This window comes from Xanthomonas sp. LMG 12461 (genome assembly GCF_009192935.1).
Lineage (GTDB): Bacteria > Pseudomonadota > Gammaproteobacteria > Xanthomonadales > Xanthomonadaceae > Xanthomonas_A > Xanthomonas_A sontii.
In genome coordinates, this window is sequence record NZ_NQYT01000060.1 from 1 (window position 1) to 57,378 (window position 57,378).

The following is a 57,378-nucleotide window of genomic DNA, read 5'->3' on the forward strand; positions in this document are numbered from 1 at the left end:
AGCGCGGAGGGCGCGCTGCGGGGTGTGCTTTCTTTTGGTTACTTTTCTTTGCACAAGCAAAGAAAAGTGACTCGCCGCCAGGCGAAAGCTTTGCTCTTGCACTTGCTGCCAGGGTGGCGGCCGCTGAATTGTAGGGGCTGCTTCAGCCGCGGCAGACAGAACGGACTCTCACTGTCGCGGCTGAAGCCGCTCCTACAGATCTTCTCGTCCGACGAAAAAGCTTCAATCAACAGCAGTAGCGACAGCAAAAGCTTTAAAGGCTTTCGCCCTTGCGGGCGAGTTACTTTTCTTTGCTCGCGCAAAGAAAAGGTAACCAAAAGAAAGCGCGCCCTGCCTTCGCGCCCTCCGCGCTGCGCGCTCCGGGTCCGCGTCCATCACGGGGATCCGCGGAAGGGGCATCCTGCCCCTGCCGCGGACGGCGTACATCCATGTACGCCGCCCTTCGGGTTTTTCCCCGCGATGGCCGCCGCTTCGGAAGGGAACCCGGTAAATCAAAAGCCAAAGCGACAGCCAAAGCCAGAGCCAAGCAACGGCAACGGCAACGGCAACGGCCGGAGCATCCCGCACAACTGCATGCGTTTCGCACAACTGCTCGCTCAGCAACCGCAGCACCCCTGACCTCATTTCCAGGCACCCGACCATGGCCACCCCCGACCTGCCGACCTTCGACAAGATCCTCATCGCCAATCGCGGCGAGATCGCCTGCCGGGTGATCGCCACCTGCCGCAAGCTCGGCATCGCCACCGTGGCCGTCTACTCCGATGCCGACCGCGATGCCCGCCACGTGCGCTTGGCCGACGAGGCCGTGTACATCGGCGCCGCGCCGGCACGCGAGAGCTACCTGCGCGGCGAGCGCATCCTCGAGGCCGCGCAACGCAGCGGCGCGCAGGCCATCCATCCCGGTTACGGCTTCCTGTCCGAGAACGCCGAGTTCGCCGAGGCCTGCGCCGCGCGCGGGCTGGTGTTCATCGGGCCGCCGCCGGCGGCGATCCGCGCCATGGGCGACAAGAGTGCGGCCAAGGCGCTGATGCAGGCCGCCGGGGTGCCGCTGACGCCCGGCTATCACGGCGAGCAGCAAGAGCCGGACTTCCTGCGCGCGCAGGCCGCGGCCATCGGCTACCCGGTGCTGATCAAGGCCAGCGCCGGTGGTGGCGGCAAGGGCATGCGTCGGGTCGATCGCGATGAGGACTTCGCCGCCGCGCTCGCTGCCTGCCAGCGCGAGGCGCAGGCCGCATTCGGCAATGCGCACGTCCTGGTGGAGAAGTACGTGCTGCGGCCGCGGCACATCGAGATCCAGGTGTTCGGCGACACGCACGGCGAACTGGTCTACCTGTTCGAACGCGACTGCTCGGTGCAGCGCCGCCACCAGAAGGTGCTGGAAGAGGCGCCCGCACCGGGCATGGATGCGGAACGGCGTGCGGCGATGGGCCAGGCCGCGGTGGAGGCCGCGCGCGCGGTCGGCTACGTCGGCGCCGGCACCGTGGAGTTCATCGTCGCGCCCGATGGCGCGTTCTACTTCATGGAAATGAACACCCGCCTGCAGGTGGAGCATCCGGTCACCGAGTGCATCACCGGCACCGACCTGGTGGAGTGGCAGTTGCGCGTGGCCGCCGGGCAGCCGCTGCCGCAGCGCCAGCACGAACTGGCGATCCACGGCCATGCGCTGGAAGCGCGGCTGTACGCCGAAGACCCGGCGCGCGGTTTCCTGCCGTCGATCGGCACGCTGCAGCATCTGCGCCTGCCCGCCGCCGATGCGCATACCCGGGTCGATGCCGGTGTCGAACAGGGCGATGTGATCGGCCCGCACTACGATCCGATGATCGCCAAGCTGATCGTCTGGGACGTGACCCGCGAGCGCGCGCTGCGGCGCATGCAGGCGGCGCTGGCGGCGTGCCAGGTGGTCGGCGTGTCGACCAATGCCGCGTTCCTGCAGCGCCTGGTCGGCACCAGCGCGTTCGCGCAGGCGGACCTGGACACCGCGCTGATCGAGCGCGAGCACGCGGCGCTGTTCGACACCCCCGTCCCGGCCACCGACGCGCTGTGGAGCCTGGCGGCGCTGGCCTGGCAACTGCACGAGCACGCGCCGGCGGCGCAGACTGCCGATCCGCACTCGCCGTGGGACCTGCGCGACGGCTGGCGGCTGGGCGCGCCGGCGCCGCGTGCGCTGACCCTGCAGCACGGCGAAACGCAACGCACGTTGCAGCTGACCACGCATGCCGGCGGCTGGCGGATCCACGCCGCGCCGGCGCAGGAGCCGCTCGAGGCGAGCGGCCAGTTGCGCGACGGGCGCCTGTCCGCGTTTCTCGGCACACAGCGGGTGCAGGCCGATGCGGTGTTCGCCGGCACGCAGCTGCACCTGTTCGTCGACGGCCACGGCTATTTGTTCGAACGCCACGACCCGGTGGCCGAGGCCGACCAGCCGGCGGTGGAAGGCGGTGGCCTGACCGCGCCGATGCCGGGGCGCATCGTCGCCCTGCTGGTCGCGCCCGGCACCCAGGTGCGCCGCGGCACGCCGCTGCTGGTGCTGGAGGCGATGAAGATGGAGCACACCCTGCAGGCACCGGCCGATGGCACCGTGCAGGGCTTTCGCGTGCGCGAGGGCGAGCTGGTCGGCGACGGCGTGGCGCTGCTGGATTTCGAAGCGGCCTGAGCGCCGCCGCCCGCCAAGCCGCGGTCGCCAAGGCCGCGGCTTGGCGTCACACTCGGCGCTGGTCCATCGTCCTGCCCACGCCATGAAACTCACCGCCCACGTTCTCGACGGCCACACCCTCGACGTGCGCCCGGCGCCGCGCGAGCGGCCGTGGATGGACCAGACCGCCGAGCGCTACGCCTACCGCTGCCTGCCGCTGGACATCGCCAACGCGCATGGCTGGGAACTGCTGTGCCAGAGCGCGTTCGAGGCCGAGTGGAACGGCGGCAACGCGCTCGACGACCTGCGCGTGCAACCGGCACCTGGGACGCACGCGCCGGCGGTCAGCCACTTCGGCTATGGCGTGCTCACCTTCCACGTGCCGTGCCTGTTCCGCACCGAGGCCGGCGTGGACCTGTACGTCACTGCGCCGGTGAATCGGCCCAAGGACGGCATCGCCGGGCTCACCGGGCTGATCGAGACCGACTGGAGTCCGTACACCTTCACCATGAACTGGCAGTTCACCCGGCCCGGCCGGGTCCGGTTCGAGGCCGGCGAGCCGTTCTGCCACTTCTTCCCGGTGCAGCGACGGGTGCTGGCCGAGACCGAACCGCGCTGGCAGCCGTTGTCGCAGACGCCGGAGCTGGAGCGCGAGCACCAGGCGTGGATGCGCAGCCGTGGCCAGTTCCTGCACGACCTGGCGCAGCCCGATTCCAGCGCCAGCCGCGAAGGCTGGCAGCGCAGCTATTTCCGCGGACCGGCGCCGGGGCAGTGCCCGGCCGGCGTGGAGCACCGGGTGAAACTGCGGCTGGCGCCGTTTACCCGCAGCGACGACGCGGAGTGAGGACCGCTCAGCGCACGTGGCGCTGGCGCACACGGGTGGACAGGCGGAACACGCCGTAGGCCAGCAGCATGCCCAGGATCCCGGCCACGGCATGCGCCCAGTCGAACACGCGCGGACCGATCCCACCGACCTGGTCGCCCCACAGGTTGAACAGCACCAGGACGATGGCGGTCAGCCCCAGCCCGGCGAGGAACGCGGCGCGGTTGGCGCCCAGCGCGTAGAACAGGAACGGCAGGCCCAGCCCTACCAGGAAATGCACCGGGAAGAAGTACACCGAACCGTACGGACGCAGCAGCGACCAGACGATGGCGGCGAAGACCGCGACGAAGGCAAACAGACCCAGCGACAGGGCGCGGGTCTTGGCGGGGGAAAGACGTGGCTCGGTCATGCGTCACCTGCAGGCAATCGGCGACCGTAACGGAGTGCGGATCACGGCCCGGTCAAGACCCCGCGTTGCCCACGCGGCTGCAGACGCTCAACGCGAAGATCGGCACCACTGCCGTTCGCACGGCACGCCGTCGTGGTTGCCGTCCATCTCCACACCCGGGCAGTGCTGCAGGAAGTACACCGCTTCGTCGCACGAGGTCATCTGCGCGCAGTGCGTGCGGCCGTCGCAGTGGAAGGCAGGCGCCGTCGTGGGCGCGGTGGGCGCTGACGACACCGGCGCCGAGGGTGCCGCAGGGCTTGCCTGCGGTGCCGCCACGAAGCGCAGCGCCGCGTAGGCCGCGATCGCGAGCACCGCCAGCAGCATCAGCACGCCGAGCCAGAGACCGCGACGCGGACGCGGTGCCGCACGCGCGGGCGATGCCGGTGCCCGACCGGGACGCATCACCCGCAGGGCCCGCGGCCGTCCCTGCGCGTCGTGCTCCAGGTCGAAGGAGATCAGTTCGCCCACCCGCGGGGGAACGCCGTCGGCAGGAAACGCCGCGCGTTGCACCTCGGCTTCGGTCTCACGATGGGCAAGGCGCACCCGGCCGCAGCCGCGCTCCTCGTTCCACTGAATCAAGGTCCCGTGCGTGCGCATGGCGTCACCGCAAGAAAGTGCATCGCCGCGGTGGACGCCGCCGTGCCCGGTGCGTCCACCGTCCCCACCGCGCCTGCTCCCGCCAGGCGCGGCCCCGCGTGCAGCATGCCATGGCTGTGGCCTGCGTGCCGACCGGCCACCTGCTGCAGGCGCGGTCGCGCGACGGCCGGTCAGCCACGCGCCGCGGCGACGCCGGCGGTCGCAACTGTCTACCACCGGCGGCGCGGCGCTCGCTAGAGTCCGAAGCGTCGAGCAACGCCGACGCCCGCTCCCACGCGCGGTTGGCGATCGACGCGCAACCCGGCATCGCGGCCGCCGCAGGGCGCCGCCCCCGCAGCATTCGTCCCCCGATGCTGCCCTGCCGGGCCCGCGCGTTTCCCCCGCGCTCGACGCGACAACCGTCTTCAACGCAGTTGCCTTCCACACGGGGTCAGGAGAGCGACATGGACATGTCTTCGGTCCGCTAGGCCGTTTCACGCATCTACAGCAGCGCCGCCGCGTCTCCACGGTGGCGGTGGATGCTGCACTTCCCATCGCGTCTCTCGCTTCGTCTGCGCGCGCAGGCGGATGCGTACGCCCGTGCCTGCGCGCGGCCCTGGCGCGACCGGGCTCCTTTCACCGCGGCCGTGCAGCCAGCGCGGGCGTGCGGCCGGTCCGGGGCCAGGGGATGTCCGGACACAGGACGCGGCATCGCCCGCACGCACCGACGCACACGACCGGAGGTCCATCATGCAACTGCCTCATCCGCGCATTCTCGCCATCGCCACCGTGCTGACCCTTGCCAGCGGCGCCGCCTCCGCCGGGCGCTTTCCGGATTTCGGCTACGCGCCGCCCTCCACCTACAAGGGGCCGCTGTTCCAGCTCAGCCAGGACTATCCGCAGCAACCGCCCAGCGGCCCGTTGCCGGCGTTCTTCCAGAAGCTGCCCAAGCCGCTGAGCAACAACTTCGAAGCCTGGCGCGGCTACGCCGATGCCGTGAAGGCCTACTGCCTGGAAGGCAACGTCGAAAGCGACTGGTACGTGCAGAACAACAAGGTGCGGCGCTGGTACCACGCGCCCTGGCAGCACTACGGCCCGCTCGGACGCGAAGGCGTGCACGGGCTGACCAAGGAAGCGCAGATCCAGGTCAAGCAACTGGCGCCGACCCAGCTCACCACCGGCCAGACCTTCGCGGTCGGCATCTACAACGATGTCGGCGCCTACACCTTCGGCCAGGTGTGGAAGGATCCGCAGAACCCGGATCCGAGCTTCACCACCAAGCCCAACACCTTCCGCGACGGCACCGTGGTGTGCAAGGCGCTGTTCGCCGACGTGGACCTGAGCCAGGTGCCGTTCCTGCAGAACCCGGTGCTGTGGAACGCCTGGGTCACCAACAGCTTCAAGTCCGCCGACCGCGCGTTCAAGCAGGTGGCGCTGATCCAGATGGACTTCGCCGTGCGCGACAGCCGCGTGCCCGGCACCGGCTGGATCTTCGGCACCTTCCAGTACAACGGTGCGGTCAGCGGCAAGCCCGGCTGGCAGAACCTGGTGCCGGTGGGCGTGATGTTCGGCAACGATCCGCAGAACACCGGCGACGACTACACCAACAAGCAGCCGACCCAGACCCGGATCAATCCGCGCATCCTGCAGTCGGCGATCAACGCCAGGCCGGAACTGCCGCCGACCCACCTGGGCTGGAACGGCCGCCTCAACGGCCCGGTGGACAATCCGATCAGCTCCTGCATGAGTTGCCACATGACCGCCGAATCGCCGCAGCTCTCGCCGATGAACCCCACCTTCCAGGCGCCGGACAAGGTGCCGCCGGTCGGTTCCAAGGAATGGATGCGCTGGTTCCAGAACATCCCGGCCGGACAGCCGTTCGACGCGGCGGCCAAGAGCACCGACTACAGCCTGCAGCTGGCCGGCGGCATCGCCAACTTCTACGACTGGAAGTGCACCCAGGACGGCGTGTTCGTCAGCGGCGGCAACCTGTGCGAGCAGAGCAAGACCTCGCTGAAGCTGATGCGCTCCACCACGCCGCCGCCGACCGTGTACCCGGTCGAGCGTGGGCTGAGCAACCAGGAGCTGGAGTAAGCACCGCAACGCCGTGCCTGCCGCGTGCCGTCCTATGGCGCCTGCAGGCACGGCCTGTGCCGAGTGCGGCGCAAGGCGCAGCAATGAGCGGCGTCAGACGTGCTGCCGCCTGCGCTCGCTCAGCCGATCTGCTGGCCGACCCACCAGGTCGTGCCGCCTGGGTCGCGGAAGCCGCCACGCCGGTCCGGATCGTCCTTCTGCACCGGCGCCTGCACCGCCGTGGCACCGGCAGCCAGCGCACGCTGGTAGGTCGCATCCACATCGCGCACGTAGACGTGCACATGCGCCGGCACCGCCGACCAGCCCTCGACCGCATCGCAGAACATCACCACGGTGTCGTCGATGCGCACCTCGCCGTGGGCGAGCAGGCCACCCTCGCCGGGAATCTGCCGCAAGGGTTCGGCGTCGAACACCGCGACCAGGAACGCGATGGTCCGCTGCGCGCCATCGACAATGAGATACGGCGAGACCGAGGTGTAGCGCTCTGGCTTGAACGACATGAAGAACTCCTGAGGTCGAGTGTCGCAGGCGGGTCGACGTGTGCGGTGGTGAAGCGCCTCATGCAACGTGCGGTGATGCCGGGAAGCCAGTGCGCCGCGGGCGTACAGCCGCGCTCACAGCGCGCACGTGCTGAGCCGCGCGGCCAGGGTAAAGGGGACCGTGCCCAGGTCGTCCAGGCCTTCGACATCGAACGCATACACGCCCCTGGCCACGAGCGTCAGTTGCCCGTCGCGCGAGAGGTTGAAGGTCAGCGTATCGACATCGACCGGGTGGTGCGCGCCGGCCAGAGACAGCGAGCCGTCGATGTAGCCGTCCTGCGGGTTGCGCGGGAAGTCGAAGCGCTGGCCGGCCAGCTCGCCGAGCCTGAGCGACGGCAGCGCGATGCCGTCCAGGCGGATCGCGGTGTCCACGATCTCGCCGGCGTGCAGGAACGGGCGCAGCAGGATCTCCAGCGAGGCGGCGCCCGGGAGGCCGGACAGGATCGCGTGGCGCGGCTTCAGTTCGCTGGGCGAGAACGTCGACATCGCGGCGCCGTCCTCAGTGCTGCGCCACCGGCAACACCACGTCCATCAGCGTGGCATCGTCCGGATCCGGCGTGGCCTTGAAACCGAGCTGCCGGCACATCGCCAGCATGGTGCGGTTCTCGCGCAACACCTGGCCTTCGACCACCTTGAGGCCGAGCCAGCCGGCGTACTCGATCATGATCCGCATCAGCTGCCAGCCGATGCCGTGGCCCTTGAGGTCGGAGCGGATCAGGATGCCGTATTCGCCACGGTCGTAATCGGCGTCGGCATGCAGGCGCACGGCGCCGAGCATGTCGCCGCTGCGCGGCTCGATCGCCACCAGCGCGATCGAGCGCGCGTAGTCGAGCTGGGTCAGGCGCGCGATGAATTCGTGACTGAAATGCTTGACCGCCTGGAAGAAGCGCAGGCGCAGGTCTTCGTCGGTGACGCGGGCGAAGAAGCTGCGGAACAGCGCGTCGTCCTCCGGCCGCACCGGGCGCACGAACGCGGCGCTGCCGTCGTTGAGCACGATGCGCCGTTCCCACTCCTTGGGATACGGGAAGATCGCGAAGCGCGGATGGCCGCGGCCCTTGTGCAGGCGCCGCGACGGCGCCACCGCCACCCGTGCGTCGACCGCGATCACCCCGTCGCGGTCGGCCAGCAGCGGATTGATGTCCAGTTCGCGGATCTCCGGCAGATCGGCCGCCAGTTGCGCCAGCTTGACCAGCACCATCGCCACCGCACGCTCGTCGGCGGCCGGCACGTCGCGGTAGGCCTTGAGGATGCGGCTGACGCGGGTGCGGCCGATCAGTTCGTGGGCCAGGCGCAGGTCCAGCGGCGGCAGCGCCAGCGCCTTGTCGTCGATCACCTCCACCGCGGTACCGCCGCGGCCGAACACGATCACCGGGCCGAAGGTGGGATCGTCGGCGATGCCGGCGATCAGTTCGCGCGCCTTCGGTCGCAACAGCGAGGGCTGCACCAGCACGCCGTCGATGCGCGCGTGCGGCCGCGCGGCACGCGCGCGAGCGAGGATGCCCTCGGCCGCATCGCGCACCGCCTCCACGCTGACCAGGTTGAGGCGCACCCCGTCCACGTCGGACTTGTGCGGGATGTCGGCCGAATGGATCTTCACCGCCACCGCCGAGCCCTGCGCCAGCATCGGCGCGGCCACCTGCGCCGCGGCCTCGGCATCGGCGGCGTGCGCCACCGGCGCGGTCGGGATGCCGTAGGCGGCCAGCAGCCGGGTGGTCGCCAGCGGGTCCAGCCAGGTCTGCCCGGCGGCCAGCGCGGCGTCGACGATGCCGCGCGCGGCGGCGGCGTCGAAGGCGAAATCGTCGGGCAGGCTCGGCGGTGTTTCCATCAGTGCCGCCTGCGCTTCGCGGTAGCGCACCAGGTGCATGAAGCCGCGCACCGCGTCCGCCTCGGTGGCGTAGGTGGGGATGCGCGCGGCGTTGAGCGTGGCGGTGGCGCTCTCGTCGTTGCCCAGCCACACCGCGAACACCGGCTTGTCGCGGTGGTGGCGCGGGCGCTGGCCGAGGATGCGGGTCAGCGCCTGCGCCGCCTCTGCCGAGGAAGTGAACGCGGTCGGCACGTTGACCACCAGCACCGCGTCGTTCTCCGGATCCTCCAGCAGCGCACCGGCGGCGGCGGCGTAGCGTTCGCCGTCGGCGTCCACCACGATGTCCACCGGATTGCGATGCGACCATTCCTGCGGCAGCGCCGCGTCCAGTTGCTGCTGGGTGGGCGCCGAGAGCGCCGCCAGGGTGCCGCCGAGATCGGCCAGCGTATCCACCGCCAGGCGGCCGACGCCACCGCCGTTGCTGAGGATGGCCAGGCGCCGGCCGGGGAAGGTGCTGAGCCGGCCCAGCGTCTCCGCCGCGGCGAACAGTTCGTCCAGCGCGCGCACCCGCAGCAGGCCGGCGCGGGCGAACGCGGCGCCGTACACCGCATCGGAACTGGCCAGCGCCTGCACGTGGGTGTCGGCGTTGGGATCGATGCGCAGTTGCCGGCCCGACTTCACCACCACCACCGGCTTGGCGCGCGCGGCGGCGCGCGCGGCGGACATGAACTTGCGCGCGTCGCGGATGTGTTCGACGTAGAGCAGGATCGCGCGGGTGCGGTAGTCGGTGGCGAAGTAGTCGAGCAGGTCGGCGAAGTCCACGTCCAGCGCGTCGCCCAGCGACACCACCGCCGAGAAGCCGACCGCGCGCGCCACGCCCCACTCCACCAGCGCCGCGGCGATGGCGCTGGATTCGGAGATCAGCGCCAGGTCGCCCGGCTGCGGGCAGTGCGCGGCGATGCTGGCGTTGAGCCGCGCATGCGGCGCGATCACACCCAGGCAGTGTGGGCCGAGGATGCGCAGGCCCTTCGCCCGTGCGGCGCTCTCCACCCGCGCCGCGGCCGAGCCCGGCCCGCTGCCGAGCCCGGCGGTGAGGATGATCGCCGCGGCCACGCCGCGCCGGGCAGCGATCGACACGATGCGCGGCACCATCCGCGCCGGCGCGGTGATCACCACCAGGTCCGGCACCCACGGCAGGTCGGTGAGCCGGCGCACCGTGGGCACGCCGTCGATCTCGCGGTAGCGCGGGCTGACCCAGCCGATCTGCCCGGGAAACCCGGCCGCGCGCAGGCTGCGCACCACCGCCCGCCCGGCCGAGCGCTCGCGCGGGCTGCCGCCGACGATGGCGACCGAAGCGGGGCGGAACACGGACTGCAGGTGATAGGTGCTCATGGCGGCGGCGGAGGCGAGCGAATGCGCTAACGGTACACGGCTGGCCGCGGCGCGGGGATGATCCGGGTCGCGCGCTGCGGCGTTGACGGCGATGCCGCGCATCCGGCGACAGCTGCGCTGGCGAGATTCCGGCATCCGCGCGTCGGGGCTGAAGCCCCTCCCACAGGGAGCTTGGGTCGGCGGCCCGTTACGCACGCACGCGCGCTTGACCGAAATCCGGAACGACGCGGACCATCGCTGGACTTCCCGGTTTGGGAGGGGCTTCAGCCCCGACCCGACCAGGCCACAGAGACCAGGCGGCGGCGCACACCCGGTGCGCAGGGCAGACAGCGCCGCCTCCCCCGCAGAAAGACCGCGCCAGACGGCCGCCCACCTCCGATCCTTCGCGGATCCGCCATGTCCATCGGAGCCCGCAGGCACAGCCCGGGTCAGCACCCGGTCGCATTGGCGGCCGCATAATGCGGCGATGGAGACGACTCGTGCATAGCGGCGGCCTGGAACTGGCGCTGGTGCTGCTGCTGGCTGCGGTGATCGCGGTGCCGGTGTTCAAGCGCCTGGGCCTGGGCGCGGTGCTGGCCTACCTGGCCGCGGGTGTGGTGCTGGGGCCAGACGGGCTGGGCTTCGTGCAGGACACCGAGCGCATCCTCAACGCCGCCGAGATCGGCGTGGTGATGCTGCTGTTCCTGATCGGCCTGGAACTGTCGCCGGCGCGCTTGAAGGTGATGCGGCATGCGGTGTTCGGTGCCGGCAGCGCCCAGGTCGCGCTGACCGCGCTGCCGCTGGGCGCGCTGGCGCTGTGCATGGGCCTGAACTGGAAGAGCGCGCTGGTGATCGGCCTGGCGCTGGCGCTGTCCTCCACCGCGGTGGGCCTGCAACTGCTGGCCGAGCGCAAGGCGCTCAACAGCGACTACGGCCGGCTCGGCTTCGCCATCCTGCTGTTCCAGGACCTGATCGCGATCCCGCTGCTGGCCGCGGTACCGCTGCTCGGCGGGGCCAAGAACGACACCCTGACCTGGACGGAAGTGGGCCAGGCGCTGGGCGCGCTGGCCCTGGTGGTGCTGTGCGGGCGCTTCGTGCTGCGCCACCTGTTCCGCACCGTGGCGCGCACGCGCATGCCCGAGGTGTTCACCGCCAGCGCGCTGCTGGTGGTGCTGGGCAACGCCTGGTTCCTGCAGAAGGCCGGGCTCAGCCCCAGCCTGGGTGCGTTCCTGGCCGGCGTGCTGCTGGCCGATTCGGAATTCCGCCACGAACTCGAAGCGCAGATCGAGCCGTTCCAGGGCCTGCTGCTGGGCGTGTTCTTCATCGCCGTGGGCATGGGCATTGACCTGGACCGCATCGTCGCCGAGCCATGGCTGATCGCCGGCGCGGTGGCCACGCTGCTGCTGGTCAAGTTCGCGCTGCTGGCCGGCATCGGCCGCGTGCTGCACCTGCCCTGGCGCAGCGCGCTGCTGCTGGGCAGCCTGTTGTGGCTGGGCGGCGAGTTCGCCTTCGTGGTGTTCACCGAGGCGCAGCGCGTGCGCCTGCTCGACGATGCCACCCACGACCGCCTGGTCGCGGTGGTCGGCGTGTCGATGGCGCTGACGCCGCTGCTGCTGATCGGCATGCAGCGCCTGCTCGGCGGCAGCGAGGCCGGCAAGGGCAAGCAGCCACAACCGCCGGCCGCGCAGTACGACACCGTGGATGCGCAGCGCGCGCAGGTGCTGATCGCCGGCATGGGCCGCTTCGGCCAGATCGTGGCGCGCCTGCTGACCGCGCAGCGCATCCCGTTCGTGGCGCTGGAACACAATCCGGACACGGTGGAGGACCTGCGCCGCTTCGGCAACCAGCTCTACTACGGCGACCCCAGCCGTCCGGACCTGCTGCGCGCGGCCGGCAGCGACGGCATCCGCATCTTCGTGGTGGCGATGGACGACCCGGAAACCAACATCAAGACCACGCGGCTGATCCGCCGGCTCTACCCCACCGCCAAGGTGCTGGCGCGCGCACGCAACCGCCAGCACGCCTGGCGGCTGATGGACCTGGGTGCGGAGCCGTTCCGCGAAGTGTTCGCCTCCAGCCTGGAACTGAGCGAGCAGGTGCTGCTCGGCCTGGGCCTGGACGCGGCGACCGCGCGCGACCGTATCGCCCGTTTCCGCGAGCACGACACGCAACTGCTGCGGGCCCAGCACCTGGTCTACGACGACGATGCGGCGGTGGTGCAGACCGCTCGTGCGGCGCGCGCCGACCTGACCAAGCTGTTCGAGGCCGACGTCAACGATCCCACGGCGGGGCCGGCGGCTACGGCGGGCGCGACAGGCGCGGAACAGCAGCGCAGTTGATGCGGGTGGCTTGGCCGCGCGGCCAACCGTGTCCCAGGCATGCGCTGCGTATGTGCGTTCGTCGCTGCCAACAACCGCGGTGGCGGTAGGTACGCCGTTGTCACGCGCGACAGATCGTGATTCGTGATGGGGACGCCGACGATTGGCCGAGGCACGTGCCCACTGCGTGGTGCGCGTGTAATCGAGCGTGGTCGCGTCGGGGCTGAAGCGCCTCCCACACTGACGGTCGAAAGCGTCCGCGGCGGTGACGCCCTTGCTGGCTGCGACGACAGGGGCGGTGGGCTCCCACGGCATGCCGGCTCGCCAACGCCAATGCTCGGCAAGCGCGCTGTGTCCGCACGGCGCCAATCCTTCCATTGTGGGAGGGGCTTCAGCCCCGACTGCAGGATCCAGCCGCCGTCGCTGCGCCGCTCCTGCTGGCATGGAGACATCTCCCCGAGCACCGGCGCTCACGCCGGCGCCCGGGGCATCGCTTCAGCCCTTGCGTGACGAACGCTTCGCTGCGGTGCCGCTGGCCGCGCGCTTGACAGCTTTCTTCGCGACCTTCTTGGCGACCTTCTTGGCCGCCGGCGTCTTCACCGATGCCGGGGCAGGATTGCGCTTGGTCGACTTGCCTGGCTTCGCCGAAGCCGAGGCATTGCCCGCCTTGGCCCCGCCACGCTTCGGCGCCGGCGTCACCGGCCGGGTCTCGGTGGTGGCGGTGGCTTCGGGCGGGCGCCGCGGCGGCGGGCGGCGCCCGGCGGTCAGGGTGCGCCAGGTGTGGCCGCCGTTGAGCGCCAGCAGCGCATCGGCCGCGGCCGGGCCGGCACTGCCGGCCGGGTACTGCGGGGTCTCGTCGGCCGAGGTCTGCCAGGCGTCCAGGATCGGCTGCACGATGGTCCAGGCCGCCTCGACCATGGTCGCGTCCTGGAACAGGCCGGCCTCGCCGTGCATGCAGTCCTGCAGCAGGCGTTCGTAGCCCACCGTGTATTCCTTGGGGAACCAGTCGCGGTACCGGAAATCCATGCGCACCGGCGCCAGGCTGACCCGCGCGCCCGGGCGCTTGACGTCGAACTGCAGCGAGATGCCTTCGTCGGGCTGGATGTGCAGCACCAGCCAGTCCGGGCCGTAGCCGCCGATCTCGGCGCTGCGCAGCGGCGCCAGCGGCGCCGGCTTGAAGCGGATCGCGATCTCGGTAGTGCGCTCGCGCAGGCGCTTGCCGGTGCGCAGGTAGAACGGCACGCCGGCCCAGCGCCAGGTGTCCACCTGCAACTTCATCGCCACGTAGGTCTCGGTGTTGGAGTCCGGCGGCACCGTGTCCTCCTCGCGGTAGCCCGGCACCGCGTTGCGGCCGATCGCGCCGGCCGCGTACTGCCCGCGCACCACGTCGGCCGGACTCAGCGGCCGCACCGCCTCGATCACCTCGGCACGCCGGCGCAGCATCGCCGCCGGGGTGAAGGCCGCCGGCGGTTCCATCGCGATCATCGCCAGCAACTGGAACAGGTGGTTGGGCACCATGTCGCGCAGGCAGCCGGTGGGGTCGTAGAAGCCGCCGCGGCCCTCCACGCCGATGGTCTCGGCCGCGGTGATCTGCACGTGGTCGATGCGGTCGCGGTTCCACACCGGCTCGAACAGGCCGTTGGCGAAGCGGAAGGCGAGGATGTTCTGCACCGTTTCCTTGCCGAGGAAATGGTCGATGCGGAACACCTGGTCCTCGTCCAGCACGCGGCCGACGATGGCGTTGAGCTCGCGTGCGCTCTGCAGGTCGTGGCCGAACGGCTTCTCCACGATCACCCGGCGCCAGCCGCTGCTGGCGCCCTGCTTGACCAGCCCGGCCGACCCAAGCTGTTCGATCACCGGGGCGAAGAAGCGCGCCGCGGTGGCCAGGTAGAACAGCACGTTGCCGCCGGTGCGGTACTGTGCGCCGATCTTCTCCAGCAGCGCGCCCAGGCTGCGATAGGTGGCTGCGTCGTTGAAGTCGCCGCGCAGGTAGTGCAGGCGCGAACGCAGCCAGCCCCACACCTCCTCGTCCAGGCCATCGGCCTTGAACTCCGCGTCGCGGTCGGCCATCAGCCCGCGCATCGCATCGCCGAGCATGCGCCGCCACGCCACTTCGCTGACCGCGCCGTGGTCCACGCCGATCACCGCGAATTCCTCGGGCAGCGCACCGCTGTGGCGCAGGTTGTACAGCGCCGGCAGCACCAGGCGCCGGGTCAGGTCGCCGCGAGCGCCGAACACCACGATCAGGCAGGGAGGAGTGGTCTGGGAGGCATCGCTCATGGATGGGTGTCCTGTTCGCCGATCAAGCCATGCAGGCGCAGCGCCGCGTGGACCAGCGCCACGTGCGAATAGCCCTGCGGGAAATTGCCGAGCATGCGGCCGCTGCGCGGGTCGTACTCCTCGGCCAGCAGGCCGACGTCGTTGCACAGCGCGAGCAGGCGCTCGAACAGCGCGCGCGCCTGCTCGCCGCGGCCGAGCAGCGTGTAGTTCTCCACCAGCCAGAAACTGCAGGCGATGAAGGTGCCCTCGCCGGCCGGCAGGCCGTCGCCGCTGGCGTCGTCGGCGCGGTAGCGCTCGACCAGGCCGTCGATGCTCAGGTGTTCGGCGATGGCGTCGGCGGTGGCGGCCACGCGCGGATCGTCCGGCGGCAGGAAGCCGACCAGCGGGATCAGCAGGGTCGCCGCGTCCAGCCGCTCGCTGCCGTAGCTCTGCACGAAGTAGCCATCGCGGTGCACGCCCTGTGCCAGCACCTGCGCATGGATCTCGTCGGCCAGCGCGCGCCAGTGCGCGCGTTGCGCCGCGTCGGCATCGGTGACGCCGTCGCGCGCGCCGCAGTCGAACGCCAGCCACGCCATCACCTTGGAATGCACGAAGTGCTGGCGCTTGTCGCGGATCTCCCAGATGCCCTCGTCCGGTTCGCGCCAGCGCTGCTCCAGCACCTCCAGCAACTGCCGCGCCAGCGAGCGGCCATGCACCGCCGAGGCCATGCCCTCGTGGTGGCCGCGGTGGAACGCGGCGATCACCTCGCCATAGACGTCGAGCTGGAACTGGCCGACCGCGGCATTGCCCACGCGCACCGGCGAGGCGCCCTCGTAGCCGGGCAGCCAGTCCACTGTCCATTCGGACATGCGCCGCTCGCCGCCGATGCCGTACAGCGCCTGCAACTGGTCCGGCGAGCCGGCCACGGTGCGCTGCAGCCAGCCATGGAACGCGGCAGCCTCGTCGAAATAGCCGGCGGCGCGCAATGCGGTCAGGGTGAACACCGCATCGCGCAGCCAGCAGAAGCGGTAGTCCCAGTTGCGCTCGCCGCCCAGACGTTCGGGCAGCGAGGTGGTCGGTGCGGCGACGATGGCGCCGGTGGGCAGGTAACTCAGGCCCTTCAGCACCACCAGCGAGCGCCGCACCGCCTCGGTCCACGGGCCGGCATGCAGGCAGCGGTGCGACCAGCCGTGCCAAAACGCCTCGGTCTGCGCCAGCGCCTGCTCCGGCGCCAGCAACGGCGGCAGCTCCAGGCGCGAGGCGCCGTGGCTGAGCACGAACCAGGTGCTTTCGCCGGCCTCCAGCACGAACTCGGCTTCGGTGGCGAAGCCGTGGCCGTGCATGGCCTGCGGGCTGCGCAGCGCGATCTGGTCCGGCCCGGCCACCGCCTGCAGGCCGCCCTCGATCTGCGACACCCAGGGAATGGTGCGGCCGTAGTTGAAGCGCAGCTGCAGCTGCATGCGCAGCGGCACACGGCCGTGCAGGCCGCGCACGATCCGCACCACGTGGTTGTGCATCACCTCGTCGTGGCTGGCGACCATGAAGTCGAGCAGCGCCACCGCGCCGGTGTCGGTCTCGAACCGCGTCTCCAGCACCAGGCTGCCGTCGCGGTAGGCACGGGTGCTGGTGAAGTCGCCCTGCGGCGCAATCGCCCAGCGGCCGTGGTCGGGTTCGCCGAGCAGGGCGGCGAACAAGGCATCGGAATCGAAGCGCGGCAGACACAGCCAGTCGATCGAGCCGCGACGGTCCACCAGAGCCGCGCTGCGGCAGTTGCCGAGCATGGCGTAGTCTTCGATTCGCGAGGCCATCGTGGGCGCCGGTGCGGAGGAGCGGCGAGTCTGCCAGCGCCGGTGTTTGCGTCGCGTAATCGCCGCGCGGCGCCGTTCAGGCGCGCGCAAGCGGCCGGCTGCGGCTACACTGCGGCTGCGCATGACTTCCGATCCCGCTGCCGCCGCCCTGCGCACTCTGGTCCTGGAGGACGATCCGATACTGCGCGATCGCATCCTGGTGCCGGGCCTGCGCCGTTTCGGCTTCGCCGCCGACGGCTGCGGCACCGGCGCGGAACTGCAGCAGCGGGTGCAGCGCGAGGGCGCCGAGATCGTGGTGCTGGATGTCGGCCTGCCCGACACCGACGGCTTCACCCTGGCAGGCGCGCTGCGCCTGCAATACCCGGACCTGGGCATCGTCATGCTGACCAGTCTGGGCCAGACCGAGGACCGCATCCGCGGCCTGACCGGCGGCGCCGACGCCTATCTGTCCAAGCCGGTGGAAATCGACCTGCTGGCCGCGACCCTGCACAGCCTGGCGCGACGCGTGAGCGGGCGCCCGCCTGCGGCGCCGGCGCGCGGGCGCTGGCAGGTGAGCGAGGACGGCTGGTGCCTGCTGTCGCCGACCGGCGCCGCCGCCGCGCTGACCGGCAGCGAACGCCGGCTGTGCCTGCGCCTGCTCGAGCAACCGGGCCTGCTGGTGGCGCGCGAGGCCTTGATCGCCGCGCTCACCGACCGCGTGTACGACTTCGACGCGCACCGCCTGGATTCGATGGTGCACCGCCTGCGCAGCAAGGTGCAGCGCCGCTGCGGCGAGCCGCTGCCGCTGGCCGCGGTGCACGGCAAGGGCTACATCTTCGATCCCGCCGGCTGACGCGCACCGCGCGCGCGCGGCGCCGCGGCGCCGCGGCGCACAGACCTTCCGGGCAGGCGCTACATCGCCACCGCATCGGCGTGCGGCAGCACGATGCGGAAGCGCGTGCCCACGCCCACCGTGCTGTGCACCTGGATCCGGCCGCCGGCGCGCACCACCAGGTCGCGCACCACCGCCAGGCCCAGGCCGGTGCCGCTGTCGGCGGGCTTGGTGCTGTAGAACGGCTCGAACACCTGCGCGGCCACCTCCGCCGGCATGCCGTGGCCGTCGTCGGCGACCTCGATGACGGTGCCCTCGTCCTCGCTGGACACGGCGATGTCGAAATGGCCGCGGTCGGCGATCGCATCGCGGCTGTTGGAGGCCAGGTTCAGCAGCATCAGGTCGAACTGGCTGCGCTCGAAACGGATCGGCGCCGGCGCCGCCGGCAGCGCGCAGCGCAGCACGATCCGCGCTTCCAGCAACTGCCGCAGCATCGGCTGCAAGGCCTCCACCGCGGCCGCGGCGTCGAAGCATTCGACATGCTCGGCGTCGCGGCGGCTGAAGCGCAGCAGCCGGCGCACGATGGTCATGCCGCGCTCGGCCGATGCCTCCACCGCTGCGAGGCTGTCCTCCAGCTGTGCGATGCGCTGCGCGTCGCTGGTCAGGTCGTCGTCGTGGCGCGCGGCGGCGAAGCCGGACATCACCGCCAGGATGTTGTTGAAGTCGTGGGCCAGGCCGCTGGCCATGCGCTCGGTGATCTCGCGTTTCTGCGCGTGGATCAGCTGGGTCTGTGCGCGTTCGCGTTCCTGCATCTCCTGCTGCAGGCGCTGGCCGCGCGCGTTGGATTCGCGCAGGCTCTCGCGCAGCGCCTCGGTGGTGCGGTCCAGCAGCAGCGCCACCAGCAGGTAACTGAACAACACCGGCAGCACGTTGAACAGCGCCTGCGCGGGAGCGCCGGCCAGTTCGGCCAGGGCGTCCCGCCCCACGCCGACGCCGAGCATCAGCAGCAAGGCGACGAAGGTGACCCACAGCGCGCGGCGCCCCAGCACCAACCCGGCCAGGATCAGCACCAGCATCTGCGCCAGTTGATCCGGCAACTGCCGCTGGAAGCCGTGGATGGCGGCGTTGACCAGCAACGAGCCGAGCATCGCCCCGAGCAGCAGCCGCACGCCGCCGCGCAGGGCGCCATGGCGCACGCGCACGAAGCCGATCGCCGCGCACACCCCGATCAGCAGACTCATGGTCAACGAAATCAGCATGCCCGGCGGCAGCGGCTGCCCGCGCAGCTCCGGCCAGGCCAGCACCACCGCCACCACGATCGTGGCGGGAATGGTCACCGCCAGGAACAGCAACAGCAACTGGATCACCCGCGCATTGCGCCGATCCACCTCGTCCACCAGCGGCGCGCGGCCCAGCCAGTTCCAGAACGCCTTCGCCATGCCGCCGTGCTCCATTCCCGTTCAGTGAGAATCCGATGATGATCATGCGAGAACTTGCAGGTGACAAGCCGGTGACGGCGGGCCTAAGTTCGCATGACGGAACACGCCCGGGGACGACGGCGCTGTTTCCAGACCACTCCAGACCGATGCGGAGGCGCACACGCGCCGCCGACGTCACCTTCTGCCCTGCCGTTTTTTCAGCCCGAGATCGCCATGAACGCATGCTCTTCCCTGCGCGGCACCGCCGCCCGTCATCCGATTCCCCGCGCGTACAGCACCCTGGCCCTGGCCTGCGCGCTGTGCCTGACTTCGACGGCGATGGCGCAGACGCCCACCCCCAGCACCGCGACGACCGCCAGCACCCAACCCGCCACCGGCACCGACGCTACGGCCAGCGACGCCAGCGCCACGCCGGCCGCGACCACCTACGACCCCAGCGTCTACTTCAAGGCCACCGGCAGCGCCGACAGCAACGCCGGCGCCGACGCCGACGGCGACGAAGCGCTGGCCGCCGGCGAGGCCGCCTCGGCGGTCGGCACCGGCACCATCGCGCTCGGCGGCGGTGCGGTCGGCTACGCCAACCACGCGGTGGCGGTGGGCCACAACAGCCTGGCCACCGAGGTCTCCACCACCGCCGTCGGCGGCATGCTCGACCTGGATTTCTCCTACCAGCCCAACGGCGTGGTGATCCTGCAGCAGACTTCGGCCACCGGCGTGGCCGCCACCGCGCTGGGCGCCGGCGCCCAGGCCAGCGGCAAGTACAACGTGGCGGCCGGCGCCGGCGCGATCGCCAGCGACCGCTCCAGCGTCGCCGTCGGCGGCATCGTCGACGTGGGCGAGGAGATGAGTCCGGGCTTCGGCGCCGAAGGCACCCAAATGCAGGCCACGCAGGCCACCGGCCCGCTGTCCACCGCGCTGGGCGGCGGCGCGCTGGCCACGGCCTACAGTTCCACCGCGGTCGGCGCCCTGGCCGAAGCCAGCGCCAACCGCACCGTCGCCGTCGGCACCACCGCGGTGGCCAACCAGTACGCCGCCGTGGCGGTGGGCGCGCAGAGCCAGGCCACCGCCGAGTGGGCCACCGCCTTCGGCAACGGCGCACGCGCCTGGGGCACCCACAGCGTGGCCATGGGCCCCAGCGCGTTCGCCCAGAACGACGACGCCACCGCGGTCGGCCCGGCCGCGTTCGCCGGCGGCGTCGGCTCCACCGCGCTCGGCAACCGCTCCTGGGCCGGCGGCACCCGCAGCCTGGCCCTGGGCGGGGGCATGGTGTGGAACGGCAACTTCTTCCTCGATACGCCGGTGCTGTTCTACGACAGCATCGCCATCGGCACCAAGTCCGATGTGTTCGGCGACCAGTCGATCGCGATCGGCCCCGACGCGCGGGTCGGCAACTCGCAGTTCGTCAACGACAAGCAGACCATCACCAACAACAGCGTGGCGCTGGGCGCCGGTTCGGTCGCCGAACGCGACAACACCGTGTCCATCGGCGCGGCGGGCGCCGAGCGCCAGCTCACCAACCTGGCCGCCGGCACCATGGACACCGACGCGGTCAACCTGGCGCAGCTGCGCAACGTCGCCGCCGCGTTCGGCGCCGGCAGCGTGGTCGACGCCAACGGCAACCTGATCGGCGGCAATTACCTGGTGCAGGGCACGCACTACACCGACCTGGGGTCGGCGATGGGCGCGCTCGACACCGCCCTGACCGGCTTCGGCAACCGCCTGAACACGATCGGCGGTTCCGGCGGCATCAGCGTCGGCGGCGGCGACGGTGCGGCGAGCGCGCCGAGCACCGGCGCCGGCACCAATGCCGTGGCCGTGGGTTCCGGGGCCACCGCCAACGGCAACAACGGCCTGGCGATGGGAGCGCAGGCGCTGGCCTATGGCCCCAACGACACCGCCATCGGCGGCAACGCCACGGTCAATGCCGACGGCAGCACCGCGGTCGGCGCCAACGCCCGCGTCGCCGCGGTGGCGACCAACGCGGTCGCGCTCGGCGAGAGCGCCAATGCCTCGGCCGCCTCGGCCACCGCGCTCGGCCAGGGCGCCTCGGCCAGCGCCGCCAATTCGGTGGCGCTGGGCCAGGGCTCGGTCGCCAACCGCGCCAACACGGTCTCGGTGGGCAGCGCCGGCAACGAACGCCAGGTCGCCAACGTCGCCGCCGGCAGCGCCGACACCGACGCGGTCAATGTGGCGCAGATGCGTGCCGGCAACAGCGCCACCCTGAGCAGCGCCAACGCCTACACCAACACCCGCATCACCGCGCTGGACGACAGCTTCAACCAGTTGCGCACCGACACCGAGCATCGCCTCGACGGCATGGACCGGCGCATGGACCGGCTCGGCGCGATGAGCGCGGCGATGCTCAACATGGCGGTCAACGCCGCCGGCACGCAGAGCCCGCGCGGGCGCGTGTCGGTCGGCGCCGGCTTCCAGGGCGGGCAGCAGGCGCTGTCGGTCGGCTACGCCCGCAAGATCGGCGCGCGCGCCTCGTTCAGCCTGGGCGGCGCGTTCAGCAGCGGCGAGTCCTCGGCCGGCATCGGCGTGGGCATCGATCTGTGACGTCACGCGGCGCCGCGCGCGCCGCCGTTTTCTTCTTCTCACCTCTCTTTCCAGGATCCGCAGATGATGTCTTCCAATACGCTCGCCGCTGCCCTCGCCGCCGTCCTGTTCGCCGGTGGCGCGCAGGCGGCCTCCCCCACCATCGGCCTGGGCGGTGTGCAAGGTCCGGTGCCGCAATCGGCCAGCGCCAACGACCTGGGCCAGCGCTTCATCGTCAAGACCCGTGACGGCGGCACCCAGGCGCGCAGCCTGCTGGCCAGCACCCTCAGCAGCGCGGTGGCACGCAGCGGCATGCAGCGCGCGCAGATCGGCAGCAACGGGCTGACGCTGCGCAGCGCCGTCAGCGCCAAGGTGCTGCGCGACATGGCGGTGCCGGGCTGGCATGTGGTGCAGACCTCGCGCCACCTCAGCGACAGCGAGCGCACCGCCTTCATCAACGAGCTGAAGGCCGATCCGTCGGTGGTGTCGGTGCAGGTCGATCGGCTGTACCGGCGCCTGGACGAGGCCAGCGTGCGCCTGCCGGCCGCCATCGCGGCCGCCGCCTCCACCACCCCCAACGATCCGGCCTACGCCAAGCTGCAGTGGAACTTCCACGACCCAGTCGGCGGGGTCAACGCCGAGCAGGGCTGGACCCGCTCCACCGGCAAGGGCGTGGTGGTGGCGGTGGTCGACACCGGCGTGGTCAAGGACAACCCGGATCTGGCCGCCAACGTGCTGCCCGGCTACGACATGATCACCGACCACCGCGTCTCGCGCCGCGACACGGACGGTCGCGTGGCCGGCGGCTACGACCTGGGCGACTGGGTGGAAGCCGACTACTGCACCGCGCTGGGCGCGTCCGGCAATGCGCCGGCGCCGAGTTCGTGGCATGGCAGCCATGTCTCCGGCACCATCGCCCAGGTCACCAACAACAACCTGGCCACGGCCGGCCTGGCCTACGATGCCAAGATCGTGCCGGTGCGCGTGCTCGGCTCCTGCGGCGGCTTCGGCAGCGACATCGCCGACGGCATGCTGTGGGCCGCGGGCCTGCCGGTGGCCGGCCTGCCGACCAACCCGAACCCGGCCGAGGTGATCAACATGAGCCTGGGCAGCGGCGCGCCGGACACCTGCCCGCAGATCTACCAGGACGCGATCGACCAGATCAACGCCAAGGGCACGATCATCGTGGTCGCCGCCGGCAACTCCAACGCCAATGCCTCCACCTACACCATGTCCTCCTGCAACGGCGTGATCAGCGTCGGCGCCTCGCGGGTGAACGGCGGCCGCGCCAGCTACTCCAACTACGGCACGCGCGTGGACATCGCCGCGCCGGGCGGTGGCGGCGACGTCGACGGCAACCCGAACGGCTACATCTTCCAGGTGATCAACGGCGGCACCCAGAGCCCGACCGGCGACTGGCAGATCGGCGGCATGGCCGGCACCTCGATGGCCTCCCCGCACGTGGCCGCGGCGGTGGCGATGGTGCAGAGCGTGGCCAAGACGCCCTTCAGCTGGACCGGCATGCGCGACCTGCTGCGCGCCAGCGCGCGGCCGTTCCCGGTGGCGATCCCCACCAGCACGCCGATCGGCGCCGGCATCCTGGATGTGGACATGCTGCTGCAGATGGCCACCACCCCGCCGTGCGATCCGTCAGACAGCAGCTGCGTGCCGCCGACCAAGACCCTGGTCAACAAGGTGGAGATGCGCGGCATCGGCAGCCAGGGCGGCGATGCGCTGTACAGCTTCCAGGCCGCGGCCGGCACGGTGGTCAGCTTCATGACCTTCGGCGGCACCGGCAACGTGGCGATGTACGTGTCGGCGGGCAAGACGCCGACCAGCAGCAGCTACGACGCGCGTTCCACCCGTGCCGGCACCACCCAGGCGGTGCGCCTCACCCCGTCCAGCGCCACGACCTACTACGTGCGCCTGAGCGGCAGCTACAGCGGCCTGACCCTGGTCGGGCGGCAGTAACGCCCGATCGCGCGGCGGCGCCGTTCGCCGCCGCGCCACGTGCGCGGGAGGAGAACCTCCCGCAGCGGTTCCGAAAGCAGCGACGTGCCTACCATGACGCAGTTCGCCCGCCTTCCGGCGGGCATTTTTTTGCTGGATGTTGCACGGCGGTGCGGCGCGAGACCGCAAGCCCCTCTCCCACCGGGAGAGGGGTTGGGGTGAGGGTGCGGCACGAGGCGCGGTGCAATGGGCGAGGCGAGGCGGCGCCCGACCCTCATCCGGCCCTCCGGGCCACCTTCTCCCGGTGGGAGAAGGAAGAGCGCTAGCGGCTTTCGCGCAGGAACCGCGCCATCGACGACACTCCCGGCAGCGCCGGCTGGAACTGCCCGGCGACGTCGACGAAGCCGCGCATCACCGCGATCTCGCGCGGGGTGCGGTTCAAGGTATCGCGCAGTTCCGGATCGGCGCCGGCGCGCAGCAGGCGCTGCACCAGCAGCGGCAGGCCGTGCAGCGCGGCCAGGTGCAGCGGGCCGAAGCCGCGCGGATCCTGCACCTCCAGGCTGACCTCCTCGTCGAGCAGGCGCTCGACGCCGGCCAGCACCACCGGCTCCTCGCAGGCCGTGCCCGGTTCGGCGCGCGCGCCCAGCAGCAACAGCAACGGCGTCACCCCGCCGGCGGAACCGCGGTCGGCCTCGGCGCCGGCCAGCAGCAGCGTGTCCAGCAGCGCCAGCAGGCGCGACTTGTCGCGCGCGGTGAAGCCGTACAGCGCGGCGCAGTGCAGCGGGGCCAGTTGCTGGGCGTCGCCGGCATGCACGTCGGCACCGGCGGCCAGCAGCCGCGCGGCGATGTCCGGCAGACCCAGCGCGCAGGCCAGCATCAGCACGGTGACCCCGCCCGGCAGGCGGTGTTCGATCTGCGCGCCGGCCTGCAGCAATGCCGCGACGATCTCGGTCTGGCGCATGCTCACCGCCGCCGACAGCGGCGTGGCGCCGCTGGCCGCGGCGTGCTGCAGATCAGCGCCGCGCGACAGCAACAGTTTCACCGCCTCGGCATGGCCGCCGCCAGCGGCGCGCAGCAATGCGGTGCAGCCCTGCGCGTCCACCGCATCCACCGGCAGGCCGAGGTCGATCAGGCGGCGGATCGCCTCGGCGTCGCCGACCATCGCCGCGGCCGGCACGTCGGCCTCGCGCAGCGGGCGCCGCGGCAGCGGCCAGGTGCGCCAGTCCAGCCAGTCGGCCAGGTCGCGGCGGCCGCTGGCCAGGGCCACGCCGAGCGGGGTCTGGCCGTCGGCGGCGCGCGCATCCGGCGAGGCGCCCTGCTGGATCAGCAGTTTCAGCGAGGCCTCGCGGCCCAGCGCGGCGGCCAGGTGCAGCGCGGTCATGCCGTGGCTGTCGCGCGCCTCGCGGTCGGCGCCGCGCTCGAGCAACTGCAGCTGCAGCCGCAGCCAGCCCAGCCGCACCGCCAGCGACAGCGGCGGATCGCCGGCCGGCGACGGCGCGAACGGATCGGCGCCGCGCTCCAGCAGTTCCAGGGCGAACTGTTCCAGCGCGCGCGACGCGTGATCGTGCTGCGCGCAGGCGGCGAGCAGGCGGGTCAGGCCGCCGCGGCCGGCCGGCGACACGCCGTGGCGCAGCATCGCCTGCAGGCTGGGCACCGCCTCCACGCCGCGCGAGAGCAGCGCGAACATCGGGGTGTCGCCGCAGGCATCGAGCACCTCCGGCTCGGCGCCATGCGCCAGCAGCCAGTCCACCGCCTGCGCGTTCAAGGCCAGCGGCGGCTCGTGCAGCAGCGCGCCCAGTTCCTCGGCCGCACACAGCCGCGCCAGCGCGGCCAGGCCGTCGCGCGGCTGGCCCAGTTGCAGGCCTTCGCGCAGCAGTTCCAGCGGCGGCCGGTCGGGCAGTCCGGCCGGGCCGGTCTCGCCCTGACCGTCGCTGACCGCGGCCGGCAGCGGATAGTCCGGGTCCAGCGCGGACACGATCGCCCAGCGCCCGGCCTCGGCGGCCAGGTCGACGGCGCGGCGGCCGCTCTGGTCCGGCTGCGCCGGCGCCACGCCCAGCTCCAGCAGGCGCCGGATCAGCCCGGGGGCGACGTGGTCGGCGGTGCAGGCCAGCAGGATCGCGTTGCGGCCATCGCCATCGACCGCAACCAGGTCAGGCTTGTGCGGCAGCAGCCGTTCCAGCACCGCCACGCGGCCGTGGCGGGCGGCTTCCAGCCACGGCGTGCGACCCAGCGCATCGCGCGCTTCCAGGTTGGCGCCGGCGCCGAGCAGGGCCTGCACGATCTCCACGTGGCCGGCCAGCGCCGCCTCGTGCAATGCGCTGCGGCGCTGGCGATCGCGCGCGTCGACCCGCGCCTTGTGCTTGAGCAGCAACTGCACGCCGGCCGGATCGTCTTCCTCGGTACCGGCTGCGGCCAGCAGTACCGGGCTGGCCTCGGCCGGCTCCGGCTTGGCGCCGCGCTCAAGCAGGAACTTGGCCATGCGCCAGTTGCCGACCTGGCAGGCCACCGCCAGCGGGGTCAGGCCGTCGCGGTTGGCCGCGTCCAGTTCGGCGGCGGCGTCGCGCAGCAGCGCGGCCACGCCCGGGTCGGAGCTGCGCGCGGCGTGATGCAGCGGGGTGTTGCCGTCGCCGTCGCTGGCGCGCGGATCGGCGCCGTTGGCGAGCAGCGTCATCACCGCCTCCGGGCGGCCATGCCAGCTGTCGCGGGTGGCGGCCAGCAGCGGGGTCATGCCCAGGTGCGGGCGATTGACGTCGACCCCGCGCACGATCAGTTCGCGCAACAGGCGCAGGTCCGGCAGCACCGCGGCCAGCACCGGCAGGCTGCGCTGGTCGCGCCACTCGGCGGCGGGCAGCGCGTGCGGATCGGCGCCGGCCTGCAGCAGTTGCAGCGCGCGATCGACGCGGCCACCGCGGGCGGCGTCGTACAGCGCCGCATGCAGTTCGTCCTGCGCCGGCGGCGGCTCGTCCGCGCGCGGCGCGGCGGTGGCGCTGAGTTCGGCGAACAGGTCGGCCGAGGACACCGGCGGGGTCAGCGTCTGCGGCGGCGCCACCCGTTGCAGGCCGGCGTGCAGCAGCGGCGACAGCAGCGCATAGGCCAGCGCCAGCGGCCAGCGTGCGGCCTCGGCGAGCAGTCCCGGCCAGGCCAGCACCACGCCGAGCCCGGCCAGCACCAATACCAGCGCGGCCACCGCCAGCCCGCGCCAGGCCTGCACGTCCTGCTGCGCCAGCGCCTGCCAGCGCGCGCCCAGCGGGCCGCCCTCGGCATCGCTGCCGTGCCACAGCGGCCAGGTCCGCCACAGCCCGAGCAGCGCGGCACTGGCGGCCACGCTCAGCGCCAACGCGGCGGCCAGGCTGCCGCTGTCGTGCAGCGCCGCCAGCGGCCAGGCCACCAGCACCGCGACCAGCGCCATGCCGCCGGCCCACAGCACCAGCAGCGGCACCGCCGCGCCGACCAGATCGCGCGCCGCGCGTGGGCGCGGCCGGCTGCCACGGTGCCAGGACAGCGCCAGCGCGAACGCCGGTTGCGCCAGCCATGCGCCCAGGGCGGCGGCCAGCGGGCCGATTCCGGCGGCCAGCGCCAGCACCGCGCCCAGGGCGGCGGCGAGCATCGGCGCACGCGCGCGGAGGAAAGAGTCAGTCATCGTGTCGATCGGTGGTGCCGGACAGGGACGGCGGCAATTGCAGATGAAAGCCGCAGCCGGCGAGGTTGGCGCGCACCGCGGCCGGATCGGCGCGGGCCAGCGTGCGTTCGGCGGTCAACGCCACCTCGAGCACGAACGCCAGCGGCTGCAGCGACGCCAGCAGCGCCGGCGGCAGACGGCCGAAGTCGTCGCGGGCGGCGAGATACAGATAGGTGTCCGGCTTGCGTTGGCTTTTGTAGACGTAGGCTTGCATGCCCGTGGCGTGCGCCTGGCGTGGAAAGGCAAGCGATTGTGGAGGAAATGCGCCAGCGGCGAAAGCGCACGCCGGCCCTGCGCTGAACGGATCCGGGCGCGGGCGCTATTCACGTTCGCGTCGTGGGTGTTTCACGGCATGACCGAATGCGTCGATATACTGCGGCGATTGTCCTTGTATGGAATACCGCGTGACCGAAGCGTCCTCGTCGCCCCGCATGGCCCCGGTGGCCATCCGCGCCTACACCGCGACCAACGCGCTCGGCAGCGGACTGCACGCCCAGGCCGCGGCGCTGCGCGAGGGCCGCAGCGGCCTGCGTCGCAACGACTTCGGTCCGCAACCGCTGGAATGCTGGATCGGCCGGGTGGACGCGCTGGAAACCGCCGCGCTGCCGGAGGCCCTGGCCGCGTGGGAATGCCGCAACAACCGCCTGGCCTGGCTCGCCCTGCAGCAGGACGGCATGGCCGCGGCCGTGGCCGCCGCGGCGCAACGGCACGGCGCCGAACGGGTGGCGGTGGTGATGGGCACCTCCACCTCCAGCATCGGCGCCAGCGAGGAGGCCTACACCCGGCTCGAGCACGATGCGGAGGGTCCGCGCATGCCGGCCGACCTGGACCGGCCGATCGTGCACACCCCGCATTCGCTCGGCGATTTCGTGCGCGCCGCCACCGGCCTGCGCGGCCCGTGCATCACCGTCGCCACCGCCTGCTCGTCCAGCGCCAAGGTGTTCGCCCAGGCCGCACGGCTGATCGCCGCCGGCGTGGTCGATGCGGCCCTGGTCGGCGGCGTGGACACGCTGTGCGGCAGCGTGCTGTTCGGCTTCAACTCGCTGCAGGTGGTGTCGCCGGAACCATGCCGGCCGTTCGACGTGCGCCGGGTCGGACTGTCGCTGGGCGAGGCCGGCGGCTACGCGCTGCTGGAACGCGCCGATGCCGCCGACGCGCCGCCGGCGCAGGCGCTGCTGTGCGGCTACGGCGAATCCAGCGACGCCCACCACATGTCCGCGCCGCATCCGCAAGGGCTGGGCGCCGGCCTGGCGATGCGCGGCGCGTTGCAGCGCGCCGGCGTGGACCCGGCCGAGGTCGGGTATCTCAACCTGCACGGCACCGCGACCCCGGCCAACGACAGCGTCGAGGCGGCCGCGGTGGCGGCATTGTTTCCGCCGACCCTGCACGCCAGTTCGACCAAGGCCTGGACCGGGCACACACTCGGCGCCGCCGGCATCGTCGAGTCGGTGTTCGCCCTGCTGGCGCTGCGCCACGGCCTGTTGCCCGGCACCCTCAACAGCGAACTGCCCGACCCCGCCTGCGGCCCGCAGATCCGCTTCGCCACCGCCCATGCACAGGTCCGCTACGCGATGAACAACTCCTTCGGCTTCGGCGGCAACAACTGCTCGCTGCTGTTCGGCCGCGCATGAGCACGCCCATGCTGAGCGCGACGATCGAAGGCATCGGGTTCTGGGCGCCCGGCCTGCCCGGATGGACGCTGGCACAGGCGTTCGCGCGCGGCGAAGGCGCGCCGCTGGAGACGCCCGGCCGGCCCTCGCCGCAGTTGCTGGCGCCGAACGAGCGCCGCCGCGCGCCGGACACGGTGGCGGTGTCGCTGGACGCGGCGCTGGCCGCCTGCCAGGACGCCGGCCGCGACCCGGCCACGCTGCCGTCGGTGTTCACCTCCACCCACGGCGACCTGGCGATCACCGACTACATGTGCACCACCCTGGCCAGCGAACCGCTGTCGGTGTCGCCGACCAAGTTCCACAACTCGGTGCACAACGCCGCCGCCGGCTACTGGACCATCGGCGCCGGCGCCACCGCCGCGGCGACCGCGATCAGCGCGCACAGCGGCAGTTTCGCGCAGGGACTGCTGGAAGCGCTGTCGCAACTGGCCGCGGGCGAAGACGCGGTGCTGCTGGTCGGCTACGACAGCCGCTCGGTGGGGGCGCTGGGCCGGATCGCGCGCAGCGAGGGCCTGCTCGGCGGCGCGCTGGTGCTGAGCGCGGGCGCGCGCGACGGCAAGCCGCAATTGCAGGTACAACTGCGCGACGGCACCGCGCCGGTCGGCGATGGCGCGCTGGCGCGGCATGTCGCGGGCAACGCGATGGCGCCGATGCTGCCGCTGTTCGACGCGCTGGCGCTGGGCAGCAGCGGTTGCGTGCTCGATGCCGGCGGCGGCCGCTGCCTGCAGGTGGAGCTGCGCGCATGAGCCGCACGCCGCTGAGCGCCGCCGACGCCGCGATCCTGATTCCGGCCCTCAACGAACGGCTGCGCATCCGCGAGGTGGTCAGCGACGCGCTGGCGCACTGCCCGCGGGTGATCGTGGTCGACGACGGCTCCGACGACGGCACCAGCGACTGCATCGCCGACCTGCCGGTGACCCTGCTGCGCCATCCGCAACGCCGCGGCAAGGGCGCGGCGTTGCGCAGCGGTTTTGCTGAGGCGCAGCGCCTGGGCGCGCGCGCGGTGATGACCATGGACGGCGACGGCCAGCACAGCGCCGCCGACTTCCCGCGGTTGCTGGCCGCGGCCAACCGCCATCCCGGCTGCGTGATCGTGGGCGCGCGCCTGCGCAAGCGCGCCAGCCAGCCGCCGATCCGCCGCATCGGCAACGATTTCGGCGACTGGGGCATCGCCTGGGGCTGTGGCTTCCGCCTGGTCGACAGCCAGAGCGGCCAGCGCCTGTACCCGCAGTCGGTCTACACCCTGCCCGACGTGCCCGGCGAGGGCTTCGTGTTCGAGGCGCAACTGCTGATCTCCGCGGCGCGCCAGGCCGGCGCGCGGGTGGTGGCGGTGCCGATCGAGACCCGCTACGCCAACCAGACCCCGGGCACGTTCCGCAAGAGCCACTTCCGGCTGGTGCGCGATCTGTGGAAGATCACCTCGCACGTGATCGTGCAGGTGTGGACCTATGGGCACGTGGTGCGCGAGTACCGGCGCACCCGCGCCAACCCGGTGCTGATCGACGACATCGACGGCACCCTCGACACGGCCCCCCTGGCCGTCGCCAAGGAAAAGACGACATGAAGGCAGCGCAGGCGGATGTGGCGATTCTGGGCGGCGGGCTGGCCGGGCTGACCCTGGCGCTGCAATTGCGCCAGCGCGACCCGCAGCTGCGCATCCGCGTGCTGGAACGGCGCGCGCACCCGGTACGCGAGGCCGCGTTCAAGGTCGGCGAGTCCTCGGTGGAGATCGGCGCGCACTACTTCGCCGAGGTGCTGGGCCTGCGCGAGCACCTGGATGCCGAACAGATCCGCAAGTTCGGCTTCCGCTTCTTCTTCTCCGACCGGCGCACCGACATCGACCAGTGCACCGAGCTGGGGGTGAGCCAGTTGCTGCCCACCCCGTCGTGGCAGATCGACCGCGGCCGCTTCGAGAATTTTCTCGGGCAGCGCGCGCGAGAGATGGGCGTGGAGTTCCTCGACGGCAGCACGGTGCGCGGCGTCGACCTGGCCGAGGACGACGGCGACCACTGCGTGCGCTACAGCCGCGACGGCGCCGAGGCCAGCCTGCAGGCGCGCTGGGTGATCGACGCCAGCGGCCGCGCCGGCCTGCTCAAGCGCAAGCTCGGCCTGGCCCAGGACAACGCGCACCAGGCCAACGCGGTGTGGTGGCGGGTGGACGGGCTGGTCGATCCCAACGGCTGGTCGCAGGACAGCGCCTGGCTGCAGCGCTGCACGCCGCCGGACCGCTGGCGCTCGACCAACCACATGTGCGGCCCCGGCTACTGGTTCTGGCTGATCCCGCTGTCCTCCGGCGCGCATTCGCTGGGCATCGTCTGCGATGCCGCCCTGCATCCGCTCGAGACCATGAACACCCACGCCAAGGCGATGGACTGGCTGCGCACGCACCAGCCGCAGGTGGCCAGCACGCTGGAGCGCAGCGAGCACACGGTGCAGGATTTCCTGTTCCTGCGCGACTTCTCCTACGGCTGCAAGCAGGTGTTCTCGGCACAGCGCTGGGCGCTGACCGGCGAGGCCGGCGTGTTCCTGGATCCGTTCTATTCCCCGGGCAGCGACTTTATCGCCATCAGCAACACCTACATCTGCGAACTGATCGGGCGCGAGCGCGCCGGGCGCGACATCGCGCCGTATGCCGAGCTTTACCAGCAGCTGTACTTCTCCTTCTACGAGAACACCCTGACCCTCTACCAGGACCAGTACCCGCTGTTCGGCGATGCCCAGGTGATGCCGGTCAAGGTGATCTGGGACTACACCTACTACTGGTCGCTGCTGGCGCCGCTGTACTGCACCGACCGCATCGCCGACCTGGCCGTGCTGGGCCGGCTGCGCCCGGCGCTGCAGCAGGCCAGCGCGCTCAACCTGGGCATGCAGGCGCTGCTGCGCGACTGGGGCGCGGCCAACCGCGCGCAGGCCGCGGCGGTGGCCGACGGACGCCTGCTGGACCAGTACCTGATCGGCTGGTTCCACGAACTCAACCGCGCCCTGAGCGACCGGCTGGACGATGTCGCCTTCGTCGCCCGCCTGCACGGCAACGTCGCGCGCATGGCGGAACTGGCCGGAGAGATCCTGGCGCGCGCCCGCCAGCAGCATCCCACGCTGGCCGACCACGGCCTGCTGGAGGCCTGCCGCGACGCGGCGACGCCGCTGCCGGTGCTGTCGCCGGCCTGGTACGCGGACGCCGCCTGATCCACGCGCAGGGCCATGCCGCCCTGCAACAACGCGCGCTTCGCTTCCCCGCCGCGAGGCGCCAGGCGAGCGCGCAATTGCGCGGCACGCGTCACATGGGGCGAATATCGCCCGCGCATTCGGGTTTTCGCACGCTCGGCGGTTGACGCCCTGGCGCCACCGGCGCGACACAGGCCCGCCGCGCCCGGCGCGTCCTCCAGGAGAATTCCATGCGCTCCACGCTGCTCGCCTTGGCCCTGCCGTTGGCCGCTCTCGCCGCCGCCTCCACCGCACATGCGCAGACGACCGCGCGCGCACCGGCCGCGCCGGCACCGCTGCAGCAGTCGTGCGACGCGCTGGCGAGCCGGCTCGCCTATCCCGGCACCCGCTTCACCGCGGTGCGCAGCGTGGCCGCCGACACCCTGCAGGTGGCCGGCCAGCCGATCGGTGCGCACTGCCAGATCACCGGGCTGATGCACGAACGCGTCGGCACGGACGGCCAGTCCTATGCGATCGGCTTCGAGATGCGCCTGCCGGCGGCATGGAACGGGCGCTTCTTCTACCAGGCCAACGGCGGCCTGGACGGCAACGTGGTCCCGGCGCTTGGCGACATCGGCGGCGGCGGCCAGCGCGACAACCCGCTGCGCATGGGCTTTGCGGTCATCAGTTCCGATGCCGGGCACAGCAATGCGCAGAACCCGCTGTTCGGCCGCGATCCGCAGGCGCGCCTGGATTACGGCTACCAGGCGGTGCAGGCGCTGACGCCGATGGCCAAGCGCGTGGTGCAGATCGCCTACGGCAAGGCGCCGGACTACAGCTACTTCGGCGGCTGCTCCAACGGCGGCCGCCATGGCATGGTCGCCGCCGCGCGCGACGCGCAGGACTACGACGGCATCCTGGTCGGCGACCCCGGGTTCCATCTGCCCAAGGCGGCGATCGCGGACTTGGCCGCGGCCCAGCAACTGGCGGCACTGGCCGGTGGCAGCGATACACGCAGCGGCCTGACCGCCGCCGAGCGCAGCCTGGTGGCCGAGCGCATCGTCGCCACCTGCGATGCGCTGGACGGGGTGCGCGACGGCATGGTGCAGGACGTGCTCGCCTGCCAGCGCCGCTTCGACCTGAACCGCGATGTCGCCACCTGCGGCAGCGCCGGGCGCACCGGCCAATGCCTGACCCCGGCGCAGAAGCGCGCGCTCGGCGCCATCCACGCCGGCGCGCGCAACAGCGCCGGCACGCCGCTGTACGCGCCCTTTCCCTACGACCCGGGCATCGCCAGCGGCGACTGGGCCGGCTGGCGACAGGACGCCTCGCTGACCCTGGTGCCCGGCTCGGTGGCCTTCGGCTTCGTCACCCCGCCGGAGGATCCGGCGGTGCTGCAGGATCTGAAGCGCTATGCGCTGCAGTTCGACATGGACCGCGACGCGCCGAAGATCTTCGCCACGGCCGGTGCCTTTGGCGAATCGGCGTGGTCGTACATGACCCCGCCGAACGAGACCCGGCTGACCACGCTGAAGAAGCGCGGCGGCAAGCTGCTGATCTACCACGGCACCGGCGACGGCATTTTCTCCTTCGCCGATACCGCAGCCTGGTACGACCGCCTGCGCACCGCCGATGCCGACGCCGCCAGCTACGCGCGCCTGTTCGCGGTGCCGGCCATGGCGCATTGCGCCGGCGGACCGGCTACCGACCAGTTCGATGCGCTGACCCCACTGGTGGCCTGGGTCGAGCAGGGCCAGGCGCCGGCCGCGATCGTCGCCAGCGCACGCGGCAGCGGCAGCGCCGCGCCCAACAACGAGGTGCCGGCCAGCTGGAGCAGCCAGCGCAGCCGTCCGCTGTGCCCGTATCCGCAGGTGGCGCGCTACGTCGGCGGCGACGTGGAGGCGGCGTCCAGCTTCGTCTGCCGCTGAGCGCACGCCGCCGTTGCGCCGCCGGCATGGCGGTGCAACGGCCGCGTCGTTTTCGAGGCGGTCAGCCCATGCCGCCGTTGATGCCGATGACCTGGCCGTTGATGTAGGCGGCCGCGTCCGAGCACAGGAAGGCGACCAACGCCGCCACTTCCTCCGGCTTGCCGGGACGCCCGGCCGGGACCATCTGCTTGATCGCCTCCGGCGGGAAGGCACTGTCGGCCATCGCACCCTGGATCACGCCCGGTGCGACCACGTTGACGCTGATGCCGCGGCTGGCCATTTCCCGCGCCAGCGACATGCTGGCGCCGTGCAGCGCCGCCTTGGCCGCGGCGTAGTTGGTCTGCCCGCGGTTGCCCAGCACCGCCGACACCGAGGACACGCTGACGATGCGGCCCCAGCGCGTGCGCGCCATCGGCAGCAGCAGCGGCTGGGTGACGTGGAAGAAGCCGTGCAGCGAAACGTCGATGACCTTGTGCCACTGCGCCGCGCTCATGCCCGCCATCGGCGCGTCGTCGTGGATGCCGGCGTTGTTGACCAGCACCTGGATCGGGCCGGCCTCCAGCAGCGTCGCCAGCGCCTGCGCGCTGGCCTGCGCATCGGCCACGTCGAACGCCACCGCCTCGGCGCTGCCGCCGGCGGCGACGATCGCCTCCACCACCGCGGCGGCGCGCGCGACGTTGGCATTGGCGTGCACGATCACGTGCAGGCCCTGCGCGGCCAGGGCACGGCAGATCGCGCCACCGAGATCGCCGCTGCCGCCGGTGACCAGGGCGCGGCGCGGGGAAGCAGGCTGGGACATCGTGGTTCCTTGGGCAAAGGGACAGGGCCGCCATCCTAACGACTCGTCGCGCACCGCGGGCACCCCGTCCGACGCCGCAGCAGCCGCGGGCGGACGTTATCGTGGAAACCTATCGCGATCGATGACCCACGACACCGCGAAACGGCACCTGCAGGAATGCGCCTGTGCGTTGCCTGGGTGCACTGTGGGAAGGACGTCAGTCCCGACGCCTTCCAAGCCTGGATCTTCGGCAAGCCGCGCCTGCTGGGCCGTCGACGCCTAAGCGGTCACGCCGCGCCCAGCATCACCGTCGCGCGGCCCTCGGCCAGCAACTGCCCGGCATGGCTGATGCGGAAGGCGTACTGCTGGCTGTCCTCGGCCTGCAGCAGCACCTCGGCCTCGCCTTCGATCGGACCCGGCAGATCCTGCAGTTCGGCGACGTGCAACTGCACCCCGCGCAGCGCCACCAGCATGCCCGGCCGCACCGGCGTGCCCGCGGCGCGACCGAGCAGGCCACCGTGCACCGCCATCGCCTGCGCACCGTACTCGCACAGGTGCAGCGCGCGCAGCCGATCGCCGCTGCGCAGCGGATGCGCGGCCTGGCGATGGGCAACGCTGCGCAACACCACGCGCTGCGCGTCCCAGGCCACCACCTGTTCCCACAGGCACATCAGGCCCTGGTGCGGGACCAGCGCGGCGATGGCGTCGCGCCCGTGCAAGGGTTCAGTGTGCATGGCGGCTCTCCCGGGCCTCGCTGGCGGTCTCGCGCGAAATCAGCAGCGCCAGCACGAAATTGAACAGCACGCCCAGCGCCACGGTGCTGCCGATCGCGCGCAGCACCGGGATGCTGGAGGCGGCCAGCAGCGCGAACACCAGCAGGGTCATCAGGCTGCACACGATCAGCGCATGCAGGGTGCGCAACTGGTCGGCGCGGTCGTCGCCGGCGTGGTCGAAGAACAGCGCGTAGTCCAGGCCCAGGCCGGCGGCCAGGATCAGCGCGATCAGGTGGAACAGGTTCAGCTCGACCCCGCAGCCGCGCAGGATCGCCAGGATCAGCAGCGTGGTCAGCGCCATCGGCAGCAGCACGCGTGCGATCCGCCGCGGCGTGCGCAAGGCGATCGCCACGGTCAGCGCCAGCAGCACCGCGGCCACGCCAAGCGCGGTGAGCACGCGGCCGCGGTAGGCGGCGACCAGCGACTCGGAGGCGTCCTTCAGGTCCAGCAGTTGCGCGCCGCTGCCCTGCACCGCGCGCGCCAGCTGCGACGGATCGCGCAGCCCGGTCAGCGACACCAGCGCGGTGGTGCGGTCCGCGCGCTCCAGCAGCAGGCCGCCGACAGGCGTCGCCAGCGGCGTGCCATGCAGATCGCGCGCGGTCAGCAGCGGCGCACTGCGTGCGGCCTGCAGGTCGGCCAGGAACGGCGCGAAGGCATCGGCGCGGAACGGCGTGGCGGCGACCGCGGCGGCGGTGATCGCCTGCGCCTGCGCCGGATCGGGCAGAGCGGCCTGGCGCCGGCGCTGGGTGGCGGCGCTGGGCAGGTAGCGCGCGGCCATGTCGTAGCCGGCCAGCTCGCCCTGCGCCACCAGCGCATCCAGGCGTGGGCGCAGGCGTTCGGACGCGGCCAGCGCAGCCTCGGCCGAGGCCGCCGGCAACGCCAGCACGTAACGCACGTCGGGCGCACCCAGTTCCTGGCGCAGGTGCGCGTCGCGGGCCAGGCCGTCGGCTGGCACCGGGGTCAGCTTGGACAGGTCGTTCTGCCAGAACGGCCCCGGCGCGAACACGATCACCGCGGCCGCCAGCAGGGCCAGCGGCAGCAGCGACCAGCGCGGCCGCGGCAGCCGCGCGATGCCGCGCCACAGCCGCTCCAGCATCGGCGAATCGGCATGGTCGCGCGGCGAGGGGTCGATCAGCGCCGGCAGCAGCAGGCGCGTGGTCAGCGCCGCCACCAGCAGGCCGGCGATGGTGAACACCGCCAACTGGCGCAGGCCGTCCACGCCGGAGAACAGGAAGGTGACGTAGGCGATGCAGGTGGAGACCACGCCGGTGGCCAGCGTCGGCCAGAGATGGCGCGCGTTCTCGCGTGGATCCAGGCCCGGGCGCTGATGGCTGAACAGATGGATCGGGTAGTCCTGGACCACGCCGATCAGGGTGAAGCCGAACGCCACGGTGATGCCGTGCACGCCATCGAACAGCAGCGCAACCGCGCCCAGCCCGGCCAGTCCGGCGCTGGCCAGCGGCAGCACGCCCAGCACCGGGATCTTCCAGCTGCGGTAGGCGACCAGCAGCAGCACGATCAGCCCCACCGTATCCAGGGTGCCGATCCACTGCGCCTCGTTCTGGGTGCGCCCGCCGATCTCCACCGAGAACGCGCCGGGGCCGGTCAGGGTCAGCGTGCTGCCGGTGCCGGCGTTGACCTTGGCGAAGGCGGCATGGATCGCATCCACCGCGCGCTGCTGGCCGGTGGGGTCGAAGCCGGCGGCACGGGTCTGCGCGACCAGCAGCGCGTCCTTGCCGGCGCGGTCGAACCACACCCCGTCGCGCTGCTGCGGGCCGCCGGCCGGCTGCAGGCTCTCGGCCAGGTGCAGCACTTCCAGGGTGGGATCGCGCGGCAGCAACGGCTCCACCATCGCCGCCGCCGGCGAGCCCAGGTCCTGCAACCGTGCCTGCAGCGCATCGCGCAGGGTCGGCGCATCCAGCGGCCTGGCATCGAAGCTGTCGCTGAGCAGATAGCGGTACGGCAGCAGGCGTGGCGGGATCGCGTCCAGGCCGGCGTCGGCGCCGTTGGCGACCAGTTCGAACACGTCGTGCTGCGCGGCCAGTTCGGCATGCAGCGCCTGCGATTGCTTGGCCAGCGTGGCCGGATCGGCCCCGGACAGCGACATCAGCAGCAGCCGCGAGCCAGGGCCTTCGCCGAGTTCGTCGAGCAGGAGTTTCTGCGCGGGAGTGCGGGCTTCCGGCATGAATTTACGAAGATCGCCCGACACCTGCAGCGCATTGCCCAGCCAGATCCCGGCCACGGTCAGCAGTGCCAGCCACAGCAGCGCCAGCGAGATGCGCATCTTCGAACTGAGGGCTCGCTTCATCGCTGCATCCCCACGCCGCCCTGCGCCGTGCGATCAGCCGCCGCACGCGCAGCCGTCGGGCCGGCAGCACGCTGCCGGCGGGCGCCTCGTGCGGGGATCACGCCGCGTCGCCGTGGCACAGCGCGGTCAGCGCGGCGCCGTCGGCAACGGCGCCGGCGGCCTGCGCGGCACCGGCCAGCAGGGTGCGCTGCACGTCGCCCTTGGCCGGGGTGGTCTCGATGCAGCGCAGTTCGGCGCCACGGCCGTACAGGTGCAGGCTGCGCACGTGCGCGGCCATGGCCGGATCCTTAGGCTGCAACTGCAGCTGCCAGCGCTCGCGGGTGCCGCTGCTGCTGATGTTGAACTGCTGCTGCAGCAGCGCGCGGTCGCCGGACAGCAACGCGCCGAAACCGCTCTGCAGGCCGGCCAGTTCCGGCACGCGCGCCAGCGAGAAGCGCCGCGGCGGCTTGCCGTCGCGCTCCAGCGTGGCCTCGCCGCCACGCAGCGTGGTGGTCTCGTGGTAAGGCGCGGTGACCTCGCGCACCAGCGTCTGCGCGTCCGGGCGGCGGTACTCGCCCTGCACCCGCAGCGGCGCCTTCAGCAGCGCCGAGCCGCGCAGCTCGACGAAGGCGGTGCTGACCGGTGCCGGCCGCGCCAGCTTCTGCAGGATCCAGTCGGCGTCCGGCGCCTCAGGCGATGCGGCGCTCAGCGGTGCGGCGCTGCACAGCAGTATCAGCATCCACGGCAAGGTGCGGCGCATCGGCATGGCGGTTGTTCCAGAAGTCGTAGAAGTTGAACCAGTTGTAGGGCGCGGAGCGGGTGTAATGCTCCAGCCTGGCGGCGTAATCGCGGATGAGCGCGGCCAGCACCGGCGCACGCTGCCGGCGCGGCAGGTCCAGGCCTTCGCTGAAGGTCTCGAACACCAGCTCGTAGCGGTTGCCGCCGCGGTACAGCCCGAACGCCAGCACCACCGGCACCTTGAGCGCGGCGGCGATCAGCCACGGCGAGGTCGGGAACAGGGCGCCCTGGCCGATGAACGCGGCCGGCAGCGCCGGATCCTCCGGGCGCGGCCGGTCCACCAGCAGCGCGACCAGCGCGCCCTCGTCGGTGGCCTGCTTGATCGCCATGACGATGGAGGTGCTGTCCATGCCGGCGTCGATGATGTTGGCGGCCAGCTGCGGGTTCAGCGCGCCGAGCAGTTCGGTCATCGCCGGGTTGTGCGCCTTGTCCAGCACCACCTTGACCTGCACGTCCGGGCGCTCGGTGGCCAGTACCCGCAGCGCGTCGAAGCTGCCCAGGTGCGAGCCGAAGATCAGCACGCCGCGGCCGCGGTCCATCTGCGTGTGCAACTGGTCCAGGCCGCGGATCTGCACCCGGAACCGGTGCATCTGCCCGCACAGCATGAACACCCGGTCGAGGATGGTGGAGGCGAAGGTGTGGATGTGCCGGGCCACCTCCAGCAACGTGGCCGGGCGGTCGAACACACGGCTCAGGTAGTGCCGCGAGTCGCGTCGCTCCGGGCCGCGCACCAGCAGGAAGTACAGGGTGATCGGGTACAGCAGCAGGCGGCCGACGGCACGGCCGCCATAACGGGCGATGCTGCGGATCAGCCACAGGGCGAAGCGGCCGCCGCCTTCCGGGCGGTGCTTCCAACCGGCGCTCACGGCGCCGCCTCGGCGTTGAGTTCGCCGCTGACCAGCAGGTCCTCGCCGCGCAGCACGCGGAAGCGCCAGCGCGGTGCGGCGCCGTCCAGTTCCACCCGCGCCGGCTGGCCGGGAAACAGCGGCTGCACGAACTTCACCTGCGGCAGGCGCAGCGGCGCGCGCGCGCCGTGCGCCGCCTCCACGGCCTGCAGCACGTGGTCCAGCACCACGACGCCGGGCACCACCGGGCGGCCCGGGAAGTGGCCGGGCAGGCTGGGATGATCATGCGGTACGACGAATTGCATACGGGCGACTCATATCCTGGGTTCGAGCATGGCACGGACGGCCTGGTGCGCGCGCTGGGTCACTTGCTGGCGGTTCAGCGGGCCGTCCTCGCCGTTCACCCGGATCGGCGTGCCGATCCGCACCCGGATGACGCCGGGCCGCACCCGGAACAGGCTGGTCGGCGGCAGTACCTTGCCCGCCCCGTCCAGCGCCACCGGCACCACGTCCACCCCGGCGTCGATCGCGGCCTGCAGCAACCCGGCCTTGAACTCGGCCAGCGCGCCGCTGCGGCTGCGGGTGCCTTCCGGGAACAGGCACAGGTCCTGGCCACGGCGCAGCAGCGCCGCCGCCTCGCGCCGCATCATCGCCCCGGCGCGGCGGCTGTCGCGGTCCAGGAACAGCATGCCGGTCGCGCGCGCATACCAGTTCACGAACGGCACCTTCAGCATCTCGTCCTTGAGCAGGAAGCGCAGCGGCACCGGCAGCGCCATGAACAGCGCGCAGATGTCGATGATCGACTGGTGGTTGCTGACGAACAGGTGGTTGCGCGACCAGTCCACCCGCTCGCGGCCCTCCACCTGCAGCCGCGCCCCGGCGCCGAACAGCAGCACCGGCGCCCAGAACCGCGCGCCCATGCGCAGCGGCAGGCGCGGCCCGGTCAGCCGCAACAGCACCAGTGCGACGACGATGCCCAGCGCGGTGTGCGCCAGGGTGAATGCCAGTTGCAGGGCGTTCCACACGGCCCAGGCCATGCGCGAAGGCATCCCAGCCTGCGGCAACTTGCTGTTTTCCTTGATGATCTGCACGACCCTTGCGTCCCCTGCACTTCGCGCGTCAGCGCAACAGATCGCGCCAAAAAACCGGCCCCAGCCGCGCCAGCCGGTGCAGGAAGTCGGGCAGATTACGGTAGGGACGCTGCGGAAACCAGCGCCCGCGCAGCAGGTACTCGCCGACGAAGAAGCCGCCGATGACCCCGTAGCCCAGCAGATTGGCGAACAGCGAGGCGCGCGCATCGCTGATCGGCAGCGGCGAGGCCAGGCCCAGCTGCGCCAGCACCCCGCTGGGCTGGGCGCACAGCGCCAGCAGCAGGTTGAGCAGGGTCAGCCCGACCAGCAGCAGGGTCCAGGCCAGGGTCAGGCGGCGGGTGTAGCGCAGTTGGTCCGGGGTGATCGGCATGCCGGCCTGCCGGTACAGGGCCTCGACGATGCGGGTGATCAGCGGCGTGCGCCCGCGCTGCAGGCTGCGCCCGAAGAACCAGGCCACCCAGGCGGTGAACAGCACCGGCGGCGCGGCCAGCAGCAGCAGGGCGTGCGGCGAGCGCCACAGCGGCACCAGCGCCGCGGTCGCGGCGATCGCCAGCGCCCAGGCCCAGGGCCGCCAGCGCGCCATCGGTTCCACCAGCACCATCAGCACCAGCGCCGCGCCGGCCAGCACCGCCAGGTCCGGGCGGTGCGCGGCATTGGCCCAGTGCGCCAGTGGCGAGTAGGCCAGCGCCAGCAGCACGCCCAGGGCCAGCGCCCAGGGCGCGGCGTCGGCCGGCTCAGCTGGTCTTGTTGGCTTCGACATGCGCCGACAGCGCGCGCAGCGAGGCGAAGATACGGCGGTTCTCGTCGTTGTCCGAGCGCAGCTGGAAGCCGTAGCGCTTGCTGATCGCCAGCGCCAGTTCCAGGGCGTCGATCGAGTCCAGCCCCAGGCCGGTATTGAACAGCGGCGCCTCCGGATCGATGTCGCCGGGCTGGACGTCTTCCAGGTTCAGGCTCTCGACCAGCAGCTCGGCCAGTTCACGTTCGGCGGCGGTTTGCGAAGACATCCAGGGGCTTCCAGGCGAAAGGACGGGTGCGACAAGATGGTGCATCGGGCGCTGCGGCGCAACCATCGGCCCGCGAACGGCACGCTATCATGCCGTTTCGCCCCGCCGTTGCGCCCGCAGGTTCCCTCAGGATGACGTCCGCCGCTGTTGCTTCCCCTCCCTCCACCGCACGCGACGCCGCGGCAGACACGCCCGACGTGCTGGTGATCGGCGGGGGGCCGGCCGGCTGCGCGGCGGCGATCGTGCTGGCGCAACGCGGCTGGCGGGTGACGGTGCTGGAAAAGGACCACCATCCGCGCTTCCACATCGGCGAATCGCTGCTGCCGATGAACATGCCGATCCTGCAGCGGCTGGGCGTGCTCGACCAGGTGCGGGCGATCGGCGTGCTCAAGCTCGGCGCCGATTTCCCCAACGATGCCGGCGGCTACAACACCTTCCGTTTCGCGCATGCGCTGGGCGCGCAGTCCGACTTCGCGCTGCAGGTGCCGCGCGCCGACTTCGACCGGGTGCTGTTCGCGCAGGCGCGTGCGGTCGGCGCCGACGTGCACGAGGGCGTGCGCGTCGAGGCGGTGCAGCTGGATGGCGAGACGCCGACGGTGCAGGCGCGCGGCGCCGACGGTGTGCGCCACTACCGGCCGCGCTACCTGATCGACGCCAGCGGCCGCGACACCTTCCTCGGCAACACGCTCAAGCTCAAGCGCGCCAATCCGCGGCACCAGTCGGCGGCGCTGTTCAGCCATTTCCGCGGCGTGGCGCGGCGCCCCGGCGAGGACGCCGGCAACATCAGCATCTACCGCCACGCGCACGGCTGGATGTGGCTGATCCCGCTGCCCGACGACGTGATGAGCGTGGGCGCGGTGTGCGACCCGGAGTACATGAAGACCCGCAAGGGCTGCGACAGCGAGACGTTCCTGCTGCGTACGCTGGCGCTGAATCCGGACGTGGTGGCGCGCATGGCCGGCGCGCAGCGCGTGGCGCCGGTGCACGCCACCGGCAACTACGCCTACGAATGCACGCGCATGAGCGGGCCGCGCTGGCTGATGCTCGGCGACGCCTACGCCTTCGTCGACCCGATGTTCTCCTCCGGCGTGTACCTGGCCATGCACAGCGCCGAGCGCGGCGCGTCCGTGGTCGACGCGGCGCTGCGCGACCCGGCCAGCGAGGCGCGGCTGCAGCGGCGCCTGGAGCGGCACCTGCGCGGCGGCCTGGACGAGTTCAAGTGGTTCATCTACCGCTTCACCTCGCCGACCATGCGCGAGCTGTTCGCGCAGCCGCGCAACGTGCTGCAGGTGGAACAGGCGGTGGTGGCGATGCTCGCCGGCGACGTCTTCGACAACCGTGCGGTGCTGCGCCGCCTGCGCGTGTTCCGCGCCATCTATGCGCTGTCCGCGGTGGCGATGCTGCCGCGGGCGTGGCGCGCCTGGCGCCACCGCCGCCGCCAGGCCCGCGAACAGTTCCACGGCGACACCTTGCACGGAGATACACCATGAGCCGCCCGCACCTGCAGTTTCCGCACCACACGCAGGGCCATCCGCAGTTGCAGGTGGACTACGTCGCCGAAACCGACCCCAGCCAGTGGCTGGCCGAGGATCGCGTCCTGGCGGTGTTCGGCTTCGGCGAGACCGCGCCCTACCACGACGACCCGCGCTACCTGCGCGTGCCGCTGCAGCCGCACGGCCCGCGCATGCTCGAGGTGTGGCGCACCGACGCCCCGGTGCACAGCGGCCGCGACGGCGCCATCGCCTGGGCCAGCGACGGCCGCCTGCAGTTCGGCGTCATCGAGATCGACGAGCGCCAGGTCGACCTGGACATCGAGGAAGCCGCCGCGCTCGCCTACGCGCAGATCAGCGCCTTCGTCGCCGGCAGCGCCACCCCGCGCCTGCTGCGCATCTGGAACTACCTCGACGCGATCACCCTGGGCAGCGGCGACCGCGAGCGCTACCGGCGCTTCTGCGTCGGCCGCGCGCGCGGGCTGGGCGATTTCGACACCACCCAGCTGCCCGCGGCGACCGCAGTGGGCCGCTGCGACGACGCACGGGTGATGCAGATCTACTGGCTGGCCGCCGCGCAGGCCGGCACCCCGCTGGAGAACCCGCGTCAGGTCAGCGCCTACCGCTACCCGCGCCAGTACGGCCCGCAGCCGCCCAGCTTCGCCCGCGCCATGCTGCCGCCGGCCGGCAGCGACATGCCGCTGCTGCTGTCGGGCACCGCCAGCGTGGTCGGCCACGCCTCCATGCATCAGGGCCAGCTGCTGGCGCAGCTGGAGGAAACCTTCGCCAACTTCGACGCCCTGCTGGCGGCCGCGCGCGAACACGCCCCGGACCTGCCGTCGCAGTTCGGCGACGGCACCCGCCTCAAGGTCTACGTGCGCGAGCCCGGCGACCTGCCGCTGGTCGCCGCCGCCCTCGATACCCGCTTCGGCGACCGCGTCCCGCGCCTGCTGCTGCACGCGGTGATCTGCCGCGACGAACTGGCGGTGGAGATCGACGGCGTGCATGGTTGAACGGCGACGCAAGATCGTCCTGGTGTCCGGCGCCCCCGGCGCCGGCAAGACCACGCTGGCGGTCCCGCTGGCGGCGCACCTGGGCTTTCCGCTGTTCTGCAAGGATTTCATCAAGGAGACGCTGACCGACGCCCTGGGCGATGGCGGCGGCGATCTCGCCGCGTCGCGCCGTCTCGGCGGCGCCGCGATGGATATCCTCTGGTCGCTGGCACAGCGCAGTCCGCACGCGGTGCTGGAAGCCAACTTCCGGCCTGGCAGCGACTACGAACGCGGCAGGATCGCCGCACTGGAGGCGAGGCTGGTGGAAGTCCATTGCCACTGCGGCCATGACGAGACCCTGCGCCGCTTCCGCGCGCGCGCCGCGACGGGCACGCAGCACGCGGCACACCCCCTGCGGGAACTGCCGCCCGACCTGCTTGCCGACTATCCCGGTCCGATCGGCCTGGGGACGGTGATCGACGTGGACACCCGCATGCCGGTGGATCTGCCGCACCTGTTCGCGCAGGTCGCCGCCGCGCTTTCCTGAGCGGGTACCGGCACCGCCGCTGCCGCGCCGGTTCCGCCCTCGCGACGCGCTGTCCCTGGACTTGCGCCCAAGTGCGGTCTGTGCGGGACGGATGCCGTGTCGCTGCTTGCCCGGCGCAAATCACGTTGGACGCCGGACGTGGCAGAGCGCACCGCAGCAAGCGCGTATGCGTCGATGTTTCGCACCGCTGCCTTCCACCCCGCGCCTGCCGATCCCCCCTCGCCGGCCACGCAGTGGCGACATGCACTAACGCGTCGGCGCGGTCAGGTGACGGTCCAATTCCGGCTGTGTGGTGCGCTGTTGCTCCTGCCCCAGCGCCTGATTGGCCAGCGCCAGTTTCTGGTCCGACTGTTCCACCGGCGTGGCCAACGCCTGCTCCACCGGAACGACCGCGCGCTTCATCGCCGGGTCCTCCAGTGTGCCCTGCACGGCGATCAGGTTCCCGGTCTTCCCCAACACCACGTGGTCGACCCGCTCCAGCGCATTGCCCGACAACGAATAGCCCGCGGCGCCCGGATACATGTCGCGGTTGTCCTTGCAGGCCGCCAGCAGGCTGCGGCTGAGCCGCTCGCTGTCGTGGTCGTAGGCCTTGCCCAGGTCTGCGTCGACCCTGCGCATGCCTGCTCGGATCTGTTCCAGCAACGCGTGATCCGGATGCCCCGGCAGCGACGGATCATCGCTCCGGTGCGCCTCGGCGCCTTGCGCGGGAAGCGTCGAAGGTTCGGGCAACCCGTTGGCCAGGGGCGACACGTGCCGATGGGTGTCGGCGGTGTGCTGCAGCAGTCCCGCGACCGGCGGCTGGGTGCTGGTGTCGAAGTACGGCAGAGGACGCCGGTCCCTTCCAAGATCCAGCCCGTTCTCTTCCAGCAGCGACTCGCGCAGATGCAGCCGCGACAGGTTCAGCGCGATCTGCGGGGTGTCGTTGCCGGGTTGGGGCGGATGTTGCCGGTGCTCGACCTGGGCGATGTGGCTGACCGGATTGGCAGCGTAGTAGTTGGCATAATCGGAGTTGCCGTTGGCGCCAAGCCTTGCGTTTCGAGCTTCCTTGTCAAAAAAATTCTGCCCCATTCCCTCCACATTATCGGGAGTCTCGCTCATTGTCAGATCGGCATTGAGACGAAGGTTTGGCTTCAATGTGAAGGCCACAGGCCTGCCGCTACGGTCCATGAAATCTGCCATGCGCCCCGGCTGTTCTTTGTAGATATCCTCCAGCGTTGCATTCGGCTTGCTTGCCAGAACCCTGCTGACGACTGCATTCCAGCCGGCGATCTGCGCACCGGCTTCGTCGCGGCGATTTTGCGCCAGCAAAGTTGCCAAGGGCTCGGTGTAATCACGCACCCCCGAGCCGCGTGAAATGTTTCCGACATCGCTGTCGAACTGCTTCAACGCCCGCTTAGTTGCTTCGGCATTGAACCCATGCTGCAGTTCATGACCTAACGCATACGTTACCTCACCCATATTTGTGGCGCTGGGTAGTTGACCTGGAGAGACAGGAGTCAGTCGTGCCAAAGGTAGGCGGATCGCGTGATTCTGCGCATCGTATTCGCCACCCGCATTGGGATTAGTCAATGGAACGATGCGCGCCACATGGCCCTTGGCCACGGCAGCGTTCACCTGGTCAACGAGCGCGGGCGAAGCGTTGACGATCGACAGCAGATTCCTCGCCTGATCCGCCGTAACGTCCGGCTCAGAGCCAAATTCACTGAAGATCTTCTGAGCCTGAGCAGAGAGTTCCGCCATTCTGAGGCATCCTTGTCTTTATCCGATCACAACCATTTGCACACACAGGTGGCTGATCTTTTCGATCGGCTCATTTGCCTCGCCATTGGGATAGACCTGGATCCACATGCCGGGACGCTGAAAAAAATCGTACATCAGCGCTCCATGCGACAGCTTTTCTCCAAACGATGCTTGAGGTGGAGAATCGAAGTGGTGCTCACGTACAAATCCCATCTTTTCAAGTTCACCAGTGAAGCGATCAAAGTCCATCTGGCAGATACTGGTCATGTCGGGAGAAGATCCACGGGTCGCCGGATCGAAGCTGAACTCAAACCCATGGTTCTTCGTTCTCGGATCTACCTCGAAGCCATGCACCCAATCCCGGCTGACCTTCTCCCCGAATCCATAACGTCCCGACCCATCACGCGCATAGTCCATCTCCACCCCCATCACCTCATGCAAGCGCTCCGGCGTGAATTCGGCCACGCTTCTGCTGGTCCGGATCAAGGTCAGCAATCGGCTGAGCATCTGCTCGGCGCTCAGCTTGGGCGACACGGGCGCGGCGGCCTGATCGGCGGCGCCGGACGAGGGGGACGAGGTCATGGCGGGAGATTCCTTGGCAGGAGGCGCAACGGCAGGCGTCCGCGCGGGCGCATGGGTGCAGGCCCCGCACAGCAGCGAGGCGATCAGGACGAGAGAAGCCCGACGGGGCATGCGGCACATCCTTGCGGCGCGAAGCGATGAGCGCAGTATACGAACACCGGCAGGCCCCACAGCAAGCCGCCCACTGAACCATCTGCAGCGATGCAGGCTCGGCGTTTCACCAGCAGCGGTCGATTGACCGCTTGCCAAGCCGGCCTGATCCCAATCCCGGTGCGATTCGACCGCCCCGTCAGTCCTCGCGTGCCGCCAGCAACGCCAGCAACCGATCGCGCGGCAGCTTGCCGGTCTCGTTGCGCGGCAGGGCGTCGAGCAGGCGCAGGCGGCGCGGCAGGAACACCGGATCCAGTTCGCGGCGCAGCGCGGCGAGGATCGTGGCCTCGTCCAGGGTCGGCGCCACCACCACCGCGGCGATGCGGCCCACCGCCTGGCCCGGTTCCGGGTCCAGTTGCAGCATCGCGCCGTCGACCACGCCCGGCAGGGCCAGCAGGCGCCGGGTGAGATCGGCCAGCGAGGCGCGCTTGCCGGCGATCTCCAGCAGGTCGGCCTGGCGCCCGCGCACCTGGAAACGGCCATCGGCGTCCACTTCCATCAGGTCGGCCAGCAGCACCGGCTGCGGCAGATGCGGCGCGTGCACCAGGGTGCCGTCCGGCTGCGGCGCCACGCGCACGCCGGGCAGCGGCGTCCACGGCACTTCGCAGGCGGTGCGGCGGCTGGCGAACACGCAGGTCTCGGTGGAACCGAACATCTCGCGCACCTGCCCGCCGAAGCGCGCCTCGGCGGCGGCGGCCAGTTCCTGCGCCAGCGGCGCGGTGGCCGAGACGATGCCGGCCAGCGGCGGCAGGGCGACGCCGGATTCGACCAGCGCACGCAGATGCACCGGCGTGGTCACCAGCAGCCGCGGCGCCGGCAGCTGCGCCAGCGCGCGGGCCACGTCCTCGGGAAAGAACGGACGCCCGGCGTGCACCGCCAGCGGCGTCACCAGCGGCAGCAGGATCGACAACTCCATGCCGTACATGTGCTGCGGCGGCACCGTCGCCACCACCTGCGGCACCGCCGTGTCCGGCCACAGCCCGACCAGCGCCAGCAGGTCCTGGCGGGTGCTGGTGAGGAAGCTGCCCCAGGTCTTGGGATTGGGCTTGGGCGCGCCGGTGCTGCCGGAGGTGAAGCCGATCGCCACCAGCGCGTCGTCGGCCAGCTGCGGCATCGGCCCGTCCAGCGACGGCAGCGCGTCCGGCAACTGCCAGTAGCGCGGCGGCGGCTCGGCCAGCGCCAGGTCGCCCAGGCAGTAGCAGTCGGCATGGGTGCGCTGCACCTCGGCCACCACCGCCGGCGCGCGCGAGGACGGCAGCAGCGAGGTCTGCCCGCGCAGCGCCACCGCGCAGAACGCGACCATGAAACGGTAGCGGTCCTCGCACAGATTCAAGGCATGCCGGCCGGCCGGCAGCACCGCAGCCAGGCCGCGCACGTGGCCGAGGAAGGTGGCCAGGTCGATGTGTTCGCCGTTGGCGAAGGCCAGCGGGCGCCGCGCGTCGCCGACGGCCAGCGGATGCAACAGGGGCGAAGCGGGAATCTCGGAGGAAACAGCGGACATGCGGGGCGGCGGCTCGGGCGGGCGATGACCCGCACGGCGCGGGGAACCGGTAGCTTGGCCGCCACCGCCGTCGCTGGCAAGCCGCCCCGGCCGCCGCGACGGCCCGCCGTCAGTGGTGGTAGCCGGTATCGGCGGTGATCTTGCCGCGGAACACCCGGTACGACCACGCGGTGTAGCCCAGGATCACCGGCAGCAGCACCGCCAGTCCGGCCAGCACGAAACCCTGCGAGGACGGCGGCGAGGCCGCTTCCCAGATGGTCAGCCCGGGCGGCACGATGTTCGGCCAGATGCCCAGCACCAGGCCGAAGAAGCCGAGCACGAAGAAGCACAGGGTCAGCACGAACGGGCGCGCATCGCGGCCCTGCGCCATCGCCGCGCGCCACAGCGCGACCGCGTTGACCAGCACCAGCAGCGGCACCGGCGACAGCCACCAGAAGTTCCCGTCGTGGAACCAGCGCGCCATGATCCGCGAGTCCAGGAACGGCAGCCAGGCGCTGACCAGGCTCATGAACACCACCACCACCAGTACCAGCGGCCGGGTCAGGGTGCGGGCGATGCGCTGCATCGCGCCCTCGGTCTTGAGGATCAGCCAGCTGCCGCCGAGCAACGCATAGCCGAACACCACCGCCGCGCCGGTGAGCATCGAGAACGGGCTGAACCAGCCCAGCACCCCGCCCAGATACTTGCCGTCCTGCAGCGGCATGCCTTCCACCAGCGCGCCGAGGATCACGCCCTGCCAGAACGCCGCGCACAGCGAGCCCAGCGCGAACGCCCAGCCCCAAAGATACTTGGAACTGCGCGCCTTGAAGCGGAACTCGAAGGCCACGCCGCGGAACACCAGCGCGATCAGCATCAGCAGCACCGGCAGGTACAGCGCCGACAGCACGATCGCGTAGGCCTTGGGGAAGGCCGCCAGCAGGCCGGCGCCACCGAGCACCAGCCAGGTCTCGTTGCCGTCCCAGATCGGCGCGGCGGTATTCATCATCAGATCGAGCTGGTCCTCGTCCTCGGCGAACGGCGCCAGGATGCCGAGGCCGAGTACGAAGCCGTCCAGCAGCACATACATCAGCACGCCGAAGCCGATCACGCCGAACCAGATCACCGGCAATACGGTCGCCATGTCCATCAGCGGGTCTCCTCGATGTCGTCGTCGGCCGCCGACAGCGGCCGCGCCGGGGTCTTGTCGCCTTCCTGCATGCGCGGCGCCGGCTCGTGCGGCAGCGGCCCGTGGCGCAGCATGCGCAGGATGTACCAACTGCCGAAACCGAACACCAGCGCGTAGGCGAGCACGTACACGCTCAGCGAGATCCACACCATCGCCGGGCTGAGCGTCGGACTCACCGCATCGCGCGTATGCAGCAGGCCATAGATCACGTAGGGCTGGCGCCCGATCTCGGTGACGAACCAGCCGGCGACCAGCGCCACGAACCCGGCCGGCAGCATCGCGTTCCACGCCAGGTGTAGCGCGCGCCGGCGCAGCAGCGTGCCGCGCCACCAGAAGAACAGCGACACCAGCGCCAGCAGCAGCATCGCCATGCCCAGCCCGACCATCACCCGGAACGCGTAGAACACCGGCTTCACCGGCGGCCGCTCGTCCCGCGGCACCGCGGTCAGCGGGGTGATCTCGCCATCCAGCGTGTGGGTGAGGATCACGCTGCCCAGGCGCGGGATGGTCACCTCGTAATCGTTGCGCTCGGCGGCTTCGTTGGGGACCGCGAACACCACCAGCGGCACGCCCTGCCCCTTCGCCTCGCCGTGCCAGTGCCCCTCCATCGCCGCCACCTTGATCGGCTGGTGCTCGAGCGTGTTCAGGCCATGCGCATCGCCGGCGGCGATCTGCAACGGCAGCGCGATCGCGGCGAACGCCACCGCCAGCTTGAGCATGCGCCCGGCTGCATCCAGGTGCTCGCCGCGGCGCAGGTACCAGCCGCTGACCCCGCCGATCACGAAACAGGTGGTGATGAATGCGGCCAGCACCATGTGCGTGAGCCGGTACGGGAACGACGGGTTGAAGATCACCTCGCGCCAGTTGGCCGGATGGAACACGCCTTCGACCACCGCATAGCCGGCCGGCGTCTGCAGCCAACTATTGGCGGACAGGATCCAGAACGTGGAGATCAGTGTGCCGATGGCGACCAGGCAGGTGGCCAGGAAGTGCAGCTTCTCCGGCACCTTGTGCCAGCCGAACAGCATCACCCCCAGGAACGAGGCTTCCAGGAAGAACGCGGTCAGGACTTCGTAGCTGAGCAGCGGCCCGAGGATGTTGCCGGCACGTTCGCTGAGCACCGCCCAGTTGGTGCCGAACTGGAAGCTCATCACGATGCCGCTGACCACACCCATCCCGAAGGACACGGCGAAGATCTTCAGCCAGAAAAAGTACAGATCGCGCCACACCGTGTCGCGGGTGCGCAGCCAGCGCCACTCCAGGAACGCCAGCCAGCTCGACAGGCCGATGGTGAAGGCAGGGAACAGCACGTGGAAACTGATGACGAATCCGAACTGGATGCGCGACAGCAGCAGGGCGTCCATGGGTAGCGCCTGAGGCAGCGGAAACGATGCCTATTGTTGGTGCGGCGCGGCGAAATGGGATGTGACGGTTTGTCGCAGCGCCGCCATTGCCGCAGGGTTGGCGCAACCGCGATAGCGGAAAGAGGGCTCTGTTCGAGGCTCGGTTCATCGGGCCCCGTCTCAAGCCCGGCGCCTCCATCAATGAGACAACGCCAACTCCACCTTGACTTCCTTTTTGCATCGCATGCTCACCTCGGGAAACTTCCACTGTCCGACAGCATCAAGCACCGCTTCAGCGTATCCTGAATCGGGGAATCTCCTTCTCTCCAACTGCTTGATATCGACCCTCGATATTTCGGCAACCGATACGTCGCCGTTCCTTTCGATCACGATCGCGACGTAGATAGAGCCGATGAACTGGCTCCCCGTGCGCCCTGGCAGCGCTGGCCGAATGGTTTCGAGCGGGCGCAAGCCGGAGGCGCAGTCGGTCTTCGGCAAGTCGTGCGTTTGCTGTCCGCCAACTGTTGCAAGCGCCGCCCACACAAGCACACTTTTCATGGCTCCCCCCGCGTTTGCATGCTTGCTCAGTGGCGTGTCGACCCTGGCCTGCGTCATTCCAGGCCGTCGTGACCTGAAGCGACGCGCGGTGTGACAAGCAATCATGGCGCAGCCACCGCGTGCGCCGACTTACCCGATGCGGGTCCGCCAGCACCGTCGCCAAGATTACAAGGCCTCCGCTCCCGGTGGCGCCCATGACCAACGGCGCAATCGCCGCCACCCTGGCGACTGCTACGCTTGCGGTTTGCCGTTCGCCCGGAATTCCAGATGCGTCGTCTCGCCCTGAGCGCTGTTGTGTTGCTGTCCCTGTCCTGCCTGCCGCCGCTGGCCGCGGCCCAGGATGCCGCCGCCCCGCTGACCATCGAGCAGGCCATGGCCGATCCGGACTGGATCGGGCCGCCGGTCGAGGACGCCTGGTGGGCCTGGGACGGGCGCCAGGTGCAGTACCAGCTCAAGCGCACCGGCAGCCCGGTGCGCGACACCTACCGCCAGGGCGTCGACGGCGGCGCCGCGCAGCGGGTCGAGGACGCCCAGCGCAGCACCCTGGACGCGGCCAACCCGGTCTACGACACCCGCCGCCAGCGCATGCTGTTCGTGCGCAACGGCGACGTATTCCTGCGCGACCTGCGCAGCGGCGCGCTGACCCAGCTGACCCGCAGCAACCAGGCCGCCGCGCGGCCGCAGTTCACCACCGATGGCGGCGCGCTGTGGCGGGTCGGCAACGACTGGTACCGCTGGAGCCCGGGCGGCGGCGTGCAGCAGGCCGCGGTGCTCAAGGCCGAGCGCGATCCCGATGCCGCGCCCAAGCCCGACGTGCTGCGCGAGCAGCAACTGCGCACGCTGGAGACCCTTGCCCGCGACCGCGCCCAGCGCGAGCTGCTGCGCCAGCAGGAGCAAGCCTGGCGCCGCGCCGACAGCAGCCGCGCGCCGGCACCGGTGTACCTGGGCGACGACGTGGTGGTCGACGACAGTGCTCTGTCGCCGGACGGCCGCCACCTGCTGGTGGTCACCCACGCCAAGGGCGCCGAGGAAGGCCGCGACAGCAAGATGCCCAAGTACGTGACCGAATCCGGCTACGCCGAGTTCCAGGAAGCGCGCACCCTGGTCGGGCGCAATTCGCCGGTGGCGCAGACCCTGTGGCTGGTCGATGCGGTGGCCGGCAGCGCGCGCAAGCTCGACCTGTCGGTGCTGCCCGGCATCGGCACCGATCCGTTGGCGGCGCTGCGCAAGGCCGCCAAGCAGGAGCCGCTGCAGGGCCCGCGCGCGGTGCGCGTGGAAACCGACGGCGACGGCAGCGGCGCCTCGATGCACTGGAGCGAGGACGGCCGCAATGTCGCCGTGCTGCTGCGCGCGGTGGACAACAAGGATCGCTGGATCGCCAGCGTCGACCTGGACAAGGCGGTGCTGCAGCCGCGCCACCGCCTGACCGATCCGGCCTGGATCAACTGGAGCTTCAACGATTTCGGCTGGATGCCGGACAACCAGACGCTGTGGCTGCTGTCCGAGCAGTCCGGCTATTCGCACCTGTACACCCAGCGCGGCAACGAGAAGCCGCGCCAGCGCACCTCCGGCAAGTGGGAAGTGTCCGCGCCGGTGGTCAGCGCCGACGGCCAGGGCTTCCTGTTCCTGTGCAACCGCAAGTGGCCGGGCGACTACGAGGTGTGCAAGCTCGACCTGCGCAACGATAGCGTCGCCGAACTGACCTCGCTGGACGGCGTGGAGGACTTCGCGCTTTCGCCGGACGGCCAGCAGCTGCTGGTGCACTATTCCGGCCCCTACCTGCCGCCGCAACTGGCGGTGCTGCCGGCCGCCGGCGGCAACGCGCGCGTGCTCACCGACACCCGCAGTGCCGCGTTCAAGGCGCGCCAATGGGTACAGCCGCAGTTCGTACAGGTGCCGTCCAAGCACGGCGCCGGCACCGTCTGGGGCAAGTACTACGGTCCGGCGCAGCCGGAGCCGGGCAAGCGCTATCCGGTGGTGATGTTCGTGCACGGCGCCGGCTACCTGCAGAACGTGTCGGCACGCTACACCCCGTACTTCCGCGAGCAGATGTTCCACAACCTGCTGGTGCAGAAGGGCTACATCGTGCTGGACCTGGACTACCGCGCCAGCGCCGGCTACGGCCGCGACTGGCGCACCGCGATCTACCGCGACATGGGCCACCCGGAACTGGAGGACTACCTGGACGGCCTGGACTGGCTGGTCGACAGCAAGCAGGGCGACCGTGGCCGCGCCGGCATCTACGGCGGTTCCTACGGCGGCTTCATGACCTACATGGCGCTGTTCCGCAGCCCCGGCACGTTCAAGGCCGGCGCCGCGCTGCGCCCGGTCGCCGACTGGAGCCAGTACAACCACGAGTACACCTCCAACATCCTCAACACCCCGGACCTGGACCCGGAGGCCTACCGCACCTCCTCGCCGATCGAATACGCCAGCGGCCTGCGCGACCACCTGCTGATCGCCCACGGCATGGTCGACGACAACGTGTTCTTCAAGGACTCGGTGGATATGACCCAGAAGCTGATCGAGCTGCACAAGGACAACTGGGAGATCGCGCCATATCCGCTAGAGAAGCACGGCTTCACCCGCGCCGACTCCTGGCTGGACGAGTACAAGCGCATCCTCAAGCTGTTCGAACGCGAGCTGCGCTGAGCCGGCCGCATACCGAGGCGCCTGCCGTCGACGTGCGGCAGGCGCAGCGCCCGCGGGGCGCCTTCGGGACAGCGCCAACCACCGGTGTCCGTCACGCATCGCGCCGTTCCGCAGGAGTCAACGGTCATGCATCCGCGACGCGCGACGTGGTGAGCCTTCCGATGGCGCAATGCATCGGGACTGAAGTCCCCTCCCACAGTGCACCCGGCGGGCTCGCCGCAAGCCCCTGTGGGAGCGACCTCAGTCGCGACGAGGCTTTCCCGGTAAGGCGCGTCGCGGCTGCAGCCGCTGCTACGCGAGCGCCCGCAGCTAGGCCGTCCGGACGCAGACGGCATCGGCACGACCTTGGCGTAGCCCCGCTCCTGGCGAAACCGCATCGGCAGCGCCCTGACCAGAGGCCGCGCATCGGCATAGGCGCCCCCCTCGCGCGCCACGCCGGCTTGCGCCCTGCTCCGCCATCCCTATCCTTGCCGGACTGCCGCCGGTGCGGCGCCGCCAGCGCCGCCCCGCCCCGAAGGACCGCCGATGCCGCCTCCGCCGCTGCCCCGCACTGCCGCCCGCAACCAGAATATCGATGCGATGGCCAAGCTCTCGCTGCTGATCGGGGTGCTGTCGCTGCTGTACTCGCTGGGCCAGGCGCTGTTGCTGATGGCGTTGCCGGACGGGGCGATCGAGGGCGTGCTGCGCGAGGCCGGGCTGCCGTTGCCGCCGCTGCTGCAGTGGTGCGTCGCCCATGCGCTGGCGCTGTCCTGGCTGTCGGCGCTGCTGTCGGCGGGCCTGTGCGCGGCGTCGTGGGCGCTGCTGCAGCGGCGCGACTGGGCGCGGCGGGCGTTCATCGTGTTCCTGGTGGTCACCGCCGCGGCCAACTTCGCGGTGCTGCCGCTGCTGTGGCAACTGTTCGATCTGCTGCAGGTCTGGGCGCCGCAGCACGCCTTCGACCCGCAACAGCTCCAGCACGACCTGGCGCTGGGCCGGATGACGCTCATGGTCAGCGGCGCGCTGACCGCCCTGGTCTTCGCCGGCCTGCACGGCTGGCTGGTCTACCAGCTGTGCCGCCCCGCGCTGCGCGCCGAGTTCCGCCGCTGACGCATGCCGACCGGCCCGCGCAGTCCGGGCAGCCCGCCGCAGACGCCTGACACAGCCAGCTTCTAGAATGGCGGGATGCATACCTTCGACCGCGTTCGCGACTATCTCACTGGCCTGCAAGACCGCATCTGTGCGGCGGTCGAGGCCGCCGACGGCCAGGCCCGTTTCGCCGAAGACCTGTGGCAGCGCGCGGAGGGCGGCGGCGGCCGTACCCGCATCCTGCGCGACGGCGCGCTGTTCGAGCAGGCCGGCATCGGCTTCTCCGACGTCGCCGGCACCCGCCTGCCGCCCTCGGCCAGCGCCAACCGTCCGGAACTGGCCGGCGCCTCGTGGCGCGCGGTCGGGGTGTCGCTGGTGTTCCACCCGCTCAGCCCGTACATCCCCACCACCCACGCCAACGTGCGCTACTTCGAGGCGCAGCGCGACGGCGCCACCGTGGCCTGGTGGTTCGGCGGCGGTTTCGACCTGACCCCGTACTACCCGTTCGACGAGGACGCCCGCCACTGGCACCAGACCGCGCACGACCTGTGCGCGCCGTTCGGCGAAGACCGCTATCCGGCGCACAAGCGCTGGTGCGACGAGTACTTCTTCCTCAAGCACCGCAACGAGACCCGCGGCGTCGGCGGCCTGTTCTTCGACGACCTGCATGCAGATTTCGAGCGCGACTTCGCCTACCAGCGCGCGGTCGGCGACGGCTTCCTCGACGCCTACCTGCCGATCGTGGAACGCCGCCGCGGCCTGCCCTGGGGCGAGCGCGAGCGCGAGTTCCAGCTGTACCGGCGCGGCCGCTACGTCGAATTCAACCTGGTCTACGACCGCGGCACCCTGTTCGGCCTGCAGAGCGGCGGCCGCAGCGAGAGCATCCTGATGAGCCTGCCGCCGCGGGTGCGCTGGGAGTACGGCTTCCAGCCCGAACCGGGCAGCGCCGAGGCGCGCCTGGCCGAGTACCTGGTGCCGCGCGAATGGCTGGCATGAGCGCGCAGGCACGTACCGCCGTGCTGGGCCGCGAGGACAAGCGCGCCATCGCCGAACAGTTGCAGGCCTACCTGCGCACCGAACTGCAGCAGCAGGTCGGTGCGTTCGAGGCCGAATTCCTGCTCGACTTCGTCGCCGAGCGCATCGGCCCGCACTATTACAACCGCGGCCTGCACGATGCCCGCACCACGCTGGCCGCGCAGATGGACACCCTGGACGATGCGCTCTATCAACTGCAGCAGCCCACCGACGCGCGCCGCTGAGCCGGGTCGCGCGCGCTGCCAGCGCGGCATCACGAACGTGCGGGCATAAAAAAGCCCCGCGGACCAGGGGGAGGTCGGCGGGGCCAGGGAACGGAGACTTGGGGAGGAGTCGCCGTTCCTGGATCTGCTCCAGGGGATGGGAGGAGATCCGCGACAGGTATTGCGCCTGTCGAGGGATATAAGAACATTCCCCACCTTGCTCGTTCGTGAAGATTTAAGTTAAAAATTTGTCAGATTAAGGACGGATTCATTCCCGAAAATCCGTGCAAATAAACCGCGTCAAAATTCCGTTCAATCAAAGCGATCCTGCACGCCCCGGGGTGTGACGCCAGTAGGAATTTTGCGGCTTGGCGCGCCCGATGGGGTCAAAAAACCAACGCGAATGGGAAAGCGAAAATCGCGGGCGGGATAATCCTTCGGAAAACCCTCTGCGATATCCGGCGTGCATGCGCATGCGATGTCTACGCAAGACACCGCAGCGCCAGGTCGGGTCCCGGGTACACGCCCGGAACCCGGGCACTCAATGCGCCTCGTCCCAGTTGTCGCCCACCCCGCTGTCCACCACCAGCGGCACCTTCAGCTCCGCCGCGGCGGACATCCGCCCGGTCACTTCCGGCAGCAAGGTGTCGACGAAGTCGGCATCGGCTTCGAACACCAGTTCGTCGTGCACCTGCAGGATCATCAACGCGCGGTCGCGGTGGTCCTGCAGCCAGGCGTCCACGCCGACCATGGCGCGCTTGATGATGTCGGCGGCGGTGCCCTGCATCGGGGCGTTGATCGCCGCGCGCTCGGCACCGGCGCGCAGGCCCTGCTGGCGGGCGTTGATGTCGTTCAGGTACAGGCGGCGGCCGAACAGGGTCTCCACGTAGCCCTGGGTGCGCGCCTGCTCGCGCATGCGCTCCATGAAGTCGCGCACGCCCGGGTAGCGGC

At 71.0% G+C, this 57,378-nt stretch carries 45 protein-coding genes (1 of these 45 only partly in view); 19 read left to right on the plus strand and 26 right to left on the minus strand.

All coding sequences use genetic code 11. From position 1 onward, the window contains the following. The first annotated feature begins 640 nt into the window (after positions 1-640). A complete protein-coding gene (locus CEK68_RS15205) occupies positions 641-2,650 on the plus strand; it encodes an acetyl/propionyl/methylcrotonyl-CoA carboxylase subunit alpha (protein ID WP_152239871.1) in 2,010 nt (669 codons plus the stop codon). 82 nt (positions 2,651-2,732) lie between these two features. After that, positions 2,733-3,473 (plus strand): DUF6065 family protein, encoded by a 741-nt coding sequence (locus CEK68_RS15210; RefSeq protein WP_152239872.1) that lies wholly within the window; start codon positions 2,733-2,735, stop codon positions 3,471-3,473. Positions 3,474-3,480: 7 nt separating this feature from the next. Here CEK68_RS15210 and CEK68_RS15215 read toward each other — a convergent pair whose 3' ends face one another. After that, a complete protein-coding gene (locus CEK68_RS15215) occupies positions 3,481-3,861 on the minus strand; it encodes a hypothetical protein (RefSeq protein ID WP_017908908.1) in 381 nt (126 codons plus the stop codon). A gap of 87 nt (positions 3,862-3,948) precedes the next feature. Next, positions 3,949-4,497, minus strand: coding sequence for an excalibur calcium-binding domain-containing protein (locus CEK68_RS15220; RefSeq protein ID WP_152239873.1), 549 nt, complete (start codon positions 4,495-4,497; stop codon positions 3,949-3,951). A gap of 729 nt (positions 4,498-5,226) precedes the next feature. Here CEK68_RS15220 and CEK68_RS15225 point away from each other — a divergent pair. Next, positions 5,227-6,570, plus strand: coding sequence for a hypothetical protein (locus tag CEK68_RS15225; protein WP_043093689.1), 1,344 nt, complete (start codon positions 5,227-5,229; stop codon positions 6,568-6,570). Positions 6,571-6,689: 119 nt separating this feature from the next. Here the strand turns inward: CEK68_RS15225 and CEK68_RS15230 are convergent, their stop codons facing one another. From CEK68_RS15230 to CEK68_RS15240, 3 genes are all read right to left on the minus strand, one after another. Continuing rightward, positions 6,690-7,070 carry a VOC family protein gene (locus CEK68_RS15230; RefSeq protein ID WP_152239874.1) on the minus strand — a complete coding sequence of 127 codons (381 nt, stop codon included), beginning with the start codon at positions 7,068-7,070 and terminating at the stop codon, positions 6,690-6,692. A 114-nt stretch (positions 7,071-7,184) separates the two neighbouring features. Next, complete coding sequence (locus tag CEK68_RS15235; protein WP_152239875.1) at positions 7,185-7,595, minus strand: hypothetical protein; 411 nt, start codon at positions 7,593-7,595, stop codon at positions 7,185-7,187. Positions 7,596-7,608: 13 nt separating this feature from the next. After that, a complete protein-coding gene (locus CEK68_RS15240) occupies positions 7,609-10,305 on the minus strand; it encodes a bifunctional acetate--CoA ligase family protein/GNAT family N-acetyltransferase (protein ID WP_148830421.1) in 2,697 nt (898 codons plus the stop codon). A gap of 479 nt (positions 10,306-10,784) precedes the next feature. Between CEK68_RS15240 and CEK68_RS15245 the strand changes: the two genes are divergently transcribed. Then, complete coding sequence (locus CEK68_RS15245; protein ID WP_152239876.1) at positions 10,785-12,623, plus strand: monovalent cation:proton antiporter-2 (CPA2) family protein; 1,839 nt, start codon at positions 10,785-10,787, stop codon at positions 12,621-12,623. A 474-nt stretch (positions 12,624-13,097) separates the two neighbouring features. On the opposite strand, the gene zwf is transcribed toward CEK68_RS15245, so the two are convergent. Together zwf and CEK68_RS15255 are read right to left on the minus strand one after the other, a co-directional pair. After that, positions 13,098-14,882, minus strand: a complete 1,785-nt coding sequence (gene zwf / locus CEK68_RS15250; protein WP_193314219.1) for a glucose-6-phosphate dehydrogenase — start codon at positions 14,880-14,882, stop codon at positions 13,098-13,100. Then, entirely contained in the window at positions 14,879-16,669 is a 1,791-nt protein-coding gene (locus CEK68_RS15255; protein ID WP_193314220.1) for a glycoside hydrolase family 15 protein, read from the minus strand. The genes zwf and CEK68_RS15255 overlap by 4 nt, the downstream gene beginning before the upstream one ends. A 121-nt stretch (positions 16,670-16,790) precedes the next feature. Between CEK68_RS15255 and CEK68_RS15260 the strand changes: the two genes are divergently transcribed. Then, positions 16,791-17,501 carry a response regulator transcription factor gene (locus tag CEK68_RS15260; protein WP_017915915.1) on the plus strand — a complete coding sequence of 237 codons (711 nt, stop codon included), beginning with the start codon at positions 16,791-16,793 and terminating at the stop codon, positions 17,499-17,501. 59 nt (positions 17,502-17,560) lie between these two features. On the opposite strand, the gene CEK68_RS15265 is transcribed toward CEK68_RS15260, so the two are convergent. Beyond that, positions 17,561-18,919 carry a HAMP domain-containing sensor histidine kinase gene (locus tag CEK68_RS15265; RefSeq protein WP_152239879.1) on the minus strand — a complete coding sequence of 453 codons (1,359 nt, stop codon included), beginning with the start codon at positions 18,917-18,919 and terminating at the stop codon, positions 17,561-17,563. Between the two features lie 213 nt (positions 18,920-19,132). On the opposite strand from CEK68_RS15265, the gene CEK68_RS15270 reads away from it, so the two are divergent. Both CEK68_RS15270 and CEK68_RS15275 read left to right on the plus strand, forming a co-directional pair. Continuing rightward, positions 19,133-21,478, plus strand: coding sequence for a YadA-like family protein (locus CEK68_RS15270; RefSeq protein WP_152239880.1), 2,346 nt, complete (start codon positions 19,133-19,135; stop codon positions 21,476-21,478). A gap of 63 nt (positions 21,479-21,541) precedes the next feature. After that, complete coding sequence (locus CEK68_RS15275) at positions 21,542-23,428, plus strand: S8 family serine peptidase (protein WP_017914237.1); 1,887 nt, start codon at positions 21,542-21,544, stop codon at positions 23,426-23,428. Positions 23,429-23,729: 301 nt separating this feature from the next. On the opposite strand, the gene CEK68_RS15280 is transcribed toward CEK68_RS15275, so the two are convergent. Further along, positions 23,730-27,047 carry an ankyrin repeat domain-containing protein gene (locus CEK68_RS15280; RefSeq protein ID WP_152239881.1) on the minus strand — a complete coding sequence of 1,106 codons (3,318 nt, stop codon included), beginning with the start codon at positions 27,045-27,047 and terminating at the stop codon, positions 23,730-23,732. Further along, positions 27,040-27,300 (minus strand): YcgL domain-containing protein, encoded by a 261-nt coding sequence (locus CEK68_RS15285; protein WP_152239882.1) that lies wholly within the window; start codon positions 27,298-27,300, stop codon positions 27,040-27,042. The genes CEK68_RS15280 and CEK68_RS15285 overlap by 8 nt, the downstream gene beginning before the upstream one ends. Before the next feature lie 217 nt (positions 27,301-27,517). Here CEK68_RS15285 and CEK68_RS15290 point away from each other — a divergent pair, with 217 nt between their 5' ends. The 5 genes from CEK68_RS15290 (at position 27,518) to CEK68_RS15310 (ending at position 33,828) form a co-directional block, all read left to right on the plus strand. Continuing rightward, positions 27,518-28,717, plus strand: a complete 1,200-nt coding sequence (locus CEK68_RS15290) for a beta-ketoacyl-[acyl-carrier-protein] synthase family protein (protein ID WP_152239929.1) — start codon at positions 27,518-27,520, stop codon at positions 28,715-28,717. Positions 28,718-28,725: 8 nt separating this feature from the next. Next, a complete protein-coding gene (locus tag CEK68_RS15295; protein ID WP_152239930.1) occupies positions 28,726-29,502 on the plus strand; it encodes a beta-ketoacyl synthase chain length factor in 777 nt (258 codons plus the stop codon). After that, positions 29,499-30,320 (plus strand): glycosyltransferase family 2 protein, encoded by an 822-nt coding sequence (locus CEK68_RS15300; protein ID WP_152239883.1) that lies wholly within the window; start codon positions 29,499-29,501, stop codon positions 30,318-30,320. Before CEK68_RS15295 ends, CEK68_RS15300 begins: the two co-directional genes overlap by 4 nt. Next, entirely contained in the window at positions 30,317-31,942 is a 1,626-nt protein-coding gene (locus tag CEK68_RS15305) for a tryptophan 7-halogenase (RefSeq protein WP_152239884.1), read from the plus strand. The genes CEK68_RS15300 and CEK68_RS15305 overlap by 4 nt, the downstream gene beginning before the upstream one ends. Before the next feature lie 209 nt (positions 31,943-32,151). After that, positions 32,152-33,828, plus strand: a complete 1,677-nt coding sequence (locus CEK68_RS15310; protein ID WP_152239885.1) for a tannase/feruloyl esterase family alpha/beta hydrolase — start codon at positions 32,152-32,154, stop codon at positions 33,826-33,828. A gap of 61 nt (positions 33,829-33,889) precedes the next feature. Here CEK68_RS15310 and fabG read toward each other — a convergent pair whose 3' ends face one another. The 9 genes from fabG to xanC all read right to left on the minus strand — a co-directional run bounded on the left by fabG (position 33,890) and on the right by xanC (position 41,404). Beyond that, positions 33,890-34,627, minus strand: coding sequence for a 3-oxoacyl-ACP reductase FabG (gene fabG, locus CEK68_RS15315; protein ID WP_152239886.1), 738 nt, complete (start codon positions 34,625-34,627; stop codon positions 33,890-33,892). A gap of 266 nt (positions 34,628-34,893) precedes the next feature. Further along, a complete protein-coding gene (locus tag CEK68_RS15320; RefSeq protein ID WP_017909511.1) occupies positions 34,894-35,325 on the minus strand; it encodes a phosphotransferase in 432 nt (143 codons plus the stop codon). Positions 35,326-35,329: 4 nt separating this feature from the next. After that, the gene (locus CEK68_RS15325) at positions 35,330-37,687 is read right to left on the minus strand and encodes an MMPL family transporter (RefSeq protein WP_152239887.1); all 2,358 of its coding nucleotides are present in this window, start codon (positions 37,685-37,687) and stop codon (positions 35,330-35,332) included. Positions 37,688-37,784: 97 nt separating this feature from the next. After that, positions 37,785-38,432: a LolA-related protein gene (locus CEK68_RS15330; protein WP_152239888.1), complete on the minus strand. Its 648-nt coding sequence runs from the start codon at positions 38,430-38,432 to the stop codon at positions 37,785-37,787. Then, the gene (locus tag CEK68_RS15335) at positions 38,356-39,330 is read right to left on the minus strand and encodes an acyltransferase (protein ID WP_152239889.1); all 975 of its coding nucleotides are present in this window, start codon (positions 39,328-39,330) and stop codon (positions 38,356-38,358) included. The genes CEK68_RS15330 and CEK68_RS15335 overlap by 77 nt, the downstream gene beginning before the upstream one ends. After that, the gene (locus tag CEK68_RS15340) at positions 39,327-39,614 is read right to left on the minus strand and encodes a hypothetical protein (protein ID WP_017914445.1); all 288 of its coding nucleotides are present in this window, start codon (positions 39,612-39,614) and stop codon (positions 39,327-39,329) included. The genes CEK68_RS15335 and CEK68_RS15340 overlap by 4 nt, the downstream gene beginning before the upstream one ends. Positions 39,615-39,623: 9 nt before the next feature. After that, positions 39,624-40,373 carry a lysophospholipid acyltransferase family protein gene (locus CEK68_RS15345; protein ID WP_152239931.1) on the minus strand — a complete coding sequence of 250 codons (750 nt, stop codon included), beginning with the start codon at positions 40,371-40,373 and terminating at the stop codon, positions 39,624-39,626. Positions 40,374-40,428: 55 nt separating this feature from the next. Continuing rightward, complete coding sequence (locus CEK68_RS15350; protein WP_039726353.1) at positions 40,429-41,160, minus strand: hypothetical protein; 732 nt, start codon at positions 41,158-41,160, stop codon at positions 40,429-40,431. Beyond that, the gene (gene xanC / locus CEK68_RS15355; protein WP_003470209.1) at positions 41,135-41,404 is read right to left on the minus strand and encodes a xanthomonadin biosynthesis acyl carrier protein XanC; all 270 of its coding nucleotides are present in this window, start codon (positions 41,402-41,404) and stop codon (positions 41,135-41,137) included. The genes CEK68_RS15350 and xanC overlap by 26 nt, the downstream gene beginning before the upstream one ends. A gap of 131 nt (positions 41,405-41,535) precedes the next feature. Between xanC and CEK68_RS15360 the strand changes: the two genes are divergently transcribed. From CEK68_RS15360 to CEK68_RS15370, 3 genes are read left to right on the plus strand one after another with little or no spacing between them, the layout of a single operon-like run. Further along, positions 41,536-42,894 carry an NAD(P)/FAD-dependent oxidoreductase gene (locus CEK68_RS15360; RefSeq protein WP_152239890.1) on the plus strand — a complete coding sequence of 453 codons (1,359 nt, stop codon included), beginning with the start codon at positions 41,536-41,538 and terminating at the stop codon, positions 42,892-42,894. After that, positions 42,891-43,907 carry a pteridine-dependent deoxygenase gene (locus CEK68_RS15365; protein WP_193314221.1) on the plus strand — a complete coding sequence of 339 codons (1,017 nt, stop codon included), beginning with the start codon at positions 42,891-42,893 and terminating at the stop codon, positions 43,905-43,907. The genes CEK68_RS15360 and CEK68_RS15365 overlap by 4 nt, the downstream gene beginning before the upstream one ends. Next, positions 43,900-44,433, plus strand: coding sequence for an AAA family ATPase (locus CEK68_RS15370; protein WP_152239891.1), 534 nt, complete (start codon positions 43,900-43,902; stop codon positions 44,431-44,433). Before CEK68_RS15365 ends, CEK68_RS15370 begins: the two co-directional genes overlap by 8 nt. Before the next feature lie 246 nt (positions 44,434-44,679). On the opposite strand, the gene CEK68_RS21295 is transcribed toward CEK68_RS15370, so the two are convergent. The 6 genes from CEK68_RS21295 to CEK68_RS15400 all read right to left on the minus strand — a co-directional run bounded on the left by CEK68_RS21295 (position 44,680) and on the right by CEK68_RS15400 (position 51,472). Next, the gene (locus CEK68_RS21295; RefSeq protein ID WP_226977902.1) at positions 44,680-46,173 is read right to left on the minus strand and encodes an XVIPCD domain-containing protein; all 1,494 of its coding nucleotides are present in this window, start codon (positions 46,171-46,173) and stop codon (positions 44,680-44,682) included. Positions 46,174-46,191: 18 nt separating this feature from the next. Then, entirely contained in the window at positions 46,192-46,755 is a 564-nt protein-coding gene (locus CEK68_RS15380) for a hypothetical protein (RefSeq protein ID WP_152239892.1), read from the minus strand. Between the two features lie 289 nt (positions 46,756-47,044). Further along, entirely contained in the window at positions 47,045-48,406 is a 1,362-nt protein-coding gene (locus tag CEK68_RS15385; protein WP_152239893.1) for an AMP-binding protein, read from the minus strand. 109 nt (positions 48,407-48,515) lie between these two features. Further along, on the minus strand, positions 48,516-49,532 hold the full coding sequence (cydB, locus tag CEK68_RS15390) for a cytochrome d ubiquinol oxidase subunit II (protein WP_152239894.1): 1,017 nt from the start codon (positions 49,530-49,532) through the stop codon (positions 48,516-48,518). Beyond that, positions 49,532-50,935, minus strand: a complete 1,404-nt coding sequence (locus CEK68_RS15395; protein ID WP_017910339.1) for a cytochrome ubiquinol oxidase subunit I — start codon at positions 50,933-50,935, stop codon at positions 49,532-49,534. Before CEK68_RS15395 ends, cydB begins: the two co-directional genes overlap by 1 nt. Positions 50,936-51,112: 177 nt before the next feature. Further along, a complete protein-coding gene (locus tag CEK68_RS15400) occupies positions 51,113-51,472 on the minus strand; it encodes a hypothetical protein (protein WP_152239895.1) in 360 nt (119 codons plus the stop codon). A 267-nt stretch (positions 51,473-51,739) separates the two neighbouring features. Between CEK68_RS15400 and CEK68_RS15405 the strand changes: the two genes are divergently transcribed. The 4 genes from CEK68_RS15405 to CEK68_RS15420 all read left to right on the plus strand — a co-directional run bounded on the left by CEK68_RS15405 (position 51,740) and on the right by CEK68_RS15420 (position 56,448). Next, positions 51,740-54,124: a S9 family peptidase gene (locus tag CEK68_RS15405; protein ID WP_152239896.1), complete on the plus strand. Its 2,385-nt coding sequence runs from the start codon at positions 51,740-51,742 to the stop codon at positions 54,122-54,124. A 525-nt stretch (positions 54,125-54,649) separates the two neighbouring features. Further along, the gene (locus tag CEK68_RS15410) at positions 54,650-55,210 is read left to right on the plus strand and encodes a hypothetical protein (RefSeq protein WP_152239897.1); all 561 of its coding nucleotides are present in this window, start codon (positions 54,650-54,652) and stop codon (positions 55,208-55,210) included. Positions 55,211-55,285: 75 nt separating this feature from the next. Next, positions 55,286-56,185: an oxygen-dependent coproporphyrinogen oxidase gene (gene hemF / locus CEK68_RS15415; protein ID WP_017910342.1), complete on the plus strand. Its 900-nt coding sequence runs from the start codon at positions 55,286-55,288 to the stop codon at positions 56,183-56,185. Then, positions 56,182-56,448: a DUF2164 domain-containing protein gene (locus tag CEK68_RS15420; RefSeq protein WP_152239898.1), complete on the plus strand. Its 267-nt coding sequence runs from the start codon at positions 56,182-56,184 to the stop codon at positions 56,446-56,448. Before hemF ends, CEK68_RS15420 begins: the two co-directional genes overlap by 4 nt. Before the next feature lie 520 nt (positions 56,449-56,968). Here the strand turns inward: CEK68_RS15420 and polA are convergent. Beyond that, a protein-coding gene (gene polA, locus CEK68_RS15425) for a DNA polymerase I (RefSeq protein ID WP_152239899.1) crosses the window boundary here: on the minus strand, positions 56,969-57,378 show its end. 2,362 nt of this gene lie beyond the right edge of the window; 410 of the gene's 2,772 nt are visible here — the last part of the coding sequence; the start codon falls outside the window, past its right edge; the stop codon is at positions 56,969-56,971.

What these genes read in the sequence shown, in the direction of transcription:
- zwf (WP_193314219.1), bottom strand. Translation starts at nt 14,882, where the DNA reads ATGAGCGATGCCTCCCAGACCACTCCTCCCTGCCTGATCGTGGTGTTC.
- CEK68_RS15220 (WP_152239873.1), bottom strand. Translation starts at nt 4,497, where the DNA reads ATGCGCACGCACGGGACCTTGATTCAGTGGAACGAGGAGCGCGGCTGC.
- CEK68_RS15230 (WP_152239874.1), bottom strand. Translation starts at nt 7,070, where the DNA reads ATGTCGTTCAAGCCAGAGCGCTACACCTCGGTCTCGCCGTATCTCATT.
- CEK68_RS15240 (WP_148830421.1), bottom strand. Translation starts at nt 10,305, where the DNA reads ATGAGCACCTATCACCTGCAGTCCGTGTTCCGCCCCGCTTCGGTCGCC.
- CEK68_RS15295 (WP_152239930.1), top strand. Translation starts at nt 28,726, where the DNA reads ATGCTGAGCGCGACGATCGAAGGCATCGGGTTCTGGGCGCCCGGCCTG.
- CEK68_RS15330 (WP_152239888.1), bottom strand. Translation starts at nt 38,432, where the DNA reads ATGCCGATGCGCCGCACCTTGCCGTGGATGCTGATACTGCTGTGCAGC.
- fabG (WP_152239886.1), bottom strand. Translation starts at nt 34,627, where the DNA reads ATGTCCCAGCCTGCTTCCCCGCGCCGCGCCCTGGTCACCGGCGGCAGC.
- CEK68_RS15385 (WP_152239893.1), bottom strand. Translation starts at nt 48,406, where the DNA reads ATGTCCGCTGTTTCCTCCGAGATTCCCGCTTCGCCCCTGTTGCATCCG.
- xanC (WP_003470209.1), bottom strand. Translation starts at nt 41,404, where the DNA reads ATGTCTTCGCAAACCGCCGCCGAACGTGAACTGGCCGAGCTGCTGGTC.
- CEK68_RS15205 (WP_152239871.1), top strand. Translation starts at nt 641, where the DNA reads ATGGCCACCCCCGACCTGCCGACCTTCGACAAGATCCTCATCGCCAAT.
- CEK68_RS15310 (WP_152239885.1), top strand. Translation starts at nt 32,152, where the DNA reads ATGCGCTCCACGCTGCTCGCCTTGGCCCTGCCGTTGGCCGCTCTCGCC.
- CEK68_RS15360 (WP_152239890.1), top strand. Translation starts at nt 41,536, where the DNA reads ATGACGTCCGCCGCTGTTGCTTCCCCTCCCTCCACCGCACGCGACGCC.
- CEK68_RS15305 (WP_152239884.1), top strand. Translation starts at nt 30,317, where the DNA reads ATGAAGGCAGCGCAGGCGGATGTGGCGATTCTGGGCGGCGGGCTGGCC.
- CEK68_RS15260 (WP_017915915.1), top strand. Translation starts at nt 16,791, where the DNA reads ATGACTTCCGATCCCGCTGCCGCCGCCCTGCGCACTCTGGTCCTGGAG.
- CEK68_RS15280 (WP_152239881.1), bottom strand. Translation starts at nt 27,047, where the DNA reads ATGACTGACTCTTTCCTCCGCGCGCGTGCGCCGATGCTCGCCGCCGCC.
- CEK68_RS15235 (WP_152239875.1), bottom strand. Translation starts at nt 7,595, where the DNA reads ATGTCGACGTTCTCGCCCAGCGAACTGAAGCCGCGCCACGCGATCCTG.
- CEK68_RS15210 (WP_152239872.1), top strand. Translation starts at nt 2,733, where the DNA reads ATGAAACTCACCGCCCACGTTCTCGACGGCCACACCCTCGACGTGCGC.
- CEK68_RS15215 (WP_017908908.1), bottom strand. Translation starts at nt 3,861, where the DNA reads ATGACCGAGCCACGTCTTTCCCCCGCCAAGACCCGCGCCCTGTCGCTG.
- CEK68_RS15225 (WP_043093689.1), top strand. Translation starts at nt 5,227, where the DNA reads ATGCAACTGCCTCATCCGCGCATTCTCGCCATCGCCACCGTGCTGACC.
- CEK68_RS15270 (WP_152239880.1), top strand. Translation starts at nt 19,133, where the DNA reads ATGAACGCATGCTCTTCCCTGCGCGGCACCGCCGCCCGTCATCCGATT.
- CEK68_RS15395 (WP_017910339.1), bottom strand. Translation starts at nt 50,935, where the DNA reads ATGGACGCCCTGCTGCTGTCGCGCATCCAGTTCGGATTCGTCATCAGT.
- CEK68_RS15350 (WP_039726353.1), bottom strand. Translation starts at nt 41,160, where the DNA reads ATGTCGAAGCCAACAAGACCAGCTGAGCCGGCCGACGCCGCGCCCTGG.
- CEK68_RS15380 (WP_152239892.1), bottom strand. Translation starts at nt 46,755, where the DNA reads ATGACCTCGTCCCCCTCGTCCGGCGCCGCCGATCAGGCCGCCGCGCCC.
- hemF (WP_017910342.1), top strand. Translation starts at nt 55,286, where the DNA reads ATGCATACCTTCGACCGCGTTCGCGACTATCTCACTGGCCTGCAAGAC.
- cydB (WP_152239894.1), bottom strand. Translation starts at nt 49,532, where the DNA reads ATGGACATGGCGACCGTATTGCCGGTGATCTGGTTCGGCGTGATCGGC.
- CEK68_RS15400 (WP_152239895.1), bottom strand. Translation starts at nt 51,472, where the DNA reads ATGAAAAGTGTGCTTGTGTGGGCGGCGCTTGCAACAGTTGGCGGACAG.
- CEK68_RS15340 (WP_017914445.1), bottom strand. Translation starts at nt 39,614, where the DNA reads ATGCAATTCGTCGTACCGCATGATCATCCCAGCCTGCCCGGCCACTTC.
- CEK68_RS15275 (WP_017914237.1), top strand. Translation starts at nt 21,542, where the DNA reads ATGATGTCTTCCAATACGCTCGCCGCTGCCCTCGCCGCCGTCCTGTTC.
- CEK68_RS15370 (WP_152239891.1), top strand. Translation starts at nt 43,900, where the DNA reads ATGGTTGAACGGCGACGCAAGATCGTCCTGGTGTCCGGCGCCCCCGGC.
- CEK68_RS15365 (WP_193314221.1), top strand. Translation starts at nt 42,891, where the DNA reads ATGAGCCGCCCGCACCTGCAGTTTCCGCACCACACGCAGGGCCATCCG.
- CEK68_RS21295 (WP_226977902.1), bottom strand. Translation starts at nt 46,173, where the DNA reads ATGGCGGAACTCTCTGCTCAGGCTCAGAAGATCTTCAGTGAATTTGGC.
- CEK68_RS15405 (WP_152239896.1), top strand. Translation starts at nt 51,740, where the DNA reads ATGCGTCGTCTCGCCCTGAGCGCTGTTGTGTTGCTGTCCCTGTCCTGC.
- CEK68_RS15300 (WP_152239883.1), top strand. Translation starts at nt 29,499, where the DNA reads ATGAGCCGCACGCCGCTGAGCGCCGCCGACGCCGCGATCCTGATTCCG.
- CEK68_RS15265 (WP_152239879.1), bottom strand. Translation starts at nt 18,919, where the DNA reads ATGGCGAAGGCGTTCTGGAACTGGCTGGGCCGCGCGCCGCTGGTGGAC.
- CEK68_RS15290 (WP_152239929.1), top strand. Translation starts at nt 27,518, where the DNA reads ATGGCCCCGGTGGCCATCCGCGCCTACACCGCGACCAACGCGCTCGGC.
- CEK68_RS15420 (WP_152239898.1), top strand. Translation starts at nt 56,182, where the DNA reads ATGAGCGCGCAGGCACGTACCGCCGTGCTGGGCCGCGAGGACAAGCGC.
- CEK68_RS15255 (WP_193314220.1), bottom strand. Translation starts at nt 16,669, where the DNA reads ATGGCCTCGCGAATCGAAGACTACGCCATGCTCGGCAACTGCCGCAGC.
- CEK68_RS15410 (WP_152239897.1), top strand. Translation starts at nt 54,650, where the DNA reads ATGCCGCCTCCGCCGCTGCCCCGCACTGCCGCCCGCAACCAGAATATC.
- CEK68_RS15325 (WP_152239887.1), bottom strand. Translation starts at nt 37,687, where the DNA reads ATGAAGCGAGCCCTCAGTTCGAAGATGCGCATCTCGCTGGCGCTGCTG.
- CEK68_RS15285 (WP_152239882.1), bottom strand. Translation starts at nt 27,300, where the DNA reads ATGCAAGCCTACGTCTACAAAAGCCAACGCAAGCCGGACACCTATCTG.